This is a genomic window from Methylobacterium sp. WL12 (assembly GCF_008039475.1).
GTDB lineage: Bacteria > Pseudomonadota > Alphaproteobacteria > Rhizobiales > Beijerinckiaceae > Methylobacterium > Methylobacterium cerastii.
On record NZ_VRUW01000040.1, the window covers coordinates 1 to 43,705 of the forward strand.

A 43,705-nucleotide genomic window follows, 5' to 3' on the forward strand; every position below is an offset into this window, starting at 1 on the left:
ACTCGTGCAGCGAGGGCGGCAGCAACCAGCCCTGATCCACATCCCAGGAGCGAAACACCTTGGCCATGAGCCAAGTGAATCACCCTCCGGCCCCGCCGTCGAGAGGATTACTCGGACGCGCTCCTAGGTGTCACCGTGACGGGGGCTCCGACTGGTTTCAAACCGGACGGACGCAGCGGCGATCGAGGCGATCCACCCGCCGGCCTCGAGGGCGACCATTGCCCGCTGCCATCACGAAATCCGGAACCGGGAGCGACACCGCCGGCGGTTAACATGGCGGTAACCATGACCGCCGAGAACCCGTCGCGGAACGGCGGCGCCCTCCGCATGCGCCCCGGCAACTCTCCAAGGAGTCACGACCATGGCGCCCGGATACGTGATCGCCGCCTGTTTCGAAGGCGCCGGGGCGATCGGGATCGTGGTGGCCCTGCGGCTGCTCCACGCCGAGCAGCGCGCCAAGGCCGCCGAACTCGCCCGCTTCCTGCGATCCGGACAGGTCCCGGATGCGCCGAAGGTGAAGGTCGTCGCCGAGGCTCGCCCCACGCCGGCGCTCCGGCTCGGTCCGACCGCGCGACCGGCCCGCGCCATCGGCCCCTCCGACGCCCTGCTCGCCCTGCGCAGCGCCTACGGGGCCGCGGCGCGCTGATCGACCCCGCGCCGCACGTTCAGCGCAGAAGCGCGTCGAGCCCGAAGCCGCCGAAGACCACGAAGGCGAGGGTCATCAGGAACTTGAGGTCGTCGAACGTCTCGGTCATGGCCGTCGCCTGATGGTGTCTCGGGAAGGGGCCGGACGTCGCCCGGTCGCCCCACCATCCATCGTCCGGCGCATTCGAGCGAATCGTTTCAGGCTTTCTTAACCGGCCCTCGCGGATTTCCCGGAAACGCGCTTCACGCTTCGTTAAGACCGCACGCGAAGCTCGCGCCGGCGGTAACCATCACCTCGGCGCCGCCGCGGATCGGAACCCAGGCGCGCCCGGACCGTTGTGCGGGCGGAACAGGACCCGTCGTCGGGCTAACCTGGCGACCGCCCGGCCCGCGCCCTTTCCGGCGAACGGGCCTTTTGCCTGGACGACCCGTCGCCCGGCGGCCCGTCCGATCGGAGCCCCCGTAATGCGCAACCTTCTCCTCACCCTCATCGTGCTCGCCGGCGGCTTCGTTCTCGTCGCGATGTACGTCGCGCCGACCCAGCCCGGCCTGCGCGCCTGGTACCGCGACAACGCCTGCGTGCACCTCGACAAGGTCAGCCCGCAGATCTGCGCGCCGCTCCGCCAGGCCGAGGGCACTGACAAGGTCTGAGCGGGCCGTGTCGGCCCTGCGCCGCGCCGTGGACTGGACGTTCCGCGACCGGCGAACCGGCGCGTTCGTCATTGGACAATGGCCCAATCTCCCGCTCTGGTTGTTTTTCGGGTTCTCGATTGTGCGCTGGGTCCTCGTTCCGCAAGGTCGGCCGGACTTCTGGTTGCGGATCGGGGCGGGCGCGGCGCTCGGGTGGTGGGCCGCCGACGAAGTTCTGCGCGGGGTGAACCCCTGGCGGCGCATCCTCGGAGCGGCCGCCTTGGTCTGGTTGGCGGTGTCGACGACGCTGGCGTGATGGCGTCGCGCCGCGTGGAACGTCGAGGTGCCTCGGATCACCGATCGTATTTTCTACGCATGGTTGAAACTAGTCGTTGCGCATGCAACGATTTACGTGAATACTGATTTGACCAATCGGTTCGCTCGCATGCATGTGCCGGGCCGACCGCAGGCAGGTAGACTGGACGGCACGAACCGATGACGGACCCGGCAACCTCGCGTCTGATGCAGGATGGCTCGCGTTCGGCGGCCAGCCAGCAGATCCTGGGCAAGATCGCTGCCGTGCTCGCGATCCCGGTCTCGGACTTCTACCGGCACGAGCCATCGGTCTCGGACGCACTGACTCCCAATGCGGCCGAATGCGACGCGATGCTGGCGGCGTTCCTGCGGGTCGGGGACCCGGAGGTACGAGCCCGCATCGTCGAGATGATGCGGGCCTATTCGGACAACTGATACCAAATCTCATGGGTCATAACCCATGAGGCGCGGCGGACGACCACCGCCTCGCAGTTGCGGGGGTCGAACCTCGCTGAGCCGGGCTCACCGAGGTTGGTTCTGAGGCTTCCGTCAGAGTTCCGCCGAGTCGCGGGACAGCTCGCCGCGCAGGCGCCGGGCCGCCTCCAGCAACGCGCCGTCGCGCCGCCGCCGCGGACGCGGCAGGTCGATGCGCACCTCCGCCGCCACGCGGCCGGGCTTGCCGGCGAGCACAACCACCCGGTCGGCCAGGGTCACCGCCTCGTCGATGTCGTGGGTCACGAACAGCACCGTCTTGCCGGTGGCGGCCTGGATGCGCTGCACCTCGTCCTGCAGGCCTTCGCGGGTGAAGCTGTCGAGCGCCGAGAACGGCTCGTCCATCAGCAGAACGTCGGGGTCGACCGCGAGGGCGCGGGCGATGGCGACGCGCTGGCGCTGCCCGCCCGAGAGCTGGTGCGGCCAGCGCTGAGCGAGGTCGCCGAGCCCGACGAGGGCCAGCATCTCGCCGGCCTTGGCGCGACGCTCGGCACGCGACAGGCCGCTGTTCTCGAGGCCGAACGCCACGTTGTCGATGACGCGCCGCCACGGCAGCAGGCGCGCATCCTGGAACACCAGGGCCATCGGCGTGCGGCACCCGGGGCGCGTCGCAAGGTCGACGGTGCCGGAACTCGGCGCGGCGAGCCCGATCAGCACCCGTAGCAGCGTCGACTTGCCGACGCCGGATTCGCCGACGATCACCAGGAACTCGCCGCGCGCGACCGTGAGGTCGAGGTTCGACAGGATGACGTTGCGCGTGCCCGCGCGCTCGTAGGCGAGGCTGAGGCCGCGGAAGGCGACGATCGGGGCGTGCGGGGCGGTGTCGGCTGTCATGCGCTCAGGCCCGCCAACGCAGGAGCCAGCCCTGCAGGGCGACGAAGGCGGAATCGAACAGCCCGTAGAGCCCGGCCATGGTCAGCATGTAGACCACCACGATGTCGGTCGAGAGCAGGCTCGAGGCCTGCATCATCCGCTGCCCGACGCCGGGCACGCCGAAGATCTCGGCCGCGACCACCGCCATCCAGGCCTGGCCCAGGGCCGTGCGCAGGCCGACGAGGATGCCCGGCGTCGCCGCGGGCAGCAGAATCTTGGTCAGCCGAGCGGGGGCCGAGCGGAAGCCGAAGGCCTGCGCCACCTCGATCAGGTCGCGGTCGACGCCGCGCACGGCGCCCTGCGTCGCGAAGAACACGATCCAGAACACGCCGACGGCGATGATGAAGACGGCGGCAGAGGGCTCGACCCCGAACCAGATGATGGCGAAGGGCACCCAGGCGAGGCCGGGGATCGGCCGGAGCAGGCGCACCACCCAGGCGGTCGCCGACTCGAAGGTCCGCGACATGCCGCCGACGAGCCCCAGGGCGATCCCGGCGCCGGCGCCGACCGCGAGCCCCACGAGGTAGTGGCTGAGGCTCGACGCCACCGCCTCGAACCAGACGCCGAGCTCGATCTCGCGCAGGAACGCGGCCGGGATCGTGGTCGGCGGCGGCAGGAAGGCCGGATTGATCAGCCCAAGCCGCGGCGCGGCCTCCCAGACGAGCAGGAAGGCGGCGAGCCCCGCGGCCGACAGCAGGATCGAGCGGAGGAAGGTCAGCGCGCGACCGCCTTCTCGTAGAAGCCCGGCACGAACAGGCCGTCCGTCGGCACGTCCTTGTCGAGGGTGCCGATGCTCACCTGGTAGGCCTGCATCTTCTTCGTGGCCTCGATGATCACGCGCGGGTCGGCGGTGAACTTCGCCGCCGGCGAGGAGAGCGCCTTCCGGATGGTGGCGAGGTCGGTGATGCCCTTGCCGAGCGCCTTCTCGACCGGCGGCGCGGCGCGCGCCGGATCGGTCTTGAGCAGGTCGGTCGCCTTCACCAGCGCATCCACGAGCCCTTGCACGGCGGCCGGGTTGCGGTCGGCGAAGGCGCCGGAGACGGCGACGACGGTGCCGGGCTGATCGGGGAACATCTCGGCACCGGTGGCGATCAGCGTGATCGCCGGGTTGCGCTGTTGGACGATCGTCAGCGCCGGCTCGCGGATCGAGGCGCCGTCCACCGCGCCGGCGAGCAGCGCCTGCTGCGTCGCGTCGATGCCCATGGCGACGACGTCGGCGTTCGCCTTGTCGGTCTTGGCCACCTGCCAGAGCCAGTGCTGCAGCGTCGTGTTCGGCACCGAGCCCGGCGGCTGGGTCGCGAGGCGGGCGGCGCGGCCCTCCTTCTCGCGGTAGCGGCGGAACGCCTCCGCCTTGTCGGCGGTGGCCGCGAAGTAGGGTGCGAGCTTGGGGCCGGCGACGAACACCATCTCCTCGACCGCGGTCGCGGCGACCACGCGCACGTCGATGTTCTTGGTGCGCGCCACGGCCAGCGGCGCGATGCCGGCGACGTAGACGTCGATGGTGCCCGACGCCAGCGCCTGGATCATGTTCGGGCCGGACTCGAAGGTGGTGAAGCCGGGCTTGAGCCCGGCGGCATCGAGCCAACCCTCGCCGTTGGCGACGAAGATCGGCGCCGCGCCGATCACCGGGATCACGCCGATGCGGACGGGGACCAACGCGGTCTGCGCCGGGGCGGGGCCCGCGCCGAGGGCGAACAGGGCCGCGGCGAGGATCGTGCGGCGAAAGGGACGGTAGCGCATGGGCTCTCAGGGTCCGGGCTCGGGGACCGACGGGTTCGGCGTGCGCCGCTCCCATGCCACAGGCCGGCGAAAGGTCAAATCGCATATCTCATGCGCAGGCCTTGCGGCGTCCACCGTCCCAAGATGATCGATGTAACCACATGGTCACGACCATACGTCGGAGCGTCATGACGCTTGAACCGTTAATTCAACCGTTAGGTCCGAGAGTCGCTACGCGTACTCATCAAAATCAAGTGAGGCCGATATTTATGGATCTGCAAGCCGTTGCGATCCGCATTCGGGTAATCTAACTGCTTTGCCGACGTAACAAATCCAACTTGGCGATGCTCGTCGCGATGCTGTGCTTCACCTGCCTGACCTGTGGCGTCGGCCTCGCCGCATTGTCGACGCGCGACGCCGAACGTGCACCGATGCTGGAACGCTGGAGCGGGATCTGCTTGCTCGTCGGCCTTGTGCTGCTCGGCGTCGGCCTGCCGTTCTTTCGCTGAGGACGCAACACAACCGGAACAGGCCGGTCCCGCCCCCGTTATCCCGCGACTGCGGCACGTCTTCCGCGGCATCGATCGAGGGAATCCATCTCATGAGCCTACTCGGCAGCATCGTCAGCAAGATCCTGCATCCGTTCGGGGGGGCCTCGTCCTCGGCCGCGCCCTCGACCACGGATGCCGGCGGCTCCAGCAGCCCGGCCTCGACCTCCACCACGGCCGACGCGTCGCCGTCGGCCTCCACCTCGGGCGGCCAGGTCGACGTCGAAGCCGTGCTCAACGGCATGGCCGAGAAGAACTCCCAGACGCTGAACTGGCGCACTTCGATCGTGGACCTGATGAAGCTCCTCGATCTCGATTCGAGCCTGACCGCCCGCAAGCAGCTCGCCGACGAGCTGCACTTCACCGGCGACAAGGACGATTCGGCGACCATGAACGTCTGGCTGCACAAGCAGGTGATCAAGAAGCTCGAAGAGAACGGCGGCAAGGTGCCGGCCGACCTCAAGGACTGATCGCGTCCTCGGACCAGAAGCGAAGCCCGGCCGTCGCGCCGGGCTTTTTCATGCCCGGCGCACGCCTCATTTGCCCGTGCGCACCCGCGTCCAGGCTCGCGTGACGAAACGCTGGGTGCGGTCGTCCCAGGCGGTGTTGACCGAGAGGCGCTGCATCGTCGCCTCGTCGGGGTAGATGCCGGGATTGGACAGGATCTCGGGCTTCACGAACGCCTTCGCGGGCAGGTTGCCGCTGGCGTAGGAAACGAAGTTGGTGTTGGCCGCCGCCACCTCTGGCCGCAGCATGTAGTCGATGAAGCTCAGCGCCTCGGCAGGGTGGGCGGCGTCCTTCGGGATCGCGAAGGCGTCGAACCACATCAGCGTGCCTTCCTTTGGAATGAGGTAGGCGATCTCGACGCCGTTCTTGGCCTCGTCGGCCCGCTTCTTCGCCTGCAGCACGTCGCCGGAATAGCCGACCGCGACGCAGAGGTCGCCGTTGGCGAGAGACTGGATGTACTCCGACGAGTGGAACTTCCGGACCGTGCCGCGCACCTTGAACAGGGCGTCGGTGACCTGGGTGATGTCGTCCCAGCGCTTCGAATCGCTCTTCAGGCCGAAGGTCGGCAGCATGCTCGGGATCAGGTCCTCGGGGCTGTCGAGCATCATGATTCCACAATCCTTCAGCTTGTTCGCCGAGGCCGGGTTGAGGACGAGGTTCCAGCTGTTGAAGGCGGCGTTCGTGCCCAGGCGCTCGCGCACCAGCCCGAGGTTGAGCCCGAGCCCGGTGGTGCCCCACATGTAGTCGACGGCGTAGGCGTTGCCGGGATCGTAGGTGGCGAGCCGCCCGGCGATCTCCGGCCAGGCGTTTCCGAGGTTCTTGAGCTTGGCCTTGTCGAGGGGCAGGAACGCGCCGGCCTTGATCAGCCGCTGCAGGAACGGCCCCGACGGCACGACCACGTCGTAGCCGGACCTGCCGGCGAGCAGCTTCGTCTCGAGGATCTCGTTGTTGTCGTAGGTGTCGTAGACGACCTTGATCCCGGTCTCGCGGGTGAAGGCCTCGAGCACCTTCGGGTCGACGTAGTCCGACCAGTTGTAGATGTTGACGACCCGCTCGGGGCCGACCGCCAGCGCCGGCCCGCCCGCGAGCATCGGTCCCGCGAGCAGGATCGCGCGGGCGCACCGGACCATCCGCATCGCGGCGCCCTTCACTTGTCCGAGCGGGCGGCGACGACGACGATCTCGACGAGGTATTCCGGTCCGGCGAGCTTGGCCTCGACGGTCGCGCGGCCGGGCGGGTTTTCCTTCGACACCCAGGCGTCCCAGGCCGCGTTCATCTCGGCGAAGGTGCCGATGTCGGCCAGGTAGATCGTCGCCATCAGGATGCGCTCCTTGTCGCTGCCGGCGTCCGACAGCAACCGGTCGATCTGTCCCAGAATCTGCTGCGTCTGCGCTGTGACGCCGGTGCCGACCGTGTCGGCCGCGACCTGGCCCGCGAGGTACACCGTGTCGCCGTAGGCGACGCCCTGCGCCATCCGTGCGCCCGGCTCGAAGCGTTCGATCGTCATGCCCTGTCCTCAGCTGCGGTTCGGACCGCTTCTGCCGCCCGGCGCCAGCCAGGTAAAGGGGCGCCGCGCCGGCGATCGAGCCAGAGAAGGCATGGAAAAAGGTCCGATCGCGGCCAATTCGTCGCAACCCACGAAGCCGACCGTGCGTTTCACGTCCGTTCTAGCGTCGCGTCATCGGATAAGCGGCGTCACATCGTCAGGCGTCACGTCGCCAAGGGGTTCGTCATGGGTATTCTCTGGACCATCATCATCGGTTTTCTCGCCGGCGTCGTCGCCAAGTTCATCATGCCCGGTTCGAACGAGCCCGCGGGCTTCATTCTGACCACCATCCTCGGCATCGTGGGCGCCTTCGTCGCGACCTTCCTCGGTCAGGCGCTCGGCTGGTACGGCCCGAACCAGGGCGCAGGCTTCATCGGCGCGGTCGTCGGCGCGATCGTCGTGCTCGCCATCTACGGCTTCGTCGCCAGCCGCGGCCGCACCACGACGCTCTGAGGTCCATCTCACTTAGACGACCGACCAAAAAAAGGGGGCGCCGCGAGGCGCCCCCTTTTTTCGTCTCGCTTCGTCGAAGCTCAGAGCCGGTCGGAGACCGCTTTCATCGCGCAATGGCCGGTGGCGCCGCGCAGCGCCAGGCCGACGCCGACGACGAGGGCGGCGAGGCTCAGCCACTTGTTCGGGCGCGGCTGTGCGGCGGCCGCCGCGATGCCGAGGCCGAGCGCCACCGAGACTGCGCGCTCCGTGGTGCTGAGGTTCGGCTCGCCGCTGAAGATGTCGTGGATCATGTCGTTGGCCATGGAATCGACTGCACTCCTGTTGGGGTTCGCGGATCGAACGCCGTGCGAACGCCGCCGTTCCTCACGCTGTGTCGTTTGCCGCCGCGCCGGAACCGCCACGAAAAAGGCGCGGCCCCCTAGAGGACCGCGCCGTCTTCGCCGTCAGGACCTCAGGTCCGAACGATCAGTCGTTGGCGTTGCGACGCTCGCCGCGGCTGCTGCGCTCGCTCCGCTCGCGCGGGGCCCGCTCCTCGCGCTCGGGCTCGCCGCGCTCGGCGCGCTCCGCCTTGAGCTTCTCGGTGAGGTCCTCGCCGGTCTCCTGGTCGACGACCTTCATCGACAGGCGGATCTTGCCGCGGTCGTCCTGGCCGAGGAACTTGACCTTGACCTTCTGGCCCTCGCTGACGACGTCCGTCACCTTGGCGACCCGCTGGGCGGCGAGCTCCGAGATGTGGACGAGGCCGTCCTTGGCGCCGAAGAAGTTCACGAAGGCGCCGAACTCCATCGTCTTCACGACGGTGCCCTCGTAGATCATGCCCGGCTCGGCTTCCGCCACGATCGAGCGGATCCAGTTGTAGGCCGCCTTGATCGCCTTGCCGTCGGCCGACGCGATCTTCACCGTGCCGGAATCGTCGATGTTGATCTTGGCGCCGGTCTTCTCGACGATCTCACGGATCACCTTGCCGCCGGTGCCGATCACTTCCCGGATCTTGTCGGTGGGGATCTGCATGGTCTCGATGCGCGGCGCGTACTCGCCGAGCTCGGGGCGGGCGGCGGTCAGCGCCTTCGCCATCTCCACGAGGATGTGGGCGCGGCCGTCGCGGGCCTGGTCGAGGGCGACCCGCATGATCTCCTCGGTGATGCCGGCGATCTTGATGTCCATCTGGAGCGAGGTGATGCCCTCGTCCGTGCCGGCCACCTTGAAGTCCATGTCGCCGAGGTGGTCCTCGTCGCCGAGGATGTCGGAGAGCACCGCGTAGCGCTCGCCCTCGAGGATGAGGCCCATGGCGATGCCGGCGACGGGACGGCGCAGGGGCACGCCCGCATCCATCAGCGACAGCGAGCCGCCGCAGACCGAGGCCATCGAGGACGAGCCGTTCGACTCGGTGATCTCGGACACGACGCGGATCGTGTACGGGAACTCGTGGGCCGGTGGCAGCACCGGGTGGATCGCGCGCCAGGCGAGCTTGCCGTGGCCGATCTCGCGGCGGCCGGGCGAACCCATGCGGCCGGTCTCACCCACCGAGTAGGGGGGGAAGTTGTAGTGCAGCAGGAAGGTCTCCTTGTAGGTCCCCTGCAGCGCGTCGATGTACTGCTCGTCCTCGCCGGTGCCGAGCGTCGCGACGACCAGCGCCTGCGTCTCCCCGCGGGTGAACAGCGACGAGCCGTGGGCGCGCGGCAGCACGCCGACCTGACTCTCGATCGGGCGGACGGCCTTCACGTCGCGGCCGTCGATGCGCGAGCCGGTGTCGAGGATGTTCCAGCGAACCACCTTCGACTGCGCCTCCTTGAAGGCGGCCTTGACCTTCTCGGGGGCGAACTTCTGCTCGCCCTCAGCCGGGCAGAGCGCGGCGACCACCTTCGCCTTCACGGCGTCGACAGCCTTGTAGCGCTCCTGCTTGACGGTGATCTTGTAGGCGTCGCGCAGCTCCGACTCGCAGACGCCGAGCACGGCGGCCTCGACGTCGGCGTTCTCCGGCGGGGAGAAGGCGCGCGGCTCCTTGGCGGCCTTCTCGGCCAGGCGGACGATCGCCTCGATCACCGGCTGGAAGTGCTTGTGGCCGAACATCACGGCGCCGAGCATGATCTCCTCGGAGAGCTCCTTCGCCTCCGACTCGACCATCAGCACCGCGTCGGTGGTGCCGGCGACGACGAGGTCGAGCACCGCGCCGTCCATCTCCGGGACCGGCGGGTTCAGCACGTACTGGCCGTTGGCGTAGCCGACGCGGGCCGCGCCGATCGGGCCCATGAACGGCACGCCCGACAGGGTCAGCGCCGCGGAGGCCGCGACCATCGCCAGGATGTCGGGATCGTTCTCGAGGTCGTGGGTGAGCACGGTCACGACGACCTGGGTGTCGTTGCGCCAGCCGTCGATGAAGAGCGGGCGGATCGGGCGGTCGATCAGGCGGGAGACCAGGGTCTCCTTCTCGGAAGGGCGGCCCTCGCGCTTGAAGTAGCCGCCGGGGATGCGGCCGGCGGCGTACGCGCGCTCCTGATAGTTCACGGTGAGCGGCAGGAAGTCGATCCCGATCTTCGGCTCCTTGGAGGAGACGACGGTGGCGAGCACCGAGGTGTCGCCGTAGGTGGCCATCACCGAGCCGTCGGCCTGGCGCGCGACCTTGCCGGTCTCCAGCACGAGGCGGCGATCGCCCCACATCAGCTCTTCACGTTGTACGTCGAACATTCTGTTTTCCTTGCCATCGTGCGGCGGGCGAACCCGGCGCGGCCAGGGGCAAGACGGCGGGACACTCCGGCGGCGGAGTGCCCTGCGATCCTGTCCCTGGTGTTCGCGCCTCGAAGTCGCCCGTTGCTCGGAGGGCCGGACCCGTTCCGGCCACCCGAGGTACGGGAGCGTCCTCCGCGATCCTCGGATCGCGAAAGACACCCCATCTCGGTGTGTCGTCGCATTTTCTTCGCGCGAGCCGGTGTCCGCCTCGCTCGAAAATGCTTTCCATAAAAAACGGTCCCGAGCCGGGCTCGGAACCGCGTGCAGTGCTTAGCGGCGGATGCCGAGGCGCTCGATGAGGCCGCGGTAGCGGGCCTCGTCCCGGCGCTTCACGTAGTCGAGCAGCGAGCGGCGCTGCGAGACCATCTTCAGGAGGCCGCGGCGGGAATGGTTGTCCTTGCCGTGGGTCTTGAAGTGGGCGGTCAGGTTGGTGATCCGCTCGGTGAGGATCGCCACCTGGACCTCCGGCGAGCCGGTGTCCTTGGCGACGGTCGCGTATTCCTTGATGAGCGCGGTCTTGCGCTCTGCCGAGATCGACATCGCAGTGCCTTTCAGGTGAGGTGTTCGGAGGTGCCGTGCGGTCGCCCCTCCGAAACGGGAGGGCTGCGCGTCGGCAGGCTCGGGTCGTGCTCGGATCTTGGCCGATGCCGGGATGTCGTCCAGCAGGGTCGTTGGCCCAAGCGGTTTCGGCCCCGCCCGTCGCCGGGCCGAGGCCGCGCGGACCATACACGAAACCCTCGCCAACGCCAGCCCGGCGCGGGCACGCGGTCGACCGCTCGAAAGCGCTTGCCTTGTTCTCCTTCGGCCTCAGTCGCCGTCGCCCGCCTCCGCGGGCTTAGGCTTTCGCTCCGCGGGGCGCTCTTCGCGCCCGGAGCCGCAGGCCCAGGCCGGATATAACGGCGCGCGGATGCATCCCAGCCATCCCCATGCGTCGTTGCTTCGCGGCATTGCCGCTCCTAACGCTGCCGCATCGCGGCGCGACGCGCCTCTCGTTACATGACCGATCGCACCATGAACCACGAACCGCCCCCCGTGACGCTGGTCCTGCCGGAACGGCTGTCCCTGCCGAAGGACAAGATCCGGGTGCTGCTGCTCGAAGGCATCAACGACAACGCCGTCGGCCTGATGCAGGCGGCGGGCTACACCAACCTCGTCCGCCTGCCGAAGGCGCTCGACCGCGACGCCCTGCACGCGGCCCTGAAGGGTATCCACATCCTCGGCATCCGCTCGCGCACGCAGCTCGATGGGGCCGCCCTCGACGCGGCCGACCGGCTACTCGCGGTGGGCTGCTTCTCGGTCGGCACCAACCAGGTCGACCTCGACGCCGCCCGCCGCCGCGGCGTGCCGGTGTTCAACGCGCCGTTCTCGAACACCCGCTCGGTGGCCGAGCTCGTCATCGGCGAGATCGTGATGCTGCTGCGCCGAATCGTGCCGCGCTCGGTCGGGGCGCATGCGGGCCGGTGGGACAAGTCGGCGACGGGCTCCGTCGAGGTGCGCGGCAAGACGCTGGGCATCGTCGGCTACGGCAACATCGGCACGCAGCTCTCGACGCTGGCCGAGGCCATGGGCATGCGGGTGGTGTTCTACGACCACACCGACAAGCTTCGCCACGGCAACACCGAGCCGACCGCCTCGCTCGCCGACCTGCTCGCCCAGAGCGACGTGGTCTCGCTGCACGTGCCCGAGACCGACGCCACCGCCAACATGATCGGCGAGGCCGAGATCCGCGCGATGAAGCCGGGTGCGTACCTCATCAACAACGCCCGCGGCACCGTCGTCGACCTCGACGCGCTCGCTCGCGCGCTCCGCGACGGGCACCTGGCGGGCGCCGCCGTCGACGTGTTCCCGGTCGAGCCCGGCTCGAACCAGGAGCGCTTCGTCTCGCCGCTCCAGGGCCTGGAGAACGTGATCCTGACCCCGCATGTCGGCGGCTCCACCGAGGAGGCGCAGGAGCGCATCGGCGCGGAGGTCGCGCGCAAGCTCGTGGACTATTCCGACATCGGCTCGACGATCGGCGCGGTGAACTTCCCGCAGGTGCAGCTGCCGCCGCGGCCGACCGGCGCCCGCTTCATCCACGTGCAGCAGAACCTGCCCGGCATGCTCAACCGGCTCAACGCGGTGTTCTCCCGCGCCGGCATCAACATCGCCGGCCAGTTCTACCAGACCGACGGCGAGGTCGGTTACGTGGTGCTGGAGACCGACGCGACCAACGCCGACGCCGAGACCCTGCTCGCCGAGATCCGCGCGATCCCGGGCACGATCCGCGCGCGGCTGCTGTACGAGCGGCGCTGAGGGCGGCGGTCGCGCGTCGCGCTGCCTTCGAACTGACGTCCATCGCGGCATGACGGCACCGGATGGATCGTTCGAAGCACCGCGTGACCCCCTCTCCCATGGGGAAGAGGGTTGGGGTGAGGGGCGTGACCTCTCAGGACAGGGCACGCCCCTCATCCTGTCCTTCTCCCCCTGGGAGAAGGGACCCGCGCTCGCCTCCGCAGCCGGCCGGAGCCTGATCGCGGAGCGCGCGAAGATTCTTGCCCGACGCGGCTATCGCTGGCGCGGCCCTTGCCGCAGCCTCGCGCATCGCCCGCGGGTTCGGACCACGCCACCCCATGACCACCGGCCTCTTCGCCACGAAGAAATCCGTCGCCGCGCTCGTCGCCGCGCATGACGACGACCAAGGGCCGGCACTGGCCCGCGACCTGTCGGCGTTCGGGCTGGTCTGCATCGGCCTCGGCGCGACCATCGGGGCGGGGATCTTCGTCCTCACGGGCACGGCCGCCGCGCAATATGCCGGGCCGGCGCTGGCGCTGTCGTTCGTGGCCGGCGGCATCGCCTGCGCCTTCGTCGGGCTGTGCTACGCGGAACTCGCCGCGATGATCCCGGTGCCGGGCTCGACCTACGCCTACACCTACGCGACGCTCGGCGAGCTCTGCGCCTGGATCATCGGCTGGGACCTCGTCCTGGAATTCGCCTTCGCCGCGGCCACCGTCGCGGTCGGCTGGTCGGGCTACGCGCAGAGCCTGCTGGCGGATGCGGGCCTGCGCCTGCCCGCGGTCCTCGCCGCAGCGCCCGGGGGAGGCGGCCTCGTCAACCTGCCGGCGGCGGGAATCGTCCTCGCGCTGACGGCGCTGCTGATGCGGGGCAGCCGCGAGGCCTCGTGGGTCAACGCTGCGATGGTGGCCCTCAAGGTCGCGATCATCCTCGGCTTCGTCGGCGTCGGCGCCGCGCACCTGAAGCCGGAACTGTGGCACCCGTTCATCCCGGAGAACACCGGAACCTTCGGGGAATTCGGCTGGAGCGGCATCCTGCGCGGGGCCGGCGTGGTGTTCTTCGCCTTCATCGGCTTCGAGACGGTCTCGACCGCCGCCGGCGAGACCCGTGATCCGCAGCGCGACGCGCCGATCGGGCTGCTCGGGTCGCTGGCGGTAAGCACCGTGCTCTACGTCGCGGTCGCCGCGGTGCTCACCGGCCTCGTGCCGTACCGGTCGCTGAACGTCGCCGACCCGATCGCCAAGGCGATCGACGCGATCGGGCTCGGCGGCTTCAGCGTCGCGATCAAGCTCGGCGCGCTGGTCGGGCTGACCACCGCGACGCTGACCGCGCTCTACGGGCAGGCGCGGGTGTTCTACGCCATGGCCCGCGACGGCCTGCTGCCGCGCCTGTTCGCACAGGTGAGCCCGACGACGCGCACGCCGATGTTGAGCCAGGCGACGATCGGCGGGCTCACCGCGCTGGTCGCCGCCCTCGTGCCGATCGAGGAGCTGGGCGAACTCGTCAGCATCGGCACGCTGTTCGCCTTCGTGCTGGTCTGCACCGCGGTCCTGATCCTGCGGCGGACCGAGCCGGACCGGCCGCGCCCGTTCCGGGTCCCGGCGGTCACGCCGGTGGCCGGCCTCGGCATCCTGTCGTGCCTGCTGCTGATGGCGGGCCTGCCGGGCGAGACCTGGATCCGCCTCGCAATCTGGCTCGCGCTCGGCCTCGCCCTCTACGCGGTCTACGGGCGCAAGAACGCCCGCCGGGTGAGGGCGGGCGCGTCGCAGGCATCAGGCTGAAACCGGACCACAGGGGGCATGCCCCCGTGGCTGGGTGCAGACGCTCAGAACGAGCGGCGGTGCGGGGTCTGCCCGCCGCCGTAGCGGCGGCGGAGATACGAGACGACCTTCGGCAGCAGGAAGGCGAGCAGGATCTTTCGCATGGGTCGGCGGACCTTCTTCACGAGCGTGTGAAGGTGCAATGCGCCGAGCCCGTCCGCGTTCCGGTCAGAGCTCCAGCGTCAGCGTCACGGGCGCGTGGTCGGACGGGCGCTCCCAGCCGCGGACGTCCCGCGCGACGTCGACCTTGTGCACGGTGCCGGCCAGGTCCGGCGAGACCCAGGCGTGGTCGAGTCGCCGGCCCTTGTCGGCCGCCGCCCAGTCGGGCGAGCGGTAGCTCCACCACGTGAAGATCTTCTCGGGCGGCGGGGTCAGCAGCCGCGCGGTGTCGACCCAGCCGACCTCGTTGCGCAGGCGTTCGAGCGCCTCGGTCTCGACCGGCGTGTGGCTCACCACGTCGAGGAGTTGCTTGTGCGACCAGACGTCGTGCTCAAGCGGCGCAACGTTGAGGTCGCCGACGAGGATCGCGGGCCCCTTCATCCGGCGCCCGCCCCAGGCGCGCAGGTCGCGTAGAAAATCGAGCTTGTGCGCGAATTTCGGGTTGAGGGCGGTGTCGGGCACGTCGCCGCCGGCCGGCACGTAGAAATCGTGCAACGCGATGCCCGCGGCCGCGCCCGCCTCGGGGCCGAGCACCGCCGAGATGTGGCGCGCGTCCTGGCGCTCGCAGAAGCTCATCACGTCGCGGGTGATCAGCGGGAACCGCGAGAGGATCGCGACGCCGTTGTAGCCCTTCTGCCCGGCGAAGACGACGTTCTCGTAGCCGGAGCCGCGCAAGGCCTTCAGCGGGAAGGCGTCGTCCGGGCACTTGGTCTCCTGCAGGCAGAGCACGTCGGGCTTCGCCTCGGCGAGGAAGCGCAGCACGAGGTCGATGCGCAGGCGCACCGAATTGATGTTCCAGGACGTGACGGTGAGGCGCAACGGAAACGCTCGCGGTTCTCGGGGGGACGCGGCTGGATAGCGCGATTCGGCCGTGCGATCGACGCCGCGACCGGGGCCCTCGCGGAAATGGCGTGCTCAGCCCAGGACGACGGAGTATGTCCGCGCACGGACCACCGCTCGCCCCCCGCTAGACGACACGCCAGAGACATCGCCCTTGCCGCGCATCCGCTCCGTCCTGTTCAACGCCTACTGGGCCGCCTGGACCGCTCTGTTCCTGGCGCCGCTCGCAGTGCTGGCCGCTTCCGGCTCGCCCGTCCGGCCGATCCGCGCGGCGACGCGCCTGTGGGCGCGCGGCATCCTGTTCGGGCTCCGCACGATCTGCGGCCTGCGCTACGTCGAGGAGGGGCGCGAGCGCATCCCGAACGAGCCCTGCCTGATCGTCGCCAACCACCAGTCGGCCTGGGAGACGCTGGCCTTCCTGATCCTGGTGCCCGACGTGGCGATCATCGCCAAGCGCGAGCTGGTCGCCATCCCCGTGGTCGGCTGGTTCCTGCGCCGCTCGCCGATGATCATCATCGACCGCGCCAACGGCACGCAGGCCCTGCGCACGATGATCGACGAGAGCCGCGCCGCCGTGGCCGACGGGCGTTCGGTGCTGATCTTCCCCGAGGGCACCCGCGGCACCATCGCGGAGAAGCTGCAGTTCAAGCGCGGCGTCGAGCTGCTGTACGGGCGGCTCGGCCTGCCGGTGCTGCCGGTGGCGGTCAACTCCGGGCTGTACTGGCCGACCGGGTCCTCGACGCGGGCCGGCACCGTGACGGTGAGCTACCTCGCCCCCCTGGCGCCCGGCCTGTCGGCGGCCGAGTTCATGCGCGGCACCGAGGGCGCGATCGACAGCGAGCTCGATCGCTGGCGCCCCAGGGCAATCGCCTGACAGCGCTTGCCCCGTTTTTCATTGCGGCCTCAATCGCCGGCGCCCGCATCCGCGGGCTCGGGCTTCCGCTCCGCGGGGCGCTCTTCGCGCCCTGAAGCCGCGAACGCTGCTTCCAGCGACCGCCCTGGCTGGAATCCCGAAGCCGCGTAAGGCGCTTCAGTCGACGGCGCCGTAATAGGTGAAGTGCTTCTTCACCGGCTCGATCACGTCCCAGGTGCCGGAAAAACCTTTCGGTGTGACGAAGGCGTCGCCGGCCCGGTAGGTCTTCGCGGTGCCCTCGGCGTCGGTGACGATCACGACGCCTTCGAGCAGGTGGATGAACTCGTCCCGGCCGAAGTCGATGCGGAACTTGCCCGGGCGGCAGGTCCAGATGCCGGCGGCGAACAGCTTGTCGGGGCTCTCGTAGACGTAGGTCGCGGTCTGCTCCGGGCGGCCGGAGAGGATGCAGGACCGCTCGGGCCAGTAGCCGGCGGCCGGCGGCCGGCCGGCGGGGAAGTCGACGTTCGTCACCGTCGGCCCGGCCAGCACCGGCGGCGGCGGGCCGGCCGGTCGGCGCAGGCCCGGCACCACCGCGAGGAACGCGGCGACGGGCCCTGCGAAGGTGTGGAGAAGCCTGGCGATTTCCATGTCGTACCCCCGATCGAATCGAACGAGGGGCACGATCGGGCGGCGCGCGTTGACGGCGGGTTCACCGCGGCGGCGCTAGGCGGCAATCGCCACGCTTCAAGGCGCCTGTCCCCGGATCGATGCGGAGAGCGTTAAGGAATCCTCGCCGCGCCAAACCTCACGGGGTTTGCGACTGCTTGATCCGCTCCTGCATCGCCTTGTCCTCGGGGCGGCCGTAATTGATGAAGAACTGGTTGCCGTCGACGGCCTTGCCCCGCTGCAGGTTCGAGAGCTGCACGGTGGTGAGGTAGCCCTGCGGATCGGTGATCCGCCACTGGCTCAGCACCTTCACGTCGGGGTCGAAGAACAGCTGGATCTTCGAGGTGCCGCCCAGCGTCGCGCGATCCTCCAGGCTGATGCGGACGCCGCCGGGATCGTTCGACACGTCGGTGACGGTGAGGTCGCGGGCGAGGTCGATCTTCTCGCGGACCAGGAATTTCAGCGGCGTCTGGGCGATGAAGTACAGATCCTGGGTCGCGAGCTTGCGGTCGCGCACCGCCACCGAGGTGCCGTCGGCCACGACCTCCAGCGGCGAGGGCGGGTCGTAGTCGAAGCGCAGGCGGCCGGGTTTCGCGATGGTGAGCTTGCCGCCGATCCGCCGCCCGTCCGCGGCGATCTGGATGAACGAGCCGGTGAGCGTGCCCATGCCGTTGAAGTAGGCGTTGGCCTGGGACAGCACGGTGGCGGCGTCCGGCGGCTCGTCCGAGGCGCCGGCCGGGGCAGGGGCGGGCGCGCCGACGGCGGCGACCTTCGCGTCCGCCGCGGAGGGCTTGCCCGCGACCGGCTTGGCGGCACCGGGCTTCTCGGCCGAGCGGGCCTTGGCGTCCTTCGATGATTCCTTCGTCGCGTCCTTCGTCGAATCCTTGGCCGCAGGCTTGGCGACCGTCTTCTTCGCGGGCGCGGCCGGCGTCGGCGATGGAGCCGGCGCCGCCTCCGGCTCTGGCGCCGGGGCCGGCTGTTCCTTGCGGCCGAACAGGCCGTCGAGGAAGCTGCTGACCTGCGCGTCGGCCGGCGCGACCGGGGCGATCCAGGCCGCGAGCGCGAAGAGCGATCCGGCAAGTCGGGTGCGGCGGCCGAGCATGGACAGGCGTCTCCTGGGCGGGTGCGGCGTCCCGCAAGCGATGGTCGGCGTCCGGCGTGCAAACGGCGCCGCGCGAGGGCGTCGTGGCGCGCGAAACGCCCGTCGAGCCGGGACGCCCGCTCGGGGCGCCGGGCATCCGGGCGCGTCGTCGGGCGCCGTTAGAGCGGCACCCTGTGGCGAAGATGCGACGCCCGGCCCGGTTTCGGGCCGACGCCGCGTGCCGGCTACTCGTCGTCGTACATGCTGGCGGCGTGGGGGGCGCCCTCGACCAGGATCTCGCGTTTTCCCGCGTGGTTGGCCTGGCCGACGATGCCCTCGATCTCCATCCGCTCCATGATCGAGGCGGCGCGGTTGTAGCCGATCTGCAGGCGGCGCTGGATGTAGCTGGTCGAGGCCTTGCGGTCCCGCAGCACCACCTGGATCGCCTGCTCGTAGAGGTCGCCGGCCTCGCCGCCCGACGCCGCCACGAAGGCGCCGACGTCGAACACCGGAAGGTCGGCCTCCTCGACCTCGGCTTCGACCGCCTCGGCCTTGCCCCGGCCCTTGCCCTTGGGCGCATCCTCCGACCCGTCGTCGGCGGTGACCGCCTCGAGGTAGGCGGGCCGGCCCTGGCGCTTGAGGTGGGCGACCACGCTCTCGACCTCCGAGTCCGAGCAGAACGGCCCGTGCACGCGCGTCGTGCGGCCGCCGCCGGCCATGAACAGCATGTCGCCCTGGCCCAAGAGCTGCTCGGCGCCCATCTCGCCGAGGATCGTGCGCGAGTCGATCTTGCTCGTCACCTGGAAGCTGATCCGCGTCGGGAAGTTCGCCTTGATCGTGCCGGTGATCACGTCCACCGACGGACGCTGCGTCGCCATGATCAGGTGGATGCCCGCCGCCCGCGCCATCTGGGCGAGGCGCTGGATCGCGCCCTCGATGTCCTTGCCGGCCACCATCATCAGGTCGGCCATCTCGTCGACCACGATCACGATGTAGGGCAACGGGGAGAGGTCCATCGCCTCGTCCTCGAACACCGCTTCGCCGGTCTCGCGGTTGAAGCCGGTCTGGATCGTGCGCGTGATGGTCTCGCCCTTGGCGCGCGCCTCCGCCATCCGGGCGTTGTAGCCGTCGATGTTGCGGACCGCGATCTTGGACATCTTCTTGTAGCGCTCCTCCATCTCGCGCACGGCCCACTTGAGGGCGATGACCGCCTTCTTCGGGTCGATGACGACGGGGGAGAGCAGGTGCGGGATGCCGTCGTAGACGGACAGCTCCAGCATCTTCGGGTCGACCATGATCAGGCGGCACTCTTCCGGCTTCATCCGGTAGAGCAGGCTGAGGATCATGGTGTTGATCGCCACAGACTTGCCCGAGCCGGTGGTGCCGGCCACCAGCAGGTGCGGCATGCGGGCGAGGTCGGCGATGATCGGCTCGCCGCCGATGTTCTTGCCGAGGCAAAGCGCGAGCTTGTGCTTGCTGGCGAAGAAGTCCGGCGCCGAAAGCAGCTCGCGCAGGAACACCGTCTCGCGGATCTCGTTCGGCAGCTCGATGCCGATGACGTTGCGGCCGGGCACCACGGCGACGCGGGCCGAGACCGCGGACATCGAGCGGGCGATGTCGTCCGACAGGCCGATGACCCGGGAGGACTTGGTGCCGGGGGCCGGCTCCAATTCGTAGAGAGTCACGACCGGGCCGGGGCGCACCGCGAGGATGTCGCCGCGTACGCCGAAATCCTGGACCGTCTGCTGCAGGTTGAGCGCGTTCTGCTCCAGCACGTCGGCGTCCACCTCCGGGCTTTCGCCGGGCACGGGCATGGCGAGCAGGTCGAGGGCGGGCAGCTCGTAGTCGGCGTTCTCCACCGAGGCGATAGCGAGGTGACGGCCGGCGGCGATCAGGTGCGGGCGGCCGACGACCGGCATCGCCGCGACCGGCGACGCCGGGGCCTCGACCACCGGCTCGAAGGCTTGCTCCGAGGCGTGCTCCAAGGCTTGCTCGAAGACCGGCTCCGAGGGCGCCTCGAAGGTCGGCTCGGACACCGGCGCGACCTCGACCGGAGCCGGGGCCGGGGCGGCCTTGCCGCGCAGCAGCACGGGGCGCGGCACGATCGGCAGGACCACCGGCGGCGCGGCGGCCGGCATCGCCAAACTCGGCGCGAAGGTCGGCGCGAAGGATTCGGCGCCGAAGGCCGGCTCGGCGGCCTGGAACGCGGCCTCGTATTCCGGCTGGACGGCTTCGAGGTCGACGATTGCCGGCAGCAGGGCCGGCTCCGTCGGCCGCGCGGGACGGATCGCGGCGCGGGCGGCCATCGCCGACAGCACCGGGGCGCGGCGGACCTCGTGGATCGCTGCCGGAGAGGGGAGGGGGGTTCCGGGCCCGAACACCAGCGACAGCGCCGGGCGCACCGAGAGCGCCGGCACCGCGGCGGCGATCACCACGTCGCCGCCGTGGCCGAGGCCGTCCTGGCCGGCGTCGTCCTGGACGACGTCGTGCTGGCTCGCGTTGTCCTGCCCGTGCTCGGGGCGGAGCGGGCGATCGAAGCGCACGAGGCGGTCGAGGACGTAGACCGGCGCAGGCGGCAGCGAGCGCAGATGCGAGATGTCCACCGGCACCGAAACGAATCGGTCGGCCGGCGCAGGCTCGGCCGGCATCGCGACCGAAACCTCCTGCGCGGCGTCGCCGCCCTCGGCGGAGCCGGGCCGGATCGCCGCCCAGGCCTCGGCGGAGGACCAGTCGCCCGCCTCGAACCAGGGCTGGACGTCGGACCAATCGGGCAGCTCGGACAGGTCGCGGGCCTCGGCCGGCGCGGGCGCGGTGGCGGCCGACAGCTCGACCGCCGGGCGCGACGGGCGGCGATCGGGCGTGCGGAAGAAGCGGACGCCGGGCGGCGGAACGAAGGGCTGGCGCCACAGGGGCAGCGGCGGCCCGGGCGGGATCGCCACGGCCTCGGCCGCCCCGCGCTCGGCTTCGGCGGCCGACCGTTCGGCATCGATCTCGGCTTCATGCGCGGCGGCGTCGCGCTCGGCGGCGGCGGCCAGCATCGCGGCCTGCGCGTCGGCCCGTGCGAGGTCGAGGGCGTTGCGCTCGGCCTCCAGCGCGCGCTGGCGGCGCTCCTGCAGGATGGTGTCGGGGGTGCGGGTGTAGCGCACGGCGGGCGGGGCGTCGGGGCGGAGCGAGGCGCCTGCCACAGCGTGGGCGACCCCGCGCGGACGGTCGATGTCCTCCGGCGTGATCGCGGCCGGCCGGCGCGGAGAGCGCACCAGCACACCGGGCGAGGAGGCGGAGGCGTCGATGCGGCTCTCGGGCCGGGCGCCGTCGAGCATGTCGAGGGTCGCCCGGTCGTCGAAGACCTCGGTCGGCCAAGCGTCGGCGAACACCGCGTCGCGGCCGGCGCGGGAATCGGTCCAGCTGCCGTCAGAGCCCGGCTCGGTGCCGCGCCCCAGCATCGCGTTCGGCGGCGTGAGCCAGCTCGGCGCCGGCCGGGTGCCGGCGATGGCGTAGCCCGGCCGCTGCGGGCCGCCGACGAGGCGCCGCGTCAGGCTCGCCCGCAGGGACATCAACCGATGCGCCAGCGCGCCGAGCGTGAGGCTCGGGCGGTCGCCGCCGCGGCTGGGGCGAGAGGGGTCGCGATGAGAATAGGGAGGCCGTCCCGATGCGCGCATGGGTTCTCAAAAACTCGAAACACGGAAAGGCCGTCCCGCCCGGAACGGTCGATCCGAGTTAGGCCGAACGTCGTTAACAGAGCCTTGAAAACCGCCCGTCGCCGAGTGCTGGAGGGGCGGGCCGGCAAGCGGTAAGGTGGTGGGGACATTCCACCTCGCGCGGGTCGTGACGCCCTTGGCACAAGCCCCTCTCTCGCAAGCCCTTCCCCGGAAGGACTTCCAATCCCTCTACGCGCACGGGTTCGCCCGCGTGGCCGCCTGCACCGGGCGGAGCCACCCGGGCGACCCCGAGCGCAACGCCAACGCGATCCTGGCGCTCGCCGAGCGGTGCCACGGGCAGGGCGTCGCGGTGGCCGTCTTCCCGGAGCTCGCGCTGTCGGCCTACGCCATCGAGGACCTGCTGCTGCAGGCGACGCTGCTCGATGCGGTCGAGGCGGCGGCGGCGCGGTTGGTCGCGGCCTCGGGCGATCTCCGCCCCCTCCTCCTCGTCGGCGCGCCGGTGCGCTGGCGGAACCGGATCTACAACGCGGCGCTCGCGATCCAGGGCGGCCGGCTGCTGGGCGTCGTGCCGAAGCTCCACCTGCCGAACTACCGCGAGTTCTACGAGAAGCGGCACTTTGCCTCCGGCGCCGGCATCGCGGGCGAGACCGTGCGCTTCGCCGGCCACGAGGTGCCGTTCGGCGCCGACCAGTTGTTCGTCGCCGAGGACGTGCCGGGCCTGACCGTCGGCGTGGAGATTTGCGAGGATTTGTGGGTGCCCGACGCCCCGGGCATGCACGCGGCGCTTGCCGGCGCCACGGTGCTCGCCAACCTCTCAGGCAGCCCGATCACGGTCGGCCGGGCGGAGTCGCGCGCCCTGCTCTCGCGCGCGGCCTCGATGCGCGGCCTGTGCGCCTACGTCTACGCGGCGGCGGGCTTGGGCGAATCCACCACCGACCTGTCCTGGGACGGGCAGACCAGCGTCGACGAGAACGGCGTGCGGCTGGCGGAAGGCGAGCGCTTCTCGGCCTCGCCGGTCGCGACGCTCGCCGACGTTGACCTCGACCTCCTCGCCCAGGAGCGTCTGCAGGCCGGCAGCTTCGACGACAACGCTCGCGGCGGCCCCCGCCCGGCCTACCGCCGCGTGCCGTTCCGCCTCGATCCGCCGGCCGGCGACCTCGGGCTGATGCGGCGGATCGAGCGGTTTCCGTTCGTGCCGGCCGACCCGGCCCGCCTCGCCCAGGATTGCTACGAGGCCTACAACATCCAGGTCGCGGGCCTCGCCAAGCGCCTGGAAGCCACCGGCACGCGCAAGGCCGTGATCGGCGTCTCGGGCGGGCTCGACTCGACCCATGCCCTCATCGTGATCGCCAAGGCCTTCGACCGGCTCGGGTTTCCGCGCTCGGACATCCTGGCCTACACCCTGCCGGGCTTCGCCACCTCGGACGCGACGAAGGGCAACGCGCACGCGCTGATGCGGGCGCTCGGCACGACCGCGGCCGAGATCGACATCCGCCCCGCCGCCCGCCAGATGCTCGCCGACATGGGCCACCCCTACGCGGCGGGGGAGGCGGTCTACGACGTCACCTTCGAGAACGTGCAGGCGGGCTTGCGCACCGACTACCTGTTCCGGCTGGCCAACCACGCCGGCGGGATCGTCGTCGGCACCGGCGACCTGTCGGAGCTGGCGCTCGGCTGGTGCACCTACGGCGTCGGCGACCAGATGAGCCACTACGCCGTCAACGCCGGCGTGCCCAAGACCTTGATCCAGCACCTGATCCGCTGGACGATCGCCTCCGGCCAGTTCGGCATGGAGGAGGGGCGCGTGCTGAGCGCGGTGCTCGACACCGAGATCTCGCCCGAGCTCGTGCCGGCCGAAGCGGACGCCGCGCCGCAGAGCACGGAAGCCGTGATCGGCCCCTACGCGCTGCAGGACTTCACCCTGTTCTACACCCTGCGCCACGGCTTTCGCCCGTCGAAGATCGCCTTCCTGGCGCTCCATGCCTGGGGCGACGCGGCGAAGGGCGCGTGGCCGCCCGACTTCCCCGCCGACAAGCGGCTCGCCTACGGCCTGCCGGAGATCCGGCGCTGGCTCGGGGTGTTCCTGACCCGGTTCTTCGGCTTCAGCCAGTTCAAGCGCTCGGCGTTGCCGAACGGGCCGAAGGTGTCGGCCGGGGGCGCCCTCTCCCCGCGCGGCGACTGGCGGGCGCCCTCCGACGGGACGGCCCGGATCTGGCTCGACGAGTTGGAGCGCAACGTCCCCGAAACGTGATCGACACAAACCGGACAGAGTGTGTGATTATCCACACGGTCAAGCTGATTTGCCGTGTACGGCAGATCCGGTTCGAGGGGTCGGCCGAGGGGAGGATGCGCCCATGCAGAGCTACAACCTGTTCCGCCTGAAGAGCGTCGAGGGTCTGTGCTGCGCCGTGCCGGAGTCGAGCCGCGTGCCGCGCTTCCTCGGTGGCGGCCGCTGGACCTTCGGCGGCAAGCTCGACGACCGGTCCGACATCCCCCTCGACTTCGACGGCCGGGCCGCGGAGACCGGCGTGCGTTTCAACGGATTCTACCTGTTCCAGACCGTCGACCAGCGCTTTTTGTAGGCTTAGGGCCGTAAGTCGAAGGTCGCGGCGAGCATTCCTTAAGGGGCGACGTGGGATGATCGGGCTATCGTCTTCGAGCCTGGGGCCCTGTTCATGTCTTCGGAACACCGCAACGAGACCCGCCAAAGGGTGTTCCTGAAGGGCCGCATCGTGTTCAACAACGGTGCCTCGAGCATGGATTGCCTCGTGCGCGACTTCTCCTCCTCGGGGGCGCGGCTGGCCCTCAGCGAAAGCTCGACGCTGCCCGAGGTGTTCGACCTCTACATCCCCCAGAAGGACCGGACCTACCGCTCGACCCTGCGCTGGCGCCGCGCCGACGGCGTCGGGATCACCTTCGCCGACGAGGCGGCCAAGCCCGCTTCCGTCGCGGCGCCGACGGCGGCGGCCGAGCCGGCGGCGGAGGACAACTCCGTCACGGTGCTGCTGCGTCGGATCACCGAACTCGAGGCCGAGAACGCGACCCTGCGCCGGCTGCTGACCGGGATGGCGCAAACCGGCGCGGCGACGGCCGCCTGAGCCGTCAGACCTCGAGTGCGGCGCGGATGCGCTCCGCGTGACCTGCGAGCACCGTCGGGTCGGCCATCCCGCCCTCGTGGCGCTGGAGCGGCACCCCGTCGAACCGGGGTACGACGTGGACGTGCAGGTGGAACACCGTCTGCCCCCCGGCCGCCTCATTGAACTGGAACACCGTGAGCCCGTCCGCTTCGAACGCGGCCTTCACCGCCCGCGCGACCCGCTGCACGCTGGCCGCCAACGCCGCGAGCGAGGCCGGATCGGCGTCGAGCAGGCCGCGCGCGGGCGCCTTCGGAATCACCAGCGTGTGCCCCGGCCCCTGAGGCATCACGTCCATGAAGGCCAGGGTGTCGGCATCCTCGTAGACCCGGTGCGCGGGGATCTCGCCGCGCAGGATCTTCGCGAAGATGTTGTCGGGGTCGTAGGCCGTATCCGTCATGCAGGGTACCCGTGGTTGCGGCCGCCAGGATGCACCGGCGCCGCCGCCGCGTCCACGCGGGCGGAACCCGTCGGCGGCGCCGGCGCTTAGGCTCGGATCGCCGCGGCCCGGCTGCGATTCGCCCCCCAGATCGAACAGGAACGCCCGCGCATGGCCCATGAGAGCACCGGCGCCATCTACACCGCCGCTGGCGCCAACCTCGCCATCGCCCTGGCGAAGTTCGTGGGCGCCACCGTCACCGGCTCCTCCGCGATGCTGGCCGAGGGCGCACACTCGGTGGTGGACACCGCCAACCAGATCCTGCTGCTCGTCGGCTTGAAGCGCGCGAAGAAGCCGGCGGACGCAAGGCACCCGTTCGGCTACGGCCGCGAGGTCTACTTCTACGCCTTCATCGTCGCGCTGCTGATCTTCCTCGGCGGCGGCATCTTCGCGATCTACGAGGGTGCCCACAAGATCCGGCATCCGGAGCCCGCCGCCGACGCGAGCCTGTTCGGCTACGCGTTGCCGGGCTTCTGGGTGAACGTCGCCATCCTCGGCTTCTCCGTCGCGGCCGAGGGCTATTCCTGCTTCGTCGCGATGCGGGCGTTCTGGGCCGAGAAGGGCGACCGCTCGCCCTTGAGCGCGATCCGGCGCAGCAAGGACCCGGCCCTGTTCACGATCCTCGTGGAGGACGTGGCGGCGCTGATCGGCCTCGTCATCGCGCTCACCGGCGTGGTGCTGGCCGACCTCCTCGACATGCCCGCGCTCGACGGCTGGTCCTCGATCGGCATCGGGCTCGTGCTCGTCGGGATGGCGATCTTCCTGATGATTGAGACCCACGGCCTGCTGATCGGCGAGGCCGCCGACCCGGAGGTCGTCGCAGCGATCCAGGAGGTCGTCGGCGCCGAGCCCGGGGTGAACCACGTCAACGAGGTGCTGACCCAGCACCTCGGGCCGACGGACATCCTCGTGAACGTGAGCCTCGACCTGGCCGACGACCTCACCGCGGGCGAGGTCGAGCGGATCTCGACGCGCCTCGACCGCGAGCTGAAGGCACGCGTGCCGGACGTGACGCGGGTGTTCATCGAAGCTCAGGCGCGCGCAAGTTCCGAACGAGTCGCGGGGCGCGAGAAGGCCGGCGCCGTCGGCGGCTGAGCGCCGGGACCACCTCCCGCTGGATCGACGCGGAGGTGGTTCCAGGCGAGCCCGCGCCGCGAAGGCGCGAAACTCGAAACCGCCCTTCCGCAGGGACCGCCAGCATTGGACGCGCGAGGTTTCTCGTGGTCGAAACCCGACGGGTGGTACCCAGGTCATGAACCCGCGTTCGACCCATCGCGGACCCTGGGAATGTCCGCTTGCAGATCGCTTGATGAACCAGAGACCGGCGGCCGATATGGGTCGGTTTGCGATGGTCTTCTGTCGATCGACCATTCGGAAAACGCCCCCTGCGAATGGAGCACGTCGGCACAACACGAAGGTCGGCGGTCTGGTGACCGCATGGCTCGCGGGGCTTTTCACCCTGATCGAAGGATACGAGCGTCCGGGACGGGCGTTCTAGGTTCGGGCGACTGTCACCCCATCGTGCCCAGGGCCGCTCCGCCACCAACCTGCACGCGGCCCTCGAAGCCGGGTCCCGGCCCGAATGAGCTCTGGACCGCCGCATGGACATCGAAGAGGCCGCCACGCCGAGACTGACCCGCGAGGATCGCTACCGGATCCTCGTCGAGGGCATCATCGACTACGCGATCTACATGCTCGACCCGGCAGGCGTGGTCACAAGCTGGAACAAGGGCGCACAGCGCTTCAAGGGCTACGCCGACCACGAGATCGTCGGACAGCATTTTTCCCGGTTCTATACGGTCGGGGACAGGGCGACGGACCTTCCAGCGCGGGCTCTGATGATCGCCAAGACCGAAGGCCGCTTCGAGCAGGAGGGCTGGCGCGTTCGAAAGGATGGCACCCTGATGTGGGCGCACGTTCTTATCGACCCGATCCGCACCGAGGACGGCACGCTGCTCGGGTTCGCCAAGGTGACCCGCGATCTCACCGAGCAGCAGGCCACGAAGGCCGCCTTGCGACAGAGCGAGCAGCGCTTCCGCCTGCTGGTTCAAGGCGTGCGCGACTATGCCATCTACATGCTCGATCCGACTGGGCGGGTGACCAGCTGGAACAAGGGCGCCCAGCGCTTCAAGGGCTACTCCGACGCGGAGATCATCGGCGAGCATTTCTCGCGGTTCTACACCGACGAGGACCAGGCGACCGATCTGCCGGGAACGGCGCTGGCGACGGCCACGAAAGAAGGCCGGTTCGAAGCCGAAGGCTGGCGCATCCGCAAGGACGGCTCACGCTTTTGGGCCAACGTCGTGATCGACGCCATCCGGGGTGACCACGGCGAACTCATCGGCTTCGCCAAGATCACACGTGACATCACCGAGCGACGCGACGCGCAGCAGTCGCTCGAAGAGACCCGTGCACGCTTCATCCAATCTCAGAAGATGGAGGCGGTCGGGCAGCTCACCGGAGGAGTGGCCCACGACTTCAACAACCTGCTCGCGGTGGTTCTCGGCAACCTGGAGCTTGCCCGCAAGCGCCTGCCGCCCGACCCAAAGCTCCGGCAGCTGATCGACAACTCGATCCAGGCCGCCCATCGTGGCGCGACCCTGACCAAGCGCATGCTTGCGTTCGCGCGGCGGCAGGAGTTGTCTACGACGCCCGTCGACGTGCCGGACCTCATCCGCGGCATGGGCGACATGCTGCAGCGGTCGATCGGCTTGAACATCCCGGTCAACATGCAGTTCCCACTGCAGCTTCCGCACGTTCTGGCAGACGCCAACCAACTCGAACTGGTCGTCCTGAACCTCTGCGTGAACGCACGCGACGCCACCCCGGCCGGAGGCACGATCACGCTGGTCGCCCGCGAGGCCAAAGTTTCGGCCGAGGACGTCCAAGGCCTGAAGCCGGGCAACTACGTTTGCCTGTCCGTGATCGACACCGGCGAAGGCATGGATGCGGAGACTTTGGCGAAGGCGGCGGAGCCGTTCTTCACCACCAAGGGCGTCGGCAAAGGCACCGGGCTCGGCCTCTCGATGGCCCACGGCTTCGCCGAGCAGTCGGGCGGCCGTTTGCTCCTCAAGAGCGTCAAGGGCCAGGGCACGACGGCTGAGCTCTGGTTGCCCGAGGCCGACATGAGCAAAGCGATCCAACCCGACCGACAGGCCGAGCCCGAACTTCCGAAGCTCGACCCGGTCACGGTCCTGGTTGTCGACGACGATGCTCTGGTGCTGATGAACACGGCGGCGATGCTCGAAGATCTCGGGCACACGGTCGTCGAGGCGGTCTCCGGGGAGCAGGCTCTGCGCATCCTGCGTCGGTCGAGGGAGACCATCGATCTTGTCATCACGGATCAGATGATGCCCGGCATGACCGGGACGCAGCTGATCGACGCGATCTGGGCCGAGTATCCGGACATGGTCGCGATCCTTGCAAGCGGCTACGCCGAGCTGCCTGAGAACGGCCTGGTTCCGGTCCCGCGATTGACCAAGCCGTTCGGACAGTCGGAACTCGCGCGGACCCTCATGACGAGCTTGCGTCCGGAAGGTCTCGTTCTTCCCTTCCGCCCTAAGCTGGCCTGAGGCTGGCCTGTCGCCCTCCGCGACCGAGTCGGCCAGCCGAACTCCACAGAGAAGCGGGCGGTTCGGAGCAACAGACCAACGCGGCGATGCCGACCGACACCCGCTTTCGGCGGGTCGAATACTAAGTCTCATGGGTAGGAACCCATGAGGTCCGGCGGATTGCCGCCGCCCCGCAGTCGCGGGGGCCAGACCTCGATGAGTCGGGCTCATCGAGGTCTGATCTAACGAGTCGCTTCCACGACGGAGTTCGATCGGGAGCGGACCGCCTGCCCCAACGCAAACGGTTGGACGCTCCTGTCCGCGCTTCTCGAACGTTCGGGCACGGTTCCCAGGCGTTCATGTCCACGCCTAGATCGGTGCCTGCCCGACCTGCTCCAGGCTGATCGCCCAAGTCCGCTCCTGCACCGCCTCGTCCCGGCTGTAGCGCGACGAGGTCTTCTCGCGGCTACGCGCGAAGTAGCGCCCGCTCACCCCCTCGGCCGCGGTCGCGGTCGCAAGGTGCAGCGTCGTCGCCGCGCCGGCGGCAGGGGTGCTGAGGAACGGACGGATCAGGTTCCAGGCGAGGCCGAACGCGCCGCCGGTGTTCTTGGCAAAGCCCGTGTCGATCACGCCGGGATGCAGGGCGTTCACCGTCACGGGCGCGCCGGCGAGGCGGCGGGCGAGCGCGTAGGTGAACAGCACGTTGCCGAGCTTGGCCTGCGAATACGCGCGCATCGCGCCGTAGGACCGCTCGGCCTGGAGGTCGTCGAAGGCGATGCGGCCGCGGGTGTGCGCGGCCGAGGCCACGTTGACGATGCGGGCGGCGGCGCCCGGCCGGCCGGAGGCCTTGAGCAGGTCGAGAAGCTCGAGGGTGAAGAGGACGTAGCCGAGATGGTCGAGGGCCCAGGTCCGCTCGAAGCCATCCACGGTGGTCTCGCGCCGGTCGAAGATCGCCCCGGCGTTGTTCACCAGCACGTCGAGGCGGGGATAAGCCGCGCGGACTTCGCCGGCTAGATGCCTGATTTCCGCCTGCGACGAAAGGTCGGCGACGAAGCGGTCGATCGCGGCGCCCGGCACGGCCGCGGTGAGCGCGGCCGCCGTCGCCGCGACCTTGCCAGGGTCACGGCCGACGATCCCGACCCGGGCGCCGGCCTTGGCCAGCCCCAGGGCGGTCTCGTAGCCGATCCCGGAGGTGGCGCCGGTGACCAGACACGTGCGCTTCGCCGGGGGGACGCCCCGGCTCAGGCCCGACGCCACGTGGGGCGCCCTAGAACACCGCCTGACCGACGGCGAAGGCGATGACGACGATGACGATCGCGATCACCAGGAAGATGCCGAACAGGATCCGGGCGAGCGAGCCGGCGCCCGAGGCGATGCCGGTGAAGCCGAGGCCGCCGGCGATGACCGAGACGACGAAGCAGATGAGGGCCCATTTCAGAAGGGTCATGCCGAAAACTCCGGATCGAACCGGCGAACGGCCGGCGTGGAAAGCGTCCGATCAATGCGGCCCAAGCTCAACCGTTCCCGCCGACCCGCGCGGACGCGCCCGGAATTTCGGCCTCGTCCTGCGCCGGCGCGGCGCGGGCGAGCATGATCTCGGCCAGCGTGTGGTAGAGGCCGGTGCGGCAGACGGTCTTCGAGGCGGCGTCGGCCAGCACCGCCGCGATCATCAGCGGGATCATCATCGCGTGATCCTGGGTCATCTCGGTGACGATGACGAAGGCGGTGATCGGCGCCTGCAGCACGCCGGCGAGGTAGGCGACCATCCCGGTCAGCACCAGCGCGCCGATCGGCACGTGCGGGAACACGTCCTGCAGCATGCCCCCGAGGCCGGCGCCCACCGCGAGCGAGGGCGCGAACAGACCGCCGGGGATGCCGCTGATCGCCGAGAGCGCGGTGGCGCAGAATTTCAGCGGCGCGAAGTCGAGCCGGGCTGCCGAATCGCCGTGCAGCAGCGCTTTCGCTTCCTCGTAGCCGGTGCCGTAGACCGATCCGCCCGAGGCGAGCCCCGCGAGCGCGACGCCGAGGCCGCACAGCCCCGCGAAGGCGATCGGATGCCGGGCGATCCAGCGTCCGCCCCGGCCCGGGAGCCCGCGCGCGAACAGGATCACGAGACGGCTGAACACGCCGCCGGCAAAGCCTCCCGCCGCGCCGAGGACGACCACAACGAGCCAGCCCTTGCCGAGGGGCAGCGTCACGTCGCTGGTTCCGAAATAGGTGTAGTTGCCGACGAGCCAGAGCGAGGTGAGGCCCGCGGCGACGATCCCGGCGACGATCAGGCCGGACGAGCGCGGCTCGTAGGCCCGGCCGAGCTCCTCGATCCCGAAGACGATGCCGGCCAGAGGCGTGTTGAAGGCGGCCGCGACCCCGGCCGCGCCGCCGGCGAGGATCAGGCCGGGCAGCCGATCCGGGGTGAGGCGGCCGACGGCGGCCATGATCGCGGCGCCGACCTGCACCGTCGGCCCCTCGCGGCCCGACGAGGCGCCGCAGGCGAGGCCCAAGGTCATCACCACGATCTTGCCGAAGGCGACGCGCAGCGAGATCAGACGGTGGCGAAAGGCCGGATCGCGGGTGTGGCGCGCGGCGATCACCTGCGGGATGCCCGAGCCTTGCGAGTTCGGGAAGACGGTCCGCGCCAGCAGGGCCGCCAGCGCGAAGCCCGCGGGCGTCGCCACGAGGGCGACCAGCGGCGAGACGCCGACCAGCGCCTTGAAGCCGACCTGCGCCGCGTCGGCGCAGCGCGCCATCAGGACGGCGGCGAGGCCGACGCAGATGCCGCCGAACAGGAACAGCAACCGCCCGCGCCAGAGCGGGTAGGCGCCGATGGAGGCGCGGCGCAGGCGCGCGATCGAGGCGCGGGTGCGGAAACGGGGCGGCATTGCGCGAGGACTCGACACCGACGGAACACGCTCGCCTCGGCAAGCCTGCCTGGGGCGAGGTTTGCGTCGGCCGCCCTGCCTTAGCGAGGAGCGGGCCAGGCCGCGAGGGGCGCGACGGCTATTTCTCCGCCGCGCACAGGGTCTCGACGGCCTTCACGTAGGATTTGGCGTCGAACTTCTTGAGCGAGTTCTCGCTCTGGTAGCGAACGGTGCCGAACACCTTGCGCCGCGCCCACGGTCGGTCGTGCAGGCCGTAGACCCAGGCGACGTTGGTGAACGAGTTCGCGTCGCGCCCGTCGAGGAAGTACCGGTTGTTGATCCGCAGGGTCCGCTCGAAGCCGACCTTCGGCGACGGCGACCACTCGAGGATCTTCTTGCCCCAATACATGCGCAACTGGTTGTGCATGTACCCGGTCACCCGCATCTCCGCCTGCGCTGCGTTCCAGTAACGGTCGTGGGTCTCGCCGGCCGCGAGCTGCACCTCGGTGTAGCTGTAGGGCCGCGGATCCTCCGCGTGCTCGGCCAGCGTCTTCTGCGCCCAGGCGGGCACCGCCTTGGTGTAGCTGTCGTAGCTTTCGGTGTAGAAGACGTGGTTCGAGGCGAGCTCGCGCCGGACGATTAGCTCCTCGAGGTAGGCGCCGCGGTCGTCGTCGTCGCCGTCCTTCGCCGCGCGCACGGCGAGCGCGATCTCGACAGGCGAGATCTGGCCGAAATGCAGGTAGGGGCTCATGTGCGAAGCGGCCGCCGCCTCCGGCCGGTTGCGGCCGTTGCCGTAGCCGGACAGCCCGTCCTCCAGGAACGCCTTCAGGCGCTTGCGCGCCTGCGTCTCGCCTCCGACGAAGCGCTTCACCGGCCCGACGTCGGTGTCGAGGGTCATTCCGGCCAGGACCTTCATCGGGTCGGACGGATCGATCTCACTCGGGAGCTTCAGGCCGTCGGCTTTATGCTCGACCTTGCGGGCCGCGAGCGGCTCCACGAAATCGGCCCACAGCTTGTGCAGCTTTGGGCGCAGCGTGCGCGCGGCAAACTCGTGCTTGGGGGAAGCGGTCTCCACCGGGACCACCACATCGCCCTCGACCTGCACGACGCGGGTCTCGACGGCCTTCGCGATCTCGCCGTACCAGCTTTTCTGGATCGCGAGGTAGCCGCGATCGAGCACGAGGAGGGCGGCCTCGCGGCCGAGGTCGATCGCGATCTCGGCGGGCGAAGCCTTGCGCATGACGAAGCCGACGCCGCGCTTCTCCAGTCCCGCCTTCGCGTCGGCGAGCCCCTGGAGCAGGAAGGCGTAGTGCCGGGCGTTGGCCTCGGGAAACCCGTTGGCGCCGTCGAGCAGCCCGAAGCAGGCGACCACCGGTAGCCCGAGGCGGTTGCCTTCCTCGATCGCGTATTCCAGCGCCGGGTTGTGATGCGCGCGGTTGGCCTGCTGCAGCAGGTACAGGACGTAAGCGCCGCCCTTCCGCGGTGCGACATCGTTCAGGACCCGGAAGCGCTTTTCGTGAATCGCCATCGTCTCGCGTCGTCCCCAACCCGGTGCACGGCCCGGAACCGTACCAGCTCAGCTAGAGCGGAGATCGCGATCGTCCCGCGCGCACCAATGCGGGAGGGGCTGAAATCCGGGCCATAGCACAGGGCCGCATTGGCGGACGAAACCTGTTTTCGATCAGTCATTTGCATGCATTTGTCGCTCAAGGACGACACCAAGGACGGCCGAAGATTGATCGAACCCGTCTGCGACATTTTCAACACATGCTTCGACCGAGCTGCAGGTCGGGCCGAGAAACGACAGGGTCACTGACCGAACCCCCTTGCATTTCGGCGAGGGAGGATCAGATTGTGCAACGCGGGACAGCGATGGCGTCGCGGTCCTGCTGCCCTTCTTGGGCGTTTCCTCCCTAGACTTCGGGCCGCTCCTTCGGGAGTGGCCTTTTTTCTTGGTGCGCCCCTTCCCGCGTCGCCTCGAACCGTTTCCCGCGATCTGTCACCGTCGGCGCGGCTTTGCCGCCCCCGTGCCCTGGCCGCGCATCGAGGCGAGCCTAAGATCGTCTGGAAGGCGCAGAACCGCCGCCGGGAGGACGACATCCTGCGCAGGCTCGCTGGAGCGCTGGCGATCGGGTTCGTATAGGCCGCGATCCCCGTCGGTCTCGGAGAAGCGGCCGAGGTGCCGACTTTCCAGGTCGATCCGGCTTGGCCGAAGCCACTCCCGAACAACTGGATCATGGGTCAGGCATCCGGCGTCGCGGTGGACGCCGACGACCACGTCTGGGTGATCCAGCGCCCGCGGACGCTCACCGACGACGAGAAGGCGGCGAGCCTCGATCCGCCGCGGACGAAATGCTGCAAGCCGGCGCCCCCTGTGCGCGAATTCGATCAGGCCGGCACGGTGCTGCGCTCCTGGGGCGGCCCGGGGCAGGGCTACGACTGGCCCGAGAACGAGCACGGCATCCAGGTCGACCCGAAGGGCTCCGTCTGGATCGCCGGCAACGGCGCGAACGACGGGCAGCTGCTCAAGTTCACGGCCGACGGGCGGTTCGTGATGCAGATCGGCAAGTCCGGCCCGCAGACCGACAGCCGCGACACGAGCCGCCTCGGCAGGCCCGCCAACGTCGACTTCGACGCCGCCAACGAAGTCGACGTCGCCGACGGCTACTACAATCACCGAATCATCGTGTTCGATTCCGAGACCGGGGCGTTCAAGCGGATGTTGGGCGCCTACGGCCGCCCGCCGACCGACGACAAGCTACCCGCCTACGATCCGGCCGCAGCTCCCTCGCAGCAATTCGCCAACCCGGTGCACTGTGTGAAGATCGCGCGCGACGGGCTCGTCTATGTCTGCGACCGCACCGACGACCGTATCCAGGTGTTCCGGAAGGACGGCAGCTGCGCGAAGGAGATGTTCGTCGAGACGAAGACCCGCGCCACCGGCACGGTCTGGGAGCTCGCGCTGTGGCCCGATGCCGACGAGAGCTTCCTCTTCAACGCCGACGGGGCGAACAACGAGGTCCGAACCCTGTCGCGCGCCACCGGCGAGACCCTCGGCGCCTTCGGCCTCAACGGCCGCGGAGCCGGGCAATTCCATTGGGTCCACAACCTCGCCGTCGACTCGAAGGGAAACGTCTTCACGACGGAGGTTGACACCGGCAAGCGCGTCCAGAAATTCCTCGCCTCGGGCAACTTCGTCCTACGCAAGCGCACGCCCTGAGCGACTTGCGCGCACGCCGCTCGCCCGCGGCCGCTTTCCCTGGCATTCTATGCCATGAACGTCGCGACGGGCGCGGTCGTGGAACGTCTTGAGATCGATGGACCGAATGGGCGACGCCACGTCGACGGCACCGCTGGCCAAGCGCCGCGTCCTGCTCGTGGAGGACGACTACTTCATCGTGTCCGATCTGGCGCGCAGCTTCGAGGCGGAGGGCGCCGAAGTGGTCGGGCCGGCGGCGACCGTCGCCGACGGGCTGGCGTTGCTCGCCGAGGCGCCAGACCTCGACGGGGCCGTGCTCGACATCAACCTGCAGGGCGAGATGGTCTTCCCGCTGGCGGACGCGCTGACGGCACGGGGTGTCCCCTTCGTCTTCGCCACCGGCTACGACCGGACGATGGTGCCGCCGCGCTACGCTGCGGTCGCCCATTGCGAGAAGCCGGTCGAGCCGGGGACGATCGCCCGCGTCCTGTTCGGGGCCTGAGCGCCGTTGGCGGCGCCTGGAGCATCGTCCATGATCTCTGGATCACGGACGATGCTCGAGCCGGGTGTGGTCGCATTTCCTTCACGCGAGCCGGCATCCACCTCGCTCGAAAATGCTCTAGGCGTCGCCCCCGTCCTCCGCCGGAACCTCGACGACGCGTCCGAGCCGCGGCGCCAGCGCGAAGCGGATCGTGCAGCGCAGGCCGTCCGGCCGGTAGGCGAGGGTGGTCTCTGCGCCCAGTTCGTAGCGCAGAGTGCGCGTCAGCATCTCGGTGCCGATGCCGAGCGGCGCCGGGTCGGCAGGCAAGTCGTGCAATCCGGTCTCGGTCCAGCCGAGCGACAGGGGCGGCGCATCCCCGCCCGGGTCGAGAGTCCAGGTGACGGCGATGCGGCCGTCGGGGACCGTCAGCGCCCCGTGTTCCATCGCGTTGCTGGCGAGCTCGTGGGCGGCCAGCGCGAACACCTCGGCGGCACGCGGGGCCAGCAGCACCTTCGGCCCGACGATGTGGACGCGCTCGCCCTCGCGGGCCAGCAACGCCATCAGCGCATCGGCGACGATCGAGTGCAGGTCGAGGCCGGCCGACGGGTCGGCGATGCCGGCGCTCTGCACCCGTGCGATCGCACCGAGGCGGCCGTCGAGGCGCATCATGCAATCCTCGGCGCTGCGATCCGCATCGGCCGAGCGGCGGATGATCGCGCGGACCATCGCCAGGGTGTTGCGCGTCCGGTGCAGCACCGCGACCACCTCGGGCGACGCCGACGCCGACGCATCCAGGTCGAGGCCGGCGGCGACGAGGCGTCGGCGCAGGGCCGCGTTCTCGGCTTCGAGCGCGGCGATCCGGCCTTCGTCGCTCATCGGACGGCCGTCGCTACGAAGGGATCGCCGCCACGCCGGGCGGCGCGGCACGTGGAAGTGGCCGGCGCGAAACGGATCTCACTGCGCATCGAGATGCGCACCCTCGTGATCGAGGTGGAGGTAGTTGGGGTCGAACAGGGCCAACGCCATCAGCGCCGGCAGGTCGTGGATCGTCAGGCGCCGGCCCTTCCAGGTGATCTGGCCCGCGCCGCGCAGCTCCTGGATGGTCCGGTTCACGTGGACGCTCGACAGCCCGAGGGTGTCGGCGAGGTCGGCCTGCGTCACCGGCAGGTCGTAGGCGGTGCCCTCGGTGAGGCCGACCGCGCGCAGGCGCATGTACAGCTCGCACAGCAGGTGGGCGAGGCGCTCGACGGCGGAGCGCTGGCCGAGGCTCACCGTCCACTCGCGCTGGACCGCCGCGTTGTGCAGCATCTCCCACCACAGCGTCTCGGCGATGCGGGTCGAGCTCTCCGTCAGGCCCTCGATGGTGGGCTGGGTGACCCGGGCCAGCGTCACCGGCGTCAGCGAGGCGACGGCGTGGTCCATCTGGCGCAGTGTGAAGATGTGCGGGTCGCAGAGGTCGCCCGGCAGGAAGAACGCGATGATCTGCCGGCGCCCGTCCTGAAGCTGCTTGTAGCGGCAGGCCCATCCTTCGAGGACGAGATTGACGGCGCGCGGTTCGTCGCCCTCGTTGACGATGTCCTCGCGCGGGCCGAGGCGGCGCACGTTCTGCCCGGTCGCGTCCTCGAGCGCCTTGCGCTCCGCCTGGGAGAAACGGGTGAAGTTCTCCAGTTTCCGGATGAAGGGGTTGTTCATGCCGTCTCGAACCTGAGCGCCGAACCATGCTTGAGGACCGAGACGTCCCGGCGGTCGGCGCCAATTGCCGTCTGAAGGAGTAGCCGCCCGAGGCCACGACTCATAGAGGCATCTCGATCCTGCAGTGGACGCCGTGGGCCCCGAGCTCGAACCATGCCTGAGCGCGCAGGCTGTAGCTCAGCGCCTTCTCGATCAGGTCGCGCCCGAAGCCGCGCCGCTCGGGCTCCGGCGGCATGGCGACCCCGCTCTCGGTCCAATCGAGCACGAGCAGCCGGCCGCTGGCCGGGTTCGCCTCCAGGGACCAGGCGATGGCGAGGCGGGCGCCGGCCTGTGCGAGGGCACCGTGCTTGATCGCGTTGGTCGCGAGCTCGTGCAGCGCGAGGGCGAAGGTCTGGACGTGTTCGAAGCCGAGGGCGACCTGCGGCCCGTCGATGGTGATCCGGCTGCCCTCCTCGGTTCCGTGGGCGCGCAGCTCGAGCCGCACCAGCTCGGCGAGGTCGACCGCGCCGCTGTCGGAGCGGCCGAACAGGCCCTGCACCCGGCCGAGCGCCTTCAGCCGCTCAGAGTAGGCCTCGACCGCCGACCCCGTTCCCAGGGTCTGCCGGGCGATGGACTGGACCACGGCCAGGAGGTTGCGGGTCCGGTGCTGCAACTCCGCCACCAGCACGCGCTGGCTCATCTCGGCGCGGGCGAGCACGGTGACGTCCATGAAGCTGACGACGACGCCCTCGATCCGGTTCTCGCCGTTTCGGTAGGGCGCGAGCCGCACGAGGAAGCGCGCGGAATCCTTCGTCCGGTCGATCTGCCGCTCGATCGTGTCGCTGCCCTGCATGATCGCGGCGACGTCCTCGGCCAGGTTCGGCAGGGTCAGCCGCCCGGCGAAGTCGGTGATCGGGCGTCCGCGGTCGCTCGGCAGGATGTTGAAGATCTCGGTGACCGCGGGAGTGTAGCTGCGGATCACGAGCTTGGCGTCGAGGAACACCGTCGCGATGTCGGTGCTGGCGAAGAGGTTGTGCAGGTCGGTGTTGGCGCGATCCAGCGCCTCGACCTTGCCGTTCAGCTCGGCGTTGACGGTGTAGAGTTCCTCGTTGACCGATTGCAGCTCCTCCTTCGAGGCCTCCAGCTCCTCGTTAGTGGATTGCAGCTCCTCGTTGACCGACACGAGCTCCTCGTTGGACGATTTCAGCTCCTCCAGCGCGGTCTCGTACTCCTCGATCAGCGATTGCAGCCGCTCGCGGGTCTCGCGCAGCTCCCGCTCGAGCTGGAGCGCGACCTCGTCGTGGGCGGAGACCGATCGCTTTTGCGCCGCCTCGCGGCTGATCGAGGGCCCTTCGTCGCTGAACAGCACGAGGAACAGCGGCTCCTCGGATCGCAGGGCGACGAGGGGTTCGATGGTCACGGTGACGATCTGCACGCGGCCGTCGTCGCCTTCGACGACGAGCCCCTCGCGCACCACCTGGGCGTTGGTGTCGACAGACTCGCGGAAGGCGGCCCGGAGCTCGAGCCTCAACCCCTTGCGCGCCATCGTCAGCAGTTGACGGGTGGGAAGTCCCGCCGCCGCCTCGAGATATTTGCCGGTGCGGTTCGAGTAGTAGACCACGTCGCCCTGGCGGTTCACCGCGACGTGCGGCGGCGTGAACCGCTCCAGGACCTGCATCTCGACCGAATGGCGAAGGGCCAGGGAGCTGTTGCCGCCCTGGCGCGGTCTCAGGTCTCTGCCATGGGACATCGCGCGCAATCCGCTGAGAGCGAGGGGGACGCGGGGCTCGGTCGCGTTGTCGGCGCGGCTGCGGAAGATGCGGTGCTTCTTGTCGATCGGCGCAAACAGGTCGGCGAACTGGCTCAGGTTCTCCGACATGCCGAGGAACAGGAAGCCGCCGGGCCTCAGCGCGTAGTGGAAGGTCGGCAGCACCTGGTTCTGGATGCTGAGCCCGAAATAGATCAGCAGGTTCCGGCACGAGACCATGTCGAGCCGCGAGAAGGGCGGATCGCGGATGACGCTGTGGGGCGAGAAGATGCACAAGTCGCGCACGGTCTTGGCCAGCACGAAGCTCGCCCCGTCCTGCAGGAAAAAGCGGCGCCGGCGCTCGGGCGAGACGCCGTCGAGCAGCTGCTCCGGATAGCGGCCGGCGCGCGCGACGCCGAGGGCGTGCTCGTCGATGTCGGTGGCGAAGATCTGCACCCGGCAGGCCGCGGTCAGCGTCTCCATGTGCTCGATCATCAGGATCGCCAGCGAGAACACCTCTTCGCCGGTGGCGCAGCCCGGCACCCAGACCCGGACGGTTTGGTCGGCGCCGCGCCCCTCGAAGAGTTTCGGGATGACGCGTTCGCTGAGCATGGCGAACGCCTCGGCGTCGCGGAAGAACGTGGTCACGTTGATCAGGAGGTCGCGGAACAGGGCCGAGACCTCGACCGGGTCGCGACGCAGCCGCTCGACATAGGTGGCGACGACCTCGACCTGCAGGATCTGCATCCGGCGCTGGACGCGGCGCAGGAAGGTCTTGGTCTTGTAGCCGCCGAAGTCGTGCCCGACCTGGGCGCGCAGGATCGCGTAGATCTCCCCGCGCAGCTCGTCGGGCGACGGGCCGGCCTCGTTGCCGGCCAGGATCGTGTCGGTCATCGACAGGCTCGCCCGGTAGGCGACGAGCTTCGCGCCCATCTCGTGCGAGGGCACGCCGAAATCGACGTACCCGGTCGCGATCGCGCTGGAGGGCATGCTCGGGTGCTGCGGCCCGTCGCCGTTGGCAATCTGGGCCAGCGTGACGCCGCCGTGCTCCTTGATCGCCTTGATGCCGAGCGTGCCGTCGGAGTCGCCCCCCGACAGGATGGCGCCGCCGGCATACTCGCCCTGGTCGGCGGCGAGCGCGCTGAGGAAGATGTCGACCGGGTGGCGCTCGCGGTGCTCGGCGGTCTGGTGGCGCAGGACGAGGAGCCCGTCGCGGATGCCGACGACGGCGTCGGCCGGCAGGACGTAGACGTGGTTCTCCGCGACCGCGACGCCGTCGCTCGCCACCTGCACCGGCATGTCGGTGAAGCGCGAGACGATCTCGTGCAGCACGCTCTCGCGCCAGGGGCTGAGATGCGTGACGATGACGATCCCGAGACCCGGCGTCGACGGCATGCCGCGGAAGAAGCCTTCCAGCGCCTCGATCCCGCCGGCCGACGCGCCGACGCCGACGATCAGGAAGCGTTCGGGCCGCTCCTGCGCGTCGTCGACGGCCTCGTCCCCGGAGCCTTGGCCCGAGCGCTGACCGGAGCTTTGGACCGCATCGTCATCGGGCATCATCGCGTGCTGTTCCCGCGACCACTTCGGCCCTGTCGCGAACGGGCATCCGAGAACCGCGACCCTGCCACGAAACCAGGGACGGCGGCACCGGCCTTATCCGCGCGCACGCGCCCGGATCATGAAATTGTCGTAGGTGTACTCCGCCACCTGGAACCAGAGGTATTCCTCGTTGCGGAAGGTCTTCATCGCCTCGTGGATCCGGCGGAAATCGGGGTTCTTGGCGGCGATCTCGGCGTAGACGTCGTTGGCCGCCTTCAGCGCCGCCTCCATCACATCCTGCGGGAACGGGCGCAGCTGCGCGCCCGTCGCCACCAGCCGGCGGAGGGCGCCGGGGTTGCGGGCGTCGTACTTCGCCTGGACGTCGGCGGCGACCTCGGCCGCCGCCGCCTGCAGGATCGCGCGATAGGGCTTGGGCAGGGCCTTCCACGTCTCGGCGTTGAGCCAGAAGTGCAGCATCGCGCCGCCCTCCCAGAAGCCGGGATAATGGTAGATCGGCGCCGCCTTCTGAAGGCCGAGGCGCTCGTCGTCGTAGGGGCCGATCCACTCGGCGGCGTCGAGGCGCTTGGCTTCGAGCGCGGCGGCGATCTCAGAGCCGGAGACCGCCTGCGGCACCGCGCCGAGCTTGGCCAGCACCTGCGCGCCGAGGCCGCCGATGCGGACCTTCAGCCCCTGGAGGTCGGCCGCCGTCTTGATCTCGCGCCGGAACCAGCCGCCCATCTGGGCGCCTGTGTTGCCACCGGGCAGGCTGGCGAGCCCGCTCTTGGCGAACAGTTCCGCGAACAGGTCGTTGGCGCCGCCGGCGAGCCACCACGCGTTCTGGCCACGGGCGTTCAGACCGAAAGGGAGGGCAGTCGCGAGCGCGAGGGTCGGGTCCTTGCCGGGCGCGACGGTCGCCGGCCCGTGGCCCATCTCGACCGTCCCGGCCGCCACGGCGTCGAGCAGCCCGTCGGCCGTCACCGGCTCGCCCGGGCCCGTGACCTGGATCGCGAAGCGCCCGTCTGTCGCCTCGCCGACGATGCGGGCGAGGGCCTCGGACGCACCGAACAGGATGTCGAGGTTCTTCGGGAAGGCGGAGGCCAACCGCCACCGGACCTCCGACCCGTTCTGCGCCGGCGCGGCGGCGAGCGCAGGCGCCGACAGCGCGGCACCGAGCCCCGCGGTGAGGAGCGCACGTCGCTTCACGGTCGTCATGGCACCTCCCTCAAGGCATCGGTCGCGGTCCCGGGGCCCTAACACGTCCGGCGCTGGTCTCGAAACCGCGGGCGGCGCGTGGTAGGGCGGTGCCATCGTGACACCGGCTTCCATCACCCTCCACACGGTCTGCGGCCTCGAAGAGCTCGCCCGCCACGGCGCGAGCGGCGTCGACCGCGTGCTGTCGCTGCTCGATCCGGGCACGCCGGAGCCGGCGGGCTTCGCCGCCTACGGCGCCCACCGGCGCACGACCCTCTACTTCCACGACTGCCTCGGCCCGGGCGACGGCCTCGTCCCGCCGGAGCCCGGTCACGTGGCCGAGATCCTGGCCTTCGGGCGCGACCGCGAGGCGGGACCCGCCGCGCATCTCCTCGTCCACTGCCATTACGGCCTGTCGCGCTCGACCGCGGCGCTGCTGATCCTGATGAGCGACGCGGAGCCGACCGTTGAGGCGGAAACCCTCGTGCGGCGCCTGCACGCGATCCGCGAGCCGGCCTGGCCGAACGCGCGGATGATCGGCTTCGCCGACCGGATGCTCGACCGCCAGGGAACGCTGAACGAGGCGGTCCGGCGCCTGCACAAGCTCCAGCTCGGCGTGCGGCCGCACCTCGCCGACCTGCTCCGCGGCCTCGGCCGGGGAGCCGAGGTCGACGCGGCCGAGGCCGCCTGAGCCGATCGGCTACTTCGGCGCCGGGGTGAAGACGCCGTCCTTCCAGACGTAGAGCACGTAGCCCTGGGCGGTGACGTCGCCCTTGCCGTCGAAGCCGACGGTGCCGAGCACGAGGTCGAAGCGCTCGGCATGCAGCGTCGCAGCGATGCGCCTCGGGTCCTGCGTCCGGGCAAAGTTGCCGGCGGCCACCAGGGCCTGGAGCGCGGCGTAGCCGTAGATCGTCGAGCCCGTCGGCTCGCCGCCCTCCGCCTTGAACGCCTTGACCACCTCGGCCGCCGCCGGCTGGCGGCTCGGATCGAGGTAGAAGGTCATCAGCACGCCGTTGCTGGACCCGCCGGCGATCTTGGCGAAGTCCGGCGTGGCGATGGCGGAGGTGCCGAACCATTGCGGCCGGAAGCCGCGCTCGGCCGAGATCCGAACCAGACGGCCCATCTCGACGGCGTCGCCGCCGTAATAGGCGACCTCGATGCCGGCGGCCTTCAGCCGGTCGGCGAGAGCCGCATCGTCGGCGTCGCTCGGTGAGAAGGCGGACAGCAGCGTCTCGTTGATCCCGATCCGGTTGAGGTTGTCCTTGGTCGCGTTGGCGAGCGCGCGCGCCGCAGGCGTCAAGTCCTGGAGGAGGGCGATCTTGCGGTCGCGGAACCGCTCGGCCAGCACGATCGCCGAGAGGCGCGCCTGGTCGTCGTCGCGCCCGCAGACGCGGAAGATCGTCGGCAGGCCGCGATCGGTCAGCTTGGCCGAGACCGAGGCCGCGGTGATCATCGTGACGCCGTTCTGGCTGTAGACCTCGGACGCCGCGAGCGACGCGTTCGAGCAGACGTGGCCGACCACGAGGCCGACGTCCGAGCGCACGAAATGGTTGGCGACGGCGGTCGCGGTGTTCGAGTCGCAGGCGTCGTCCTGGACGTCGAGGCGAATGGTCTGACCGTCGAGGCCGCCCTTGGCGTTGGCGTCGCGGGCCGCAGCCTCGACCCCGCGCAGCACCTGCTCGCCGACGGAGACGTAGGCCCCCGAACGCGGCACCGCCACGCCGACCACGACGTCGGCCGCGGCCGGTCCCGCCGCCAACATCGCGAACAGAAGTGCGGCGGCGCTGACACCGCGGAAGCAGGGGCCGGGCAGGTTCGGGCCGAACCGGAAAGCGCGTCCGATCGTCATCAGGCCCCTTCTCGGCATCAACGCCCCTCCCGGCAGGCGGCGCACGAAACGCTGCGCCGCGCCCCGGACGGCCGCCTGTTTCCGGGAAAACCGTCGATCCGGCAAGCCGCGGTGTCGTCTACCGTGCGTAGGCGTAGACGGATGCGGCGGAGGCGACGGGTCCTGCGACGGTGGAGAAGACGCTGACGACCTTGGAGACTTCGGTGAAGGGGGCGTTGGAGACGTAGACGAGGTCGCGGTTG

General features: G+C 70.0%; 40 protein-coding genes and 1 pseudogene. 18 read left to right on the forward strand and 23 right to left on the reverse strand.

The features are described from left to right. Positions 1 to 361: 361 nt before the first annotated feature. The 4 genes from FV226_RS15615 to FV226_RS15630 all read left to right on the forward strand — a co-directional run bounded on the left by FV226_RS15615 (position 362) and on the right by FV226_RS15630 (position 2,025). The gene (locus FV226_RS15615; protein WP_147763631.1) at positions 362 to 646 is read left to right on the forward strand and encodes a hypothetical protein; all 285 of its coding nucleotides are present in this window, start codon (positions 362 to 364) and stop codon (positions 644 to 646) included. Between the two features lie 464 nt (positions 647 to 1,110). Then, positions 1,111 to 1,296, forward strand: a complete 186-nt coding sequence (locus tag FV226_RS15620; RefSeq protein WP_147750950.1) for a hypothetical protein — start codon at positions 1,111 to 1,113, stop codon at positions 1,294 to 1,296. A 16-nt stretch (positions 1,297 to 1,312) separates the two neighbouring features. Next, the gene (locus tag FV226_RS15625; protein WP_147763655.1) at positions 1,313 to 1,591 is read left to right on the forward strand and encodes a hypothetical protein; all 279 of its coding nucleotides are present in this window, start codon (positions 1,313 to 1,315) and stop codon (positions 1,589 to 1,591) included. Positions 1,592 to 1,770: 179 nt separating this feature from the next. Then, on the forward strand, positions 1,771 to 2,025 hold the full coding sequence (locus FV226_RS15630) for a hypothetical protein (RefSeq protein ID WP_147763632.1): 255 nt from the start codon (positions 1,771 to 1,773) through the stop codon (positions 2,023 to 2,025). A gap of 114 nt (positions 2,026 to 2,139) precedes the next feature. Here FV226_RS15630 and FV226_RS15635 read toward each other — a convergent pair whose 3' ends face one another. From FV226_RS15635 to FV226_RS15645, 3 genes are read right to left on the reverse strand one after another with little or no spacing between them, the layout of a single operon-like run. Next, the gene (locus FV226_RS15635; protein ID WP_147763633.1) at positions 2,140 to 2,916 is read right to left on the reverse strand and encodes an ABC transporter ATP-binding protein; all 777 of its coding nucleotides are present in this window, start codon (positions 2,914 to 2,916) and stop codon (positions 2,140 to 2,142) included. Positions 2,917 to 2,920: 4 nt separating this feature from the next. Further along, complete coding sequence (locus tag FV226_RS15640; RefSeq protein WP_147750968.1) at positions 2,921 to 3,673, reverse strand: ABC transporter permease; 753 nt, start codon at positions 3,671 to 3,673, stop codon at positions 2,921 to 2,923. Further along, complete coding sequence (locus FV226_RS15645) at positions 3,670 to 4,695, reverse strand: ABC transporter substrate-binding protein (RefSeq protein WP_147763634.1); 1,026 nt, start codon at positions 4,693 to 4,695, stop codon at positions 3,670 to 3,672. The genes FV226_RS15640 and FV226_RS15645 overlap by 4 nt, the downstream gene beginning before the upstream one ends. Positions 4,696 to 5,012: 317 nt before the next feature. Here FV226_RS15645 and FV226_RS28040 point away from each other — a divergent pair, with 317 nt between their 5' ends. Further along, complete coding sequence (locus FV226_RS28040) at positions 5,013 to 5,183, forward strand: hypothetical protein (RefSeq protein WP_187278773.1); 171 nt, start codon at positions 5,013 to 5,015, stop codon at positions 5,181 to 5,183. Positions 5,184 to 5,275: 92 nt separating this feature from the next. Next, entirely contained in the window at positions 5,276 to 5,692 is a 417-nt protein-coding gene (locus tag FV226_RS15650) for a DUF3597 domain-containing protein (protein WP_147763635.1), read from the forward strand. A gap of 66 nt (positions 5,693 to 5,758) precedes the next feature. Here the strand turns inward: FV226_RS15650 and FV226_RS15655 are convergent, their stop codons facing one another. Beyond that, positions 5,759 to 6,820 carry a polyamine ABC transporter substrate-binding protein gene (locus FV226_RS15655; protein ID WP_246691619.1) on the reverse strand — a complete coding sequence of 354 codons (1,062 nt, stop codon included), beginning with the start codon at positions 6,818 to 6,820 and terminating at the stop codon, positions 5,759 to 5,761. A gap of 56 nt (positions 6,821 to 6,876) precedes the next feature. Then, positions 6,877 to 7,236, reverse strand: coding sequence for a RidA family protein (locus tag FV226_RS15660; protein ID WP_147763636.1), 360 nt, complete (start codon positions 7,234 to 7,236; stop codon positions 6,877 to 6,879). Between the two features lie 225 nt (positions 7,237 to 7,461). Here FV226_RS15660 and FV226_RS15665 point away from each other — a divergent pair, with 225 nt between their 5' ends. Then, positions 7,462 to 7,728 carry a GlsB/YeaQ/YmgE family stress response membrane protein gene (locus tag FV226_RS15665; protein ID WP_147750956.1) on the forward strand — a complete coding sequence of 89 codons (267 nt, stop codon included), beginning with the start codon at positions 7,462 to 7,464 and terminating at the stop codon, positions 7,726 to 7,728. A gap of 80 nt (positions 7,729 to 7,808) precedes the next feature. Here the strand turns inward: FV226_RS15665 and FV226_RS15670 are convergent, their stop codons facing one another. The 3 genes from FV226_RS15670 to rpsO form a co-directional block, all read right to left on the reverse strand. Further along, positions 7,809 to 8,030 carry a YgaP-like transmembrane domain gene (locus FV226_RS15670; RefSeq protein WP_147750957.1) on the reverse strand — a complete coding sequence of 74 codons (222 nt, stop codon included), beginning with the start codon at positions 8,028 to 8,030 and terminating at the stop codon, positions 7,809 to 7,811. A gap of 163 nt (positions 8,031 to 8,193) precedes the next feature. Beyond that, positions 8,194 to 10,413, reverse strand: coding sequence for a polyribonucleotide nucleotidyltransferase (gene pnp, locus FV226_RS15675; protein WP_147763637.1), 2,220 nt, complete (start codon positions 10,411 to 10,413; stop codon positions 8,194 to 8,196). Positions 10,414 to 10,725: 312 nt separating this feature from the next. Continuing rightward, a complete protein-coding gene (rpsO, locus tag FV226_RS15680; protein ID WP_147750959.1) occupies positions 10,726 to 10,995 on the reverse strand; it encodes a 30S ribosomal protein S15 in 270 nt (89 codons plus the stop codon). Between the two features lie 504 nt (positions 10,996 to 11,499). Between rpsO and serA the strand changes: the two genes are divergently transcribed. Both serA and FV226_RS15690 read left to right on the forward strand, forming a co-directional pair. Next, on the forward strand, positions 11,500 to 12,747 hold the full coding sequence (gene serA / locus FV226_RS15685; RefSeq protein WP_147763657.1) for a phosphoglycerate dehydrogenase: 1,248 nt from the start codon (positions 11,500 to 11,502) through the stop codon (positions 12,745 to 12,747). Between the two features lie 317 nt (positions 12,748 to 13,064). Then, positions 13,065 to 14,507, forward strand: a complete 1,443-nt coding sequence (locus FV226_RS15690; protein WP_147763638.1) for an amino acid permease — start codon at positions 13,065 to 13,067, stop codon at positions 14,505 to 14,507. Positions 14,508 to 14,714: 207 nt separating this feature from the next. On the opposite strand, the gene xth is transcribed toward FV226_RS15690, so the two are convergent. Continuing rightward, positions 14,715 to 15,524 carry an exodeoxyribonuclease III gene (gene xth, locus FV226_RS15695; protein ID WP_147763639.1) on the reverse strand — a complete coding sequence of 270 codons (810 nt, stop codon included), beginning with the start codon at positions 15,522 to 15,524 and terminating at the stop codon, positions 14,715 to 14,717. Between the two features lie 175 nt (positions 15,525 to 15,699). On the opposite strand from xth, the gene FV226_RS15700 reads away from it, so the two are divergent. Beyond that, a complete protein-coding gene (locus FV226_RS15700; RefSeq protein ID WP_147750962.1) occupies positions 15,700 to 16,419 on the forward strand; it encodes a lysophospholipid acyltransferase family protein in 720 nt (239 codons plus the stop codon). Positions 16,420 to 16,575: 156 nt separating this feature from the next. Here the strand turns inward: FV226_RS15700 and FV226_RS15705 are convergent, their stop codons facing one another. From FV226_RS15705 to FV226_RS15715, 3 genes are all read right to left on the reverse strand, one after another. After that, entirely contained in the window at positions 16,576 to 17,046 is a 471-nt protein-coding gene (locus tag FV226_RS15705; RefSeq protein ID WP_147750963.1) for a cupin domain-containing protein, read from the reverse strand. A 157-nt stretch (positions 17,047 to 17,203) separates the two neighbouring features. Beyond that, the gene (locus FV226_RS15710; RefSeq protein ID WP_147763640.1) at positions 17,204 to 18,166 is read right to left on the reverse strand and encodes an outer-membrane lipoprotein carrier protein LolA; all 963 of its coding nucleotides are present in this window, start codon (positions 18,164 to 18,166) and stop codon (positions 17,204 to 17,206) included. A gap of 224 nt (positions 18,167 to 18,390) precedes the next feature. Next, positions 18,391 to 21,699, reverse strand: a complete 3,309-nt coding sequence (locus tag FV226_RS15715) for a DNA translocase FtsK (protein WP_246691616.1) — start codon at positions 21,697 to 21,699, stop codon at positions 18,391 to 18,393. Between the two features lie 280 nt (positions 21,700 to 21,979). Here FV226_RS15715 and FV226_RS15720 point away from each other — a divergent pair, with 280 nt between their 5' ends. The 3 genes from FV226_RS15720 to FV226_RS15730 all read left to right on the forward strand — a co-directional run bounded on the left by FV226_RS15720 (position 21,980) and on the right by FV226_RS15730 (position 24,902). After that, positions 21,980 to 24,055, forward strand: a complete 2,076-nt coding sequence (locus FV226_RS15720; protein WP_147763642.1) for an NAD(+) synthase — start codon at positions 21,980 to 21,982, stop codon at positions 24,053 to 24,055. A 103-nt stretch (positions 24,056 to 24,158) separates the two neighbouring features. Then, positions 24,159 to 24,386 (forward strand): hypothetical protein, encoded by a 228-nt coding sequence (locus FV226_RS15725; protein ID WP_147752966.1) that lies wholly within the window; start codon positions 24,159 to 24,161, stop codon positions 24,384 to 24,386. A 93-nt stretch (positions 24,387 to 24,479) separates the two neighbouring features. Beyond that, positions 24,480 to 24,902 (forward strand): PilZ domain-containing protein, encoded by a 423-nt coding sequence (locus tag FV226_RS15730; protein WP_147763643.1) that lies wholly within the window; start codon positions 24,480 to 24,482, stop codon positions 24,900 to 24,902. Between the two features lie 4 nt (positions 24,903 to 24,906). On the opposite strand, the gene FV226_RS15735 is transcribed toward FV226_RS15730, so the two are convergent. Further along, on the reverse strand, positions 24,907 to 25,338 hold the full coding sequence (locus FV226_RS15735) for an HIT family protein (protein ID WP_147763644.1): 432 nt from the start codon (positions 25,336 to 25,338) through the stop codon (positions 24,907 to 24,909). Positions 25,339 to 25,488: 150 nt separating this feature from the next. Here FV226_RS15735 and FV226_RS15740 point away from each other — a divergent pair, with 150 nt between their 5' ends. Next, positions 25,489 to 26,472 (forward strand): cation diffusion facilitator family transporter, encoded by a 984-nt coding sequence (locus tag FV226_RS15740; RefSeq protein ID WP_147763645.1) that lies wholly within the window; start codon positions 25,489 to 25,491, stop codon positions 26,470 to 26,472. A 506-nt stretch (positions 26,473 to 26,978) separates the two neighbouring features. Continuing rightward, complete coding sequence (locus tag FV226_RS15745; protein ID WP_147763646.1) at positions 26,979 to 28,949, forward strand: PAS domain-containing sensor histidine kinase; 1,971 nt, start codon at positions 26,979 to 26,981, stop codon at positions 28,947 to 28,949. Between the two features lie 348 nt (positions 28,950 to 29,297). On the opposite strand, the gene FV226_RS15750 is transcribed toward FV226_RS15745, so the two are convergent. From FV226_RS15750 to FV226_RS15765, 4 genes are all read right to left on the reverse strand, one after another. After that, entirely contained in the window at positions 29,298 to 30,185 is an 888-nt protein-coding gene (locus tag FV226_RS15750; RefSeq protein WP_246691617.1) for an SDR family NAD(P)-dependent oxidoreductase, read from the reverse strand. A gap of 10 nt (positions 30,186 to 30,195) precedes the next feature. After that, a complete protein-coding gene (locus FV226_RS15755; protein WP_147752961.1) occupies positions 30,196 to 30,375 on the reverse strand; it encodes a DUF1328 family protein in 180 nt (59 codons plus the stop codon). Positions 30,376 to 30,442: 67 nt separating this feature from the next. Beyond that, positions 30,443 to 31,807: a chloride channel protein gene (locus FV226_RS15760; RefSeq protein WP_147763647.1), complete on the reverse strand. Its 1,365-nt coding sequence runs from the start codon at positions 31,805 to 31,807 to the stop codon at positions 30,443 to 30,445. A gap of 118 nt (positions 31,808 to 31,925) precedes the next feature. Further along, entirely contained in the window at positions 31,926 to 33,314 is a 1,389-nt protein-coding gene (locus FV226_RS15765; RefSeq protein ID WP_147763648.1) for a deoxyribodipyrimidine photo-lyase, read from the reverse strand. 621 nt (positions 33,315 to 33,935) lie between these two features. Between FV226_RS15765 and FV226_RS15770 the strand changes: the two genes are divergently transcribed. Then, positions 33,936 to 35,006, forward strand: a complete 1,071-nt coding sequence (locus FV226_RS15770) for a hypothetical protein (protein ID WP_147763649.1) — start codon at positions 33,936 to 33,938, stop codon at positions 35,004 to 35,006. A 106-nt stretch (positions 35,007 to 35,112) separates the two neighbouring features. After that, complete coding sequence (locus tag FV226_RS15775; protein WP_147763650.1) at positions 35,113 to 35,487, forward strand: response regulator; 375 nt, start codon at positions 35,113 to 35,115, stop codon at positions 35,485 to 35,487. Positions 35,488 to 35,604: 117 nt separating this feature from the next. Here the strand turns inward: FV226_RS15775 and FV226_RS15780 are convergent, their stop codons facing one another. From FV226_RS15780 to FV226_RS15795, 4 genes are all read right to left on the reverse strand, one after another. After that, the gene (locus FV226_RS15780; RefSeq protein WP_147763651.1) at positions 35,605 to 36,342 is read right to left on the reverse strand and encodes a sensor histidine kinase; all 738 of its coding nucleotides are present in this window, start codon (positions 36,340 to 36,342) and stop codon (positions 35,605 to 35,607) included. 78 nt (positions 36,343 to 36,420) lie between these two features. Further along, positions 36,421 to 37,158, reverse strand: coding sequence for a Crp/Fnr family transcriptional regulator (locus tag FV226_RS15785; RefSeq protein ID WP_147752955.1), 738 nt, complete (start codon positions 37,156 to 37,158; stop codon positions 36,421 to 36,423). 100 nt (positions 37,159 to 37,258) lie between these two features. Next, on the reverse strand, positions 37,259 to 40,444 hold the full coding sequence (locus FV226_RS15790; protein ID WP_246691618.1) for a CheR family methyltransferase: 3,186 nt from the start codon (positions 40,442 to 40,444) through the stop codon (positions 37,259 to 37,261). 93 nt (positions 40,445 to 40,537) lie between these two features. Then, positions 40,538 to 41,635 carry an ABC transporter substrate-binding protein gene (locus FV226_RS15795; protein ID WP_147763652.1) on the reverse strand — a complete coding sequence of 366 codons (1,098 nt, stop codon included), beginning with the start codon at positions 41,633 to 41,635 and terminating at the stop codon, positions 40,538 to 40,540. Between the two features lie 94 nt (positions 41,636 to 41,729). On the opposite strand from FV226_RS15795, the gene FV226_RS15800 reads away from it, so the two are divergent. After that, entirely contained in the window at positions 41,730 to 42,305 is a 576-nt protein-coding gene (locus FV226_RS15800; RefSeq protein WP_187277196.1) for a protein-tyrosine-phosphatase, read from the forward strand. 9 nt (positions 42,306 to 42,314) lie between these two features. On the opposite strand, the gene FV226_RS15805 is transcribed toward FV226_RS15800, so the two are convergent. Both FV226_RS15805 and FV226_RS28635 read right to left on the reverse strand, forming a co-directional pair. After that, a complete protein-coding gene (locus FV226_RS15805; protein WP_246685300.1) occupies positions 42,315 to 43,376 on the reverse strand; it encodes a branched-chain amino acid ABC transporter substrate-binding protein in 1,062 nt (353 codons plus the stop codon). Positions 43,377 to 43,581: 205 nt separating this feature from the next. Then, positions 43,582 to 43,705: pseudogene (locus FV226_RS28635) on the reverse strand (sugar transporter); the annotation flags it as partial.

Excerpts from the sequence above, each read along its gene's own strand:
- FV226_RS15795 (WP_147763652.1), bottom strand. The coding sequence starts at position 41,635 with ATGACGACCGTGAAGCGACGTGCGCTCCTCACCGCGGGGCTCGGTGCC.
- FV226_RS15730 (WP_147763643.1), top strand. The coding sequence starts at position 24,480 with ATGTCTTCGGAACACCGCAACGAGACCCGCCAAAGGGTGTTCCTGAAG.
- FV226_RS15765 (WP_147763648.1), bottom strand. The coding sequence starts at position 33,314 with ATGGCGATTCACGAAAAGCGCTTCCGGGTCCTGAACGATGTCGCACCG.
- FV226_RS15705 (WP_147750963.1), bottom strand. The coding sequence starts at position 17,046 with ATGGAAATCGCCAGGCTTCTCCACACCTTCGCAGGGCCCGTCGCCGCG.
- FV226_RS15740 (WP_147763645.1), top strand. The coding sequence starts at position 25,489 with ATGGCCCATGAGAGCACCGGCGCCATCTACACCGCCGCTGGCGCCAAC.
- FV226_RS15635 (WP_147763633.1), bottom strand. The coding sequence starts at position 2,916 with ATGACAGCCGACACCGCCCCGCACGCCCCGATCGTCGCCTTCCGCGGC.
- FV226_RS15755 (WP_147752961.1), bottom strand. The coding sequence starts at position 30,375 with ATGACCCTTCTGAAATGGGCCCTCATCTGCTTCGTCGTCTCGGTCATC.
- FV226_RS15670 (WP_147750957.1), bottom strand. The coding sequence starts at position 8,030 with ATGGCCAACGACATGATCCACGACATCTTCAGCGGCGAGCCGAACCTC.
- pnp (WP_147763637.1), bottom strand. The coding sequence starts at position 10,413 with ATGTTCGACGTACAACGTGAAGAGCTGATGTGGGGCGATCGCCGCCTC.
- FV226_RS15660 (WP_147763636.1), bottom strand. The coding sequence starts at position 7,236 with ATGACGATCGAACGCTTCGAGCCGGGCGCACGGATGGCGCAGGGCGTC.
- FV226_RS15655 (WP_246691619.1), bottom strand. The coding sequence starts at position 6,820 with ATGCTCGCGGGCGGGCCGGCGCTGGCGGTCGGCCCCGAGCGGGTCGTC.
- FV226_RS15785 (WP_147752955.1), bottom strand. The coding sequence starts at position 37,158 with ATGAACAACCCCTTCATCCGGAAACTGGAGAACTTCACCCGTTTCTCC.
- FV226_RS15645 (WP_147763634.1), bottom strand. The coding sequence starts at position 4,695 with ATGCGCTACCGTCCCTTTCGCCGCACGATCCTCGCCGCGGCCCTGTTC.
- FV226_RS15615 (WP_147763631.1), top strand. The coding sequence starts at position 362 with ATGGCGCCCGGATACGTGATCGCCGCCTGTTTCGAAGGCGCCGGGGCG.
- FV226_RS15665 (WP_147750956.1), top strand. The coding sequence starts at position 7,462 with ATGGGTATTCTCTGGACCATCATCATCGGTTTTCTCGCCGGCGTCGTC.
- FV226_RS15650 (WP_147763635.1), top strand. The coding sequence starts at position 5,276 with ATGAGCCTACTCGGCAGCATCGTCAGCAAGATCCTGCATCCGTTCGGG.
- rpsO (WP_147750959.1), bottom strand. The coding sequence starts at position 10,995 with ATGTCGATCTCGGCAGAGCGCAAGACCGCGCTCATCAAGGAATACGCG.
- FV226_RS15630 (WP_147763632.1), top strand. The coding sequence starts at position 1,771 with ATGACGGACCCGGCAACCTCGCGTCTGATGCAGGATGGCTCGCGTTCG.
- FV226_RS15620 (WP_147750950.1), top strand. The coding sequence starts at position 1,111 with ATGCGCAACCTTCTCCTCACCCTCATCGTGCTCGCCGGCGGCTTCGTT.
- FV226_RS15790 (WP_246691618.1), bottom strand. The coding sequence starts at position 40,444 with ATGATGCCCGATGACGATGCGGTCCAAAGCTCCGGTCAGCGCTCGGGC.
- FV226_RS15710 (WP_147763640.1), bottom strand. The coding sequence starts at position 18,166 with ATGCTCGGCCGCCGCACCCGACTTGCCGGATCGCTCTTCGCGCTCGCG.
- FV226_RS15715 (WP_246691616.1), bottom strand. The coding sequence starts at position 21,699 with ATGTCCCTGCGGGCGAGCCTGACGCGGCGCCTCGTCGGCGGCCCGCAG.
- FV226_RS15805 (WP_246685300.1), bottom strand. The coding sequence starts at position 43,376 with ATGTTGGCGGCGGGACCGGCCGCGGCCGACGTCGTGGTCGGCGTGGCG.
- FV226_RS15775 (WP_147763650.1), top strand. The coding sequence starts at position 35,113 with ATGGGCGACGCCACGTCGACGGCACCGCTGGCCAAGCGCCGCGTCCTG.
- FV226_RS15780 (WP_147763651.1), bottom strand. The coding sequence starts at position 36,342 with ATGAGCGACGAAGGCCGGATCGCCGCGCTCGAAGCCGAGAACGCGGCC.
- FV226_RS15735 (WP_147763644.1), bottom strand. The coding sequence starts at position 25,338 with ATGACGGATACGGCCTACGACCCCGACAACATCTTCGCGAAGATCCTG.
- FV226_RS15745 (WP_147763646.1), top strand. The coding sequence starts at position 26,979 with ATGGACATCGAAGAGGCCGCCACGCCGAGACTGACCCGCGAGGATCGC.
- FV226_RS15690 (WP_147763638.1), top strand. The coding sequence starts at position 13,065 with ATGACCACCGGCCTCTTCGCCACGAAGAAATCCGTCGCCGCGCTCGTC.
- FV226_RS15760 (WP_147763647.1), bottom strand. The coding sequence starts at position 31,807 with ATGCCGCCCCGTTTCCGCACCCGCGCCTCGATCGCGCGCCTGCGCCGC.
- FV226_RS15725 (WP_147752966.1), top strand. The coding sequence starts at position 24,159 with ATGCAGAGCTACAACCTGTTCCGCCTGAAGAGCGTCGAGGGTCTGTGC.